Origin of the sequence: Qipengyuania sp. NPDC077410 (genome assembly GCF_044543405.1) — a bacterium.
Classification (GTDB): Bacteria; Pseudomonadota; Alphaproteobacteria; order Sphingomonadales; family Sphingomonadaceae; genus Qipengyuania; species Qipengyuania pacifica.
The window spans coordinates 1582552-1623949 of sequence record NZ_JBITWB010000001.1 but is presented as its reverse complement, the minus strand read 5'-3'; the positions used below and the strand labels follow the sequence as shown (position 1 = coordinate 1623949).

At 58.7% G+C, this 41398-nt stretch carries 38 protein-coding genes and 1 tRNA gene (1 of these 39 cut by a window edge); 16 read left to right on the top strand and 23 right to left on the bottom strand.

What is annotated here, in order from left to right; all coding sequences use genetic code 11:
* The first annotated feature begins 280 nt into the window (after positions 1 to 280).
* Positions 281 to 1819 (top strand): lipopolysaccharide biosynthesis protein, encoded by a 1539-nt coding sequence (locus ACIGGE_RS07900; RefSeq protein ID WP_397489903.1) that lies wholly within the window; start codon positions 281 to 283, stop codon positions 1817 to 1819.
* Here the strand turns inward: ACIGGE_RS07900 and ACIGGE_RS07895 are convergent.
* A complete protein-coding gene (locus ACIGGE_RS07895; protein WP_397489902.1) occupies positions 1740 to 2606 on the bottom strand; it encodes a glycosyltransferase in 867 nt (288 codons plus the stop codon). The genes ACIGGE_RS07900 and ACIGGE_RS07895 overlap by 80 nt on opposite strands.
* A gap of 158 nt (positions 2607 to 2764) precedes the next feature.
* On the opposite strand from ACIGGE_RS07895, the gene ACIGGE_RS07890 reads away from it, so the two are divergent.
* From ACIGGE_RS07890 to ACIGGE_RS07880, 3 genes are all read left to right on the top strand, one after another.
* On the top strand, positions 2765 to 4573 hold the full coding sequence (locus ACIGGE_RS07890; protein ID WP_397489901.1) for an ABCB family ABC transporter ATP-binding protein/permease: 1809 nt from the start codon (positions 2765 to 2767) through the stop codon (positions 4571 to 4573).
* 110 nt (positions 4574 to 4683) lie between these two features.
* Positions 4684 to 6186, top strand: coding sequence for a SulP family inorganic anion transporter (locus ACIGGE_RS07885; RefSeq protein ID WP_397489900.1), 1503 nt, complete (start codon positions 4684 to 4686; stop codon positions 6184 to 6186).
* Between the two features lie 7 nt (positions 6187 to 6193).
* Positions 6194 to 6760: a DedA family protein gene (locus tag ACIGGE_RS07880; protein ID WP_397489899.1), complete on the top strand. Its 567-nt coding sequence runs from the start codon at positions 6194 to 6196 to the stop codon at positions 6758 to 6760.
* 33 nt (positions 6761 to 6793) lie between these two features.
* Here ACIGGE_RS07880 and hslU read toward each other — a convergent pair whose 3' ends face one another.
* The 3 genes from hslU to ACIGGE_RS07865 form a co-directional block, all read right to left on the bottom strand.
* Positions 6794 to 8095: an ATP-dependent protease ATPase subunit HslU gene (gene hslU, locus ACIGGE_RS07875; RefSeq protein ID WP_397489898.1), complete on the bottom strand. Its 1302-nt coding sequence runs from the start codon at positions 8093 to 8095 to the stop codon at positions 6794 to 6796.
* A 74-nt stretch (positions 8096 to 8169) separates the two neighbouring features.
* Positions 8170 to 8730, bottom strand: coding sequence for an ATP-dependent protease subunit HslV (hslV, locus tag ACIGGE_RS07870; RefSeq protein ID WP_103025221.1), 561 nt, complete (start codon positions 8728 to 8730; stop codon positions 8170 to 8172).
* Positions 8731 to 8777: 47 nt separating this feature from the next.
* A complete protein-coding gene (locus ACIGGE_RS07865; protein WP_196847796.1) occupies positions 8778 to 9242 on the bottom strand; it encodes an outer membrane protein assembly factor BamE in 465 nt (154 codons plus the stop codon).
* A gap of 162 nt (positions 9243 to 9404) precedes the next feature.
* Here ACIGGE_RS07865 and ACIGGE_RS07860 point away from each other — a divergent pair, with 162 nt between their 5' ends.
* The 4 genes from ACIGGE_RS07860 to map all read left to right on the top strand — a co-directional run bounded on the left by ACIGGE_RS07860 (position 9405) and on the right by map (position 11512).
* Positions 9405 to 9920 carry a ubiquinol-cytochrome C chaperone family protein gene (locus tag ACIGGE_RS07860; RefSeq protein ID WP_397489897.1) on the top strand — a complete coding sequence of 172 codons (516 nt, stop codon included), beginning with the start codon at positions 9405 to 9407 and terminating at the stop codon, positions 9918 to 9920.
* Positions 9917 to 10453 carry a YceD family protein gene (locus ACIGGE_RS07855; RefSeq protein ID WP_397489896.1) on the top strand — a complete coding sequence of 179 codons (537 nt, stop codon included), beginning with the start codon at positions 9917 to 9919 and terminating at the stop codon, positions 10451 to 10453. Before ACIGGE_RS07860 ends, ACIGGE_RS07855 begins: the two co-directional genes overlap by 4 nt.
* An 80-nt stretch (positions 10454 to 10533) precedes the next feature.
* Positions 10534 to 10743 (top strand): ParD-like family protein, encoded by a 210-nt coding sequence (locus ACIGGE_RS07850; protein WP_397489895.1) that lies wholly within the window; start codon positions 10534 to 10536, stop codon positions 10741 to 10743.
* 1 nt (position 10744) lies between these two features.
* Positions 10745 to 11512 carry a type I methionyl aminopeptidase gene (gene map / locus ACIGGE_RS07845; protein WP_397489894.1) on the top strand — a complete coding sequence of 256 codons (768 nt, stop codon included), beginning with the start codon at positions 10745 to 10747 and terminating at the stop codon, positions 11510 to 11512.
* Between the two features lie 390 nt (positions 11513 to 11902).
* On the opposite strand, the gene ACIGGE_RS07840 is transcribed toward map, so the two are convergent.
* The 13 genes from ACIGGE_RS07840 to ACIGGE_RS07780 all read right to left on the bottom strand — a co-directional run bounded on the left by ACIGGE_RS07840 (position 11903) and on the right by ACIGGE_RS07780 (position 31787).
* Entirely contained in the window at positions 11903 to 19627 is a 7725-nt protein-coding gene (locus tag ACIGGE_RS07840) for a UvrD-helicase domain-containing protein (RefSeq protein WP_397489893.1), read from the bottom strand.
* Positions 19628 to 19943: 316 nt separating this feature from the next.
* Positions 19944 to 20561 (bottom strand): hypothetical protein, encoded by a 618-nt coding sequence (locus tag ACIGGE_RS07835; protein ID WP_397489892.1) that lies wholly within the window; start codon positions 20559 to 20561, stop codon positions 19944 to 19946.
* Positions 20558 to 21178, bottom strand: coding sequence for a PglZ domain-containing protein (locus ACIGGE_RS07830; protein ID WP_397489891.1), 621 nt, complete (start codon positions 21176 to 21178; stop codon positions 20558 to 20560). Before ACIGGE_RS07830 ends, ACIGGE_RS07835 begins: the two co-directional genes overlap by 4 nt.
* An 85-nt stretch (positions 21179 to 21263) precedes the next feature.
* Entirely contained in the window at positions 21264 to 22202 is a 939-nt protein-coding gene (locus ACIGGE_RS07825; protein ID WP_397489890.1) for a hypothetical protein, read from the bottom strand.
* Positions 22203 to 22367: 165 nt separating this feature from the next.
* Positions 22368 to 22805, bottom strand: a complete 438-nt coding sequence (locus tag ACIGGE_RS07820; RefSeq protein WP_397489889.1) for a hypothetical protein — start codon at positions 22803 to 22805, stop codon at positions 22368 to 22370.
* Positions 22802 to 24817, bottom strand: coding sequence for a hypothetical protein (locus ACIGGE_RS07815; protein WP_397489888.1), 2016 nt, complete (start codon positions 24815 to 24817; stop codon positions 22802 to 22804). The genes ACIGGE_RS07820 and ACIGGE_RS07815 overlap by 4 nt, the downstream gene beginning before the upstream one ends.
* Entirely contained in the window at positions 24810 to 26372 is a 1563-nt protein-coding gene (locus ACIGGE_RS07810; RefSeq protein ID WP_397489887.1) for a site-specific integrase, read from the bottom strand. The genes ACIGGE_RS07815 and ACIGGE_RS07810 overlap by 8 nt, the downstream gene beginning before the upstream one ends.
* On the bottom strand, positions 26369 to 27565 hold the full coding sequence (locus ACIGGE_RS07805; RefSeq protein WP_397489886.1) for a tyrosine-type recombinase/integrase: 1197 nt from the start codon (positions 27563 to 27565) through the stop codon (positions 26369 to 26371). The genes ACIGGE_RS07810 and ACIGGE_RS07805 overlap by 4 nt, the downstream gene beginning before the upstream one ends.
* 236 nt (positions 27566 to 27801) lie before the next feature.
* Positions 27802 to 28326: a single-stranded DNA-binding protein gene (gene ssb, locus ACIGGE_RS07800; RefSeq protein WP_397489885.1), complete on the bottom strand. Its 525-nt coding sequence runs from the start codon at positions 28324 to 28326 to the stop codon at positions 27802 to 27804.
* 99 nt (positions 28327 to 28425) lie between these two features.
* Entirely contained in the window at positions 28426 to 30273 is a 1848-nt protein-coding gene (locus tag ACIGGE_RS07795; RefSeq protein WP_397489884.1) for a ferrous iron transporter B, read from the bottom strand.
* Positions 30270 to 30509, bottom strand: a complete 240-nt coding sequence (locus ACIGGE_RS07790) for a FeoA family protein (protein ID WP_103025216.1) — start codon at positions 30507 to 30509, stop codon at positions 30270 to 30272. The genes ACIGGE_RS07795 and ACIGGE_RS07790 overlap by 4 nt, the downstream gene beginning before the upstream one ends.
* A gap of 54 nt (positions 30510 to 30563) precedes the next feature.
* The gene (locus ACIGGE_RS07785) at positions 30564 to 31223 is read right to left on the bottom strand and encodes a COQ9 family protein (protein WP_397489883.1); all 660 of its coding nucleotides are present in this window, start codon (positions 31221 to 31223) and stop codon (positions 30564 to 30566) included.
* Between the two features lie 3 nt (positions 31224 to 31226).
* The gene (locus tag ACIGGE_RS07780; protein WP_103025230.1) at positions 31227 to 31787 is read right to left on the bottom strand and encodes an ankyrin repeat domain-containing protein; all 561 of its coding nucleotides are present in this window, start codon (positions 31785 to 31787) and stop codon (positions 31227 to 31229) included.
* Between the two features lie 114 nt (positions 31788 to 31901).
* Here ACIGGE_RS07780 and ACIGGE_RS07775 point away from each other — a divergent pair, with 114 nt between their 5' ends.
* Genes ACIGGE_RS07775 through ACIGGE_RS07745 form a run of 7 tightly spaced genes read left to right on the top strand, consistent with a single transcriptional unit; the run spans position 31902 to position 36351 of the window.
* Positions 31902 to 32501 (top strand): SCO family protein, encoded by a 600-nt coding sequence (locus ACIGGE_RS07775; RefSeq protein ID WP_196847791.1) that lies wholly within the window; start codon positions 31902 to 31904, stop codon positions 32499 to 32501.
* Positions 32489 to 32947, top strand: coding sequence for a YcgN family cysteine cluster protein (locus tag ACIGGE_RS07770; RefSeq protein WP_103025213.1), 459 nt, complete (start codon positions 32489 to 32491; stop codon positions 32945 to 32947). Before ACIGGE_RS07775 ends, ACIGGE_RS07770 begins: the two co-directional genes overlap by 13 nt.
* Positions 32944 to 33666, top strand: a complete 723-nt coding sequence (locus ACIGGE_RS07765; RefSeq protein ID WP_103025212.1) for a M48 family metallopeptidase — start codon at positions 32944 to 32946, stop codon at positions 33664 to 33666. Before ACIGGE_RS07770 ends, ACIGGE_RS07765 begins: the two co-directional genes overlap by 4 nt.
* Before the next feature lie 34 nt (positions 33667 to 33700).
* The gene (locus tag ACIGGE_RS07760) at positions 33701 to 34165 is read left to right on the top strand and encodes a hypothetical protein (RefSeq protein WP_103025211.1); all 465 of its coding nucleotides are present in this window, start codon (positions 33701 to 33703) and stop codon (positions 34163 to 34165) included.
* The gene (gene ribD, locus ACIGGE_RS07755) at positions 34146 to 35117 is read left to right on the top strand and encodes a bifunctional diaminohydroxyphosphoribosylaminopyrimidine deaminase/5-amino-6-(5-phosphoribosylamino)uracil reductase RibD (RefSeq protein ID WP_397489881.1); all 972 of its coding nucleotides are present in this window, start codon (positions 34146 to 34148) and stop codon (positions 35115 to 35117) included. The genes ACIGGE_RS07760 and ribD overlap by 20 nt, the downstream gene beginning before the upstream one ends.
* A 12-nt stretch (positions 35118 to 35129) precedes the next feature.
* A complete protein-coding gene (locus ACIGGE_RS07750) occupies positions 35130 to 35747 on the top strand; it encodes a riboflavin synthase (protein WP_196847789.1) in 618 nt (205 codons plus the stop codon).
* 16 nt (positions 35748 to 35763) lie between these two features.
* Positions 35764 to 36351 (top strand): sulfite oxidase heme-binding subunit YedZ, encoded by a 588-nt coding sequence (locus ACIGGE_RS07745; protein ID WP_397489880.1) that lies wholly within the window; start codon positions 35764 to 35766, stop codon positions 36349 to 36351.
* Here ACIGGE_RS07745 and ACIGGE_RS07740 read toward each other — a convergent pair.
* The 5 genes from ACIGGE_RS07740 to ACIGGE_RS07720 all read right to left on the bottom strand — a co-directional run bounded on the left by ACIGGE_RS07740 (position 36336) and on the right by ACIGGE_RS07720 (position 40872).
* Entirely contained in the window at positions 36336 to 36848 is a 513-nt protein-coding gene (locus tag ACIGGE_RS07740) for a hypothetical protein (protein ID WP_397489879.1), read from the bottom strand. The genes ACIGGE_RS07745 and ACIGGE_RS07740 overlap by 16 nt on opposite strands.
* Before the next feature lie 109 nt (positions 36849 to 36957).
* A complete protein-coding gene (locus ACIGGE_RS07735) occupies positions 36958 to 38208 on the bottom strand; it encodes a class I SAM-dependent methyltransferase (protein ID WP_397489878.1) in 1251 nt (416 codons plus the stop codon).
* Complete coding sequence (locus ACIGGE_RS07730; RefSeq protein ID WP_397489877.1) at positions 38208 to 38753, bottom strand: GNAT family N-acetyltransferase; 546 nt, start codon at positions 38751 to 38753, stop codon at positions 38208 to 38210. Before ACIGGE_RS07730 ends, ACIGGE_RS07735 begins: the two co-directional genes overlap by 1 nt.
* Positions 38754 to 38759: 6 nt before the next feature.
* A complete protein-coding gene (locus ACIGGE_RS07725; protein WP_397489875.1) occupies positions 38760 to 39941 on the bottom strand; it encodes an aromatic amino acid transaminase in 1182 nt (393 codons plus the stop codon).
* A 112-nt stretch (positions 39942 to 40053) separates the two neighbouring features.
* Complete coding sequence (locus ACIGGE_RS07720; protein WP_397489874.1) at positions 40054 to 40872, bottom strand: DUF1134 domain-containing protein; 819 nt, start codon at positions 40870 to 40872, stop codon at positions 40054 to 40056.
* A 230-nt stretch (positions 40873 to 41102) separates the two neighbouring features.
* Between ACIGGE_RS07720 and ACIGGE_RS07715 the strand changes: the two genes are divergently transcribed.
* Positions 41103 to 41194, top strand: a tRNA-Ser gene (locus ACIGGE_RS07715).
* A gap of 84 nt (positions 41195 to 41278) precedes the next feature.
* Here the strand turns inward: ACIGGE_RS07715 and ACIGGE_RS07710 are convergent.
* A protein-coding gene (locus tag ACIGGE_RS07710) for a M1 family metallopeptidase (RefSeq protein WP_397489873.1) crosses the window boundary here: on the bottom strand, positions 41279 to 41398 show its 3' portion. 1785 nt of this gene lie beyond the right edge of the window; only the last 120 of its 1905 coding nucleotides appear in the window; its start codon lies beyond the right edge, outside the window; it ends in the stop codon at positions 41279 to 41281.

Sequence of the window (41398 nt, the reverse complement as noted above, 5' to 3'; positions counted from 1 at the left end):
CCGTCAGCGCCGCGTCGGTGAGAGCCATCTAGGCGCGGTGTTGGATTCGGTCAACGCCTTTTTGAAACTTTGTTGCCCATTTGTGAAAAAACCCCAGAATCCCTCGCCTCCCAACCCCCAACCCCGCAAACACCACAACACCGCCTGCGGTACCACACAACCCCAACCCGCCCGGAATCGCCCAATCACCCCCGCCACCACCCCGAGTCACACCCGATTCCACCACAGAATCGATCATCCCATTCTCGCTTTCATAACGAATCGCCAGTAGCACCCCCCAATGCCAGCAAGTCGGGTCACTGAAGAGGAAGCGCCGGAAGGGTTCGGCGCCCGCGTGCGCAGCGCGCTTGCGTGGAGATGGGGCACGCAGCTGATCGCCCAGTTCATCACCTGGGGTTCCACCATCATCGTGGTGCGACTGCTGGATCCATCGGACTACGGCCTATTCGCCATGAGCCAGGTGTTCGTCACCGCGCTCAACTTTCTCAATGGATGGAGCTTTGCCAGTTCGCTGATCCAAGCCGACAAGGTCGGCGACCGGGAGATCGGCCAGGTATTCGCGCTTCTGCTGCTGACCAATGGGATGCTTGCGGCCGCGCAGCTCCTCTTCGCCCCGGTAGTCGCAGGCTATTACGGACAACCTGCGGTTGCCGAACTGTTACGGGTACAGGCCCTCATCTTCCTGACCATTCCCTTCACCGCCCTGCCCACGGCCCTTCTGGCCCGGCGACTGGAGTTTCGCAGTCAGGGCATCGCCAATCTTATTTCGGCGATCTTCGCTTCGCTCACCGCGCTGGGCCTTGCCTGGGCAGGCTTCGGCGTCTGGGCGTTGGTCTATGCCCCCATCGCCGGCTTCGGTGTGCGCGGCCTGATCATGAGCATTGCCGCACGGCTGTGGGTCCGCCCGGTGTTCAATCTGAAAGGCGCTGGTCGCCTGATCAGTTTCGGCGGCGCGCTGACATTATGCCAGCTGTTCTGGATCGTGCAGAGCCAGAGCGATATCTTCATCGCCGGACGCCTGTTCGATACGCACCAGCTCGGCCTGTATTCCGAGGCATTGTTCCTGACCCTGATCGTGACCGGGCGGTTCATCCCCCCGCTGAACGAGGTCGCCTTCCCGGCCTATGCCGAACTGCACAAGTCCGGCCGCAGCCTGGGACCGTATTTCCAGAAGACGGTGCAGAGCGTGCTGCTGGTCGTATCGCCCATCTATATCGGTCTGGCGCTTACCGCACCCGAAGCGATATTCGTGATCTTCGGCCCCAAATGGGTGGAGATGGCCCCGATCGTTTCGGGCCTTGCCGTGGTCATGCCGTTGATGGCGGTGCAGATCATCTGTTCGCCCACCTGCACTTCCACGGGAAAGGAGCGGATCTACCTGGCTACGAGCATAGCCGGGGCGGCGATCTTCGCGACATCGTTCTATATCGGCGTGCAGTTCGGGCCCCAGGGACTGGTCCACGCCTGGTGGATTGGTGCACCGCTGCTGCTGATCTTTACGCTGGCGCTGACCCTGCCCCAGATCAACCTGTCGGCGGGCCGCCTGATCGGCGCCGCCATCCCGCCGGCGGCAGCCTGCGCTGTCATGGCGATCGCCGTTTTCGGAGTGCGGGCTCTGCTGCCGACCGACATTCCTGCCGCCGTGACGCTGGCCGCGCTGGCGGGCGTCGGAGCGGCGACCTATGCGGGCGTGCTGCTGCTGGCGTGGCCGGATGTCGTGCGATCGGGCATCGCCATGCTCAGGCGCCGACCGACGAGCCCGATGCCGCCCGCATCCGGGCCAGTGCCTGTCGGTCAAACCAGTACCATGGTGGACTGAGCCGCGGCTTGAAGCCCGGCAAGGCCGCAGGATAAGCCTCCGCCAGATTGTCCGGCAGACCGCCGGGCCCTTCCGAGCGCATTATTTCCGTGATGATGCGGTTCTGGAACCGGCGAACCGCATAATTGACCATGCGCGCGGACTGGCTGCGCAAGCCCTTGAGAGTGATGCGATTGGGTTCGCAGAAGAAGCCCGCATCCGGGCAGACTTTCACCAGTTCGTGGCGCCAGGCCGATTCCGGCCCAAGATCGGTATGCGCCAGAGCGCCGATCAGGCCATCGTCGCCGACAAGATCGTTCGGCAGGCGAATACCGCGAGTCCGGATGCGGCGAACGAAATCGCCCGACAGGGCATAACAGTCACCGAACAGGCCGCCCTCGCGCACCATGGACCTGCGATAGTGTTCGGCATTGCGGCCATTCATGGGAACGGCCGAGGCGGCATTGGCACCCGATTTTTCGAGACATGAGCGGAGGGCATTTACCGAGCCTGCCACAAGCTGCGCATCGCCATCGACGAACACATATGTTTGCGCATCCGGCGCATCGTCGAGGATGAACCTGTTCCAGCTCCGTGATTTGCCGCCTTCGGCATAGTCAACCAGCCGCACACCGCGTGCGGCATAGCCACGGACGATCTCAGCCGTGGAATCGCTGCTGCCGTTGACCACCACCCAGATCTGCACATCGGGATCGTCCAGCGGCAGACTGTCGAGACAGAGAGCGATCCTCGCCTCTTCATTATGGGCAAGGACAGTGACGAGAACCGGTTTGGATTTTTCAGTCATGAAACGAATGCGCCAGGCTGCCGAAGGCATGGCCAATACGCGCGGCAGAGGGCGGCGTCAGCAAATATCCATGCACCTGTCCCAGAGCGGTTTAGGTTCATCCCGTAAAGGCGGTGTGCCTTGCCCTGCCCATGCCGGGCCCCCAAGTATGCGCCCGAATGCCACCCGATACTGCCAATTCCGCCCAGCGCGACGATCCTGAAGGCTGGGCAACCGTCCAGCGGTTCCTGCCGTATCTCTGGCCAGCCGATAATCCGGCCCTGAAGCGCCGCATCGTCGGTGCCATGATGTTCGTACTCGCGGCCAAGGCGACCACGCTCGCCCTGCCGTTCGCCTATAAGAGAGCGGTCGATTCCATGACGACGCCGGCCAATCAGGCGGTCATGGTCGCTCTGGCATTCGTCATTGCCTATGCAGCCGGGCGGTTCGCCGCGGTCGCTTTCGACAATCTGCGCAATATCACCTTCGAGCGTGTCGGACAGGATGCCACCCGTAAACTTGCCGAAGACACGTTTTCGCGGCTGCACCAGCTATCGCTGAGATTCCACCTGTCGCGCCGCACCGGGGAAGTGACCAAGACCATCGATCGCGGGACGAAGAGCATCGACGTCATGCTGTACTTCCTGCTGTTCAACATCGCGCCCACAGCGCTGGAACTGACTGCGGTGGGGGTCATCTTCTACCTCAACTTCGGATGGGAACTGGTTGCCGCCACCGCGCTGGCAGTAGGGGCGTATATCTTCGTCACGCGCACGATCACCGAATGGCGCAACGAATTGCGGCGGCAGATGAACGAACTCGACGGGACGGCCCTCGCCCGGTCGGTGGACAGCCTGCTGAATTACGAAACGGTCAAATATTTCGGCGCGGAAACGCGCGAGCGCGACCGCTACGCCGAATCGACCCGGGCCTTCGCCGAAGCGGCGATCCGGTCCGAAAACTCGCTGGCCCTGCTCAACATCAGCCAGGCGGTCATCATGAACCTGCTGATGGGCGCGGCGATGGCCTTCACCGTGTGGCAGTGGAGCAAGGGCGCGCTGACCACCGGCGATCTGGTGCTGGTGAACACCTATCTCATCCAGCTTTTCCGTCCGCTCGACATGCTGGGAATGGTCTATCGTACAGTTCGCCAAGGGCTGATCGACATGGCCGAGATGTTCCGCCTGATCGATACCGACGCCGAGGTAAAGGATGCTCCCGGCGCCCCTGCCCTGCTGATCCGCAAGCCAACCGTTGCTTTCGACAATGTCGTATTCGGGTATGAGGAGGATCGGACGATCCTGCACGGGCTGAGCTTCGAGGTTCCGGCGGGCAGTCATGTTGCGATCGTCGGCCCTTCGGGCGCGGGCAAGAGCACGATCGGGCGATTGCTGTTCCGGTTCTACGACCCGCAGGAGGGCCGCATCCTGATCGACGGACAGGATATCGCCGAGGTTACCCAGCACAGTCTGCGCGAGCAGATCGGTATCGTCCCGCAGGATAGCGTGCTGTTCAACGACACCATCGGTTACAACATCGCCTATGGCCGCGGCGGCGCCGGGCGCGAACAGGTGATCGCCGCGGCACAATCGGCAGCGATCATGCCGCTGATCGAGCGCCTGCCCGAGGGGCTGGATACCGAAGTCGGCGAGCGCGGACTGAAACTGTCCGGCGGCGAGAAGCAGCGCGTCGCCATTGCCCGCACGCTGGTGAAGGATCCGCCGATCCTGTTGCTGGACGAGGCGACAAGCGCGCTCGATAGCCGGACCGAACAGGAAATCCTGGCCACGCTCCGCCGTGTTTCTGAGCATCGTACCACGCTGGCCATTGCGCACCGGCTGTCGACCATCGCCGATGCGGACAAGATCCTGGTGCTGGAGCATGGTCGCCTGGTCGAAAGCGGTCACCACACGGATCTGCTGCGCCGCAAGGGCCTTTACGCAGAGATGTGGGATCGCCAGCGCGCAGAGAAGTCGGATAGCGACTGAACAGCGCCGCCGACCTTGCGGCTTGTGCCGCGATGCAACATTATTCATAATGTGCAGATCAACGGCGCCCATGCCGCGCCATTCCCGGATTAGACGAACGGAATTCTCGCATGCTCGACCGCAGCACGCTTCATCGCGACTGGTTTTCAAACATCCGGGCAGACCTGCTCGCCGGCCTGGTGGTGGCGCTCGCCCTGATCCCCGAAGCAATCGGCTTTTCGATCATCGCAGGGGTCGACCCGCGGGTGGGTCTCTATGCCTCGGTCGCAATTGCTATGGTCATCGCTTTCACCGGCGGGCGACCCGGCATGATCTCTGCCGCGACGGCGGCGGTCGCCGTCTTGGTGGTGCCGCTGGTGCGCGATTACGGTGTCGATTATCTCTTCGCGGCAACGATCCTGATGGGCGTCTTTCAGGGAATCGCGGCGCTGTTACGGCTGGACCTGCTGATGCAGTTCGTGTCGCGGTCGGTCATCACCGGCTTCGTCAACGCCCTGGCCATCCTGATATTCATGGCCCAGTTGCCCCAGCTCGACCCGACGGCAGCAGGCATCGGCTGGACGACCTATGCCATGGTCGCGGCGGCGCTGGCGATGATCTACCTGATCCCGAGACTGACGTCAGCCGTTCCGAGCCCCCTCATCGCCATTGTCGTGCTCACCGCGCTGACCATCTGGCTCGATGCTCCGGTCAATACCGTTGCCGACATGGGCGAACTGCCGGAAGGCCTGCCCTATTTCGCCCTTCCGAACGTGCCTTTGACGTGGGACACCCTCCTCATCATCGCGCCCTATTCGGCGACAATGGCGGCGGTCGGCCTGCTGGAATCGCTGCTGACGGCGCAGATCGTCGACGACATGACCCACACGGGCAGCAACAAGCGCCGGGAAAGCGCGGGCCAAGGCGCCGCGAACGTCGTCGCCGCGCTGTTCGGCGGTATGGGCGGCTGCGCGATGATCGGCCAGTCGGTCATCAACGTGACGAGCGGGGGACGCGGCCGGCTGTCGACCTTCACGGCGGGCGCAGCGCTGCTGATCCTGTTGGCGCTGCTTGGCGACCTCGTCGGGCAGGTGCCGATGCCGGCGCTGGTAGCGATCATGATCATGGTTTCGATCGGTACCTTCAGCTGGAATTCGATCCCCAACATCGCAAAGCACCCGTGGCAGAGCAGCGTCGTCATGCTCACGACCGTCGTCGTGGTGGTGGCGACGCATAATCTCGCACTCGGTGTGCTGGCAGGCGTGATCCTGTCGGGCGTGTTCTTCACACACAAGGTGATGACCATGTTCGAAGTGGTACGCGAGCGGGAGGGAGATACCGCGACCTATCGTGCCAAGGGGCAGATCTTCTACGCCAGCGTCGAACGGTTCGAAGCCGCACTCGGCCCGGAAAGCATCCAGCCCGATCCGGCACCGCATGTGATTATCGACGTGCGCAAGGCACACTTCTGGGACATCAGCGCGGTCGGCGCGCTCGACAAGGTGGTCGAACGAATGCGCCGAAACGGGCGCAGTGTGCAGGTCATCGGGCTAAACCGGGCAAGCGCTGATCTGGTCGACAAGTTCGCCCTGACCGACAAGACCGGTGTGGAAAGCGGGCTAGCCCCGCACTGAGGCAGATATGAACCTCGAAGCGATCATTGCGCAGTATGGCATCTGGGCGGTTGCGCTGGGTGCGGGCCTGGAGGGCGAAACCGCGCTCGTGCTAGGCGGGATCGCAGTCCATCGAGAGCTCATTGCTTATGCGAGCACGATCCTCGCCGGGGCCGCGGGATCGTTCATCGCCGACCAAACCTTCTTTGCCATCGGCCGAAAGTTCCGTGACGGGCCGCGGATCAGTCAATTCAGGCAGAAGAAAGGATATGCCCGCGCGGTGGCTGCATTCGAACGACATCCAACGCTGTTCGTTTTCGCGTTTCGGTTTCTTTATGGAATGCGCACGGTGAGCCCGATTGCGATCGGCACGACCACCCTGCCCGCGCGGCGCTTTGTCGTCATAAATGCGCTCGCTGCGCTTGTATGGAGCGCTGTCTTCGTGAGCCTTGGCTATGTCAGCGGACAGGCGATTGAAGCTGCATTCGGGCGAGTACGATCCTTCGCCCACGTGCTGATGCCGGTCGTAGTGATCGCGATTGTCCTGGCCCTGGCGGGACGCGCACTGCTGCGCCGCCGCGGCACGAGCGAATAGGGTCCCCGCCGCAGGAGCGGCAGGGACCCTGTCTTACAGGATATACTTGCTAAGGTCGGTATCGCCCGCGAGTGTTTCCAGCCTTTCGCGCACGTAAGCAGCGTCGATCATGATCGTCTCGCCCGCGTGATCTTCCGCTTCGAAGCTGATTTCTTCGAGCAGGCGTTCCATCACGGTCTGCAGGCGGCGGGCCCCGATGTTCTCTACCGTTTCGTTCACGCGAGCGGCCAGCTTGGCAACTTCGGAGATGGCATCTTCGGTAAAGTCGAGAGTGACGTTTTCGGTACCGATAAGCGCTTTGTACTGTTCGACGAGATTGGCCCGCGTTTCCTTAAGGATGCGCACGAAGTCTTCTTCGGTCAGCGCACGAAGTTCAACGCGGATCGGCAGACGTCCCTGAAGCTCAGGAAGCATGTCCGAAGGTTTGGAAACGTGGAAGGCACCGCTGGCAATGAACAGAATGTGGTCGGTCTTCATCGGGCCGTATTTTGTCGCGACCGTCGTGCCTTCGATAAGCGGCAAGAGATCGCGCTGAACGCCTTCGCGGCTGACGGATCCGCCCCGCACATCGGAGACTGCGATCTTGTCGATCTCGTCGAGGAATACGATCCCGTTCGTTTCCGCATTTTCCAGCGCGACGCGATTGACGTCATCCTGGTCCATACGTTTTTCGGCTTCTTCGTCGACGAGGCGATCCCAGGCATCGGGCACCTTCAGCTTGCGACGCTTCATCGAATTCTTGCCCATGGCCTTGCCGAGCATATCGGACAGGTCGATCATGCCCACGCCGCCGGGCATTCCGGGAATATCCATCTGCTGACCGGGCTGGTCGCGAACCTCGATTTCCACTTCGGTATCGTTCATCGCATTTTCGACGATACGCTGGCGGAAGGCTTCACGCGTCGCTTCGCTAGCATTTTCGCCAACCAGTGCATTGAGAAGGCGGTCCATCGCCGCCTTGCTGGCAGCATCGCGCACCGCTTCGCGGCGGCGTTCCTTTTCCAGACGGATCGCCTCTTCTGCCAGATCGCGCGCGATCTGGTCGACATCGCGGCCGACGTAACCGACTTCGGTGAACTTGGTCGCCTCGATCTTGATGAAGGGTGCCTCTGCCAATTTGGCGAGACGACGGCTGATTTCGGTTTTGCCGCAACCGGTCGGGCCGATCATCAGAATGTTCTTGGGCGTGACCTCGTCGCGCAATTCCGGGCCGAGACGCTGGCGCCGCCAGCGATTGCGTAGCGCCACGGCGACGGCGCGCTTGGCCTCTTTCTGGCCAATGATGTGTTCGTCCAGTGCAGCAACGATGGCTTTGGGGGTGAGGTTGTCGGTCAATTCATTTTTTCCAATATCGCGCTCGTGCACGAGGCTTGAGCGGGGTTATGTGGAGTTGCCCGAGGGCTAATCCATCACACCGTTTCGAGGGTGACGTTGCCATTGGTGAAAACGCACACGTCTGCGGCGACCGCCATGGCCTTGCGCGCGATGGTTTCGGCATCGGTTTCGTAATCGACGAGAGCCTTTGCGGCTGACAGCGCATAATTGCCGCCCGAGCCGATCGCCGCGATCCCGCCTTCGGGTTCGAGCACATCGCCATTGCCGGTGAGGACGAGGAGGTTTTCCTTGTCCGCCACGATCATGAGAGCTTCGAGATTGCGCAAATATTTATCAGTGCGCCAATCCTTGGTCAGTTCGACCGCGGCGCGCAGGAGCTGGCCATTGTGCTGTTCAAGCTTGCGTTCCAACCGTTCGAACAGAGTGAAGGCATCGGCGGTGGCGCCGGCAAAGCCGGCGACGACCTTGCCGCCTTCGCCGATCCGGCGAACCTTCTTGGCATTGGGTTTCATCACCGTATTGCCCATGGAGACTTGTCCGTCCCCGGCAATCACGATCTTGTCATCGCGCTTGACGCCGATGATGGTGGTTGAATGCCACTGGGTCAGGCCGTGGCGATTGTCGTTTGCGTCCATGCCGCGCGATATGGGGGGCATGAAGCGGGGGTCAAGCGGCGGGCGTGTCAGCCCGGCCCCTGACCACCCATACCCGGCGCGCCGACCGCACCGATATTGCCGAACAGGTCTTCGAGGAACGTGCGCTCCCGGCCCAGGGTCGGCGTGGTCGCACCGTCGGGGCTGAGATTGACGACCCTGTCCATCCCTGTGCGTTCGGCGGACACGACGTTGCCTGTCTGGTCGAACTTCACTGCCAATACGGAATGTTCTTCGATGCGCGGACGCACGAACGGCTTACGCCCGGTGGTGCTGGACACGTAGTACCAGGTTTTTTCGCCATATTGGCTTTCGAATGTCGGGCGGCCCAATGTACCGGCCACGCTCTGTTCGTTATCGATGCCCGGCTGAACCGACTGCACCAGCGCCGCATCGACGATGTATCCGCGCGGTTCGCGAATGGAGGTGCAACCGCTTGCGGCCACGGCAGCCACGCCAATGGCGGCGAGACCCAGAATTTTCGACCTGTTCATGGGAACAGCAAATCTCCGTATTCCGGCAGGTGCTTGGCCGCGGGCGGCCACCTGCCTATATGCTCGGGCAACGCCTTAATCCCAAAGCGTCACCCCATGCAACTCGGCAATGCGGGGCGCTTGGGGATCTCGGCCTGTATTGCCGCTGAACGGAGTAGTCTCTTGTCTTTCCTCGCCCGCCTTTTCGGCACCAAACCCGACCCGCGCGAAGAATGGCGCGTTCTGTGGCACCGCACCGTTGCCGAGGCCCGCGACCCCGACTGGTATCGCATGTGCGGCGTCGCCGATACCATCGAGGGTCGATACGACATGATCACACTGGTGTTGACCCTGGTCATGCTGCGGCTGGAAGACGAAGGCGGCCAAGGACCGGCGACCGCACGGCTGACCGAATTGTTCGTGGACGATATGGAAGGACAGATGCGTGAGGCCGGGATCGGCGATCCGACCGTGGGCAAGAAAATCAATGCTCTGATGGAGAGCATGAACGGCCGCATCGGCGCCTATCGCGAAGGACTGCGCAACGATCCCAAAGTGCTGATCGATGCCGTCCGCCGCAATGTGACGATGGCCCAGCCCGACGAGGCCGAGGCGCTGGTGCAGCGCATGGCCGCGCTCCACGCGCGGCTGGCCCGAACGAACCTCGATCAGTTGAAGGCCGGGGAGATCGCGGCATGAGCACACCCGAACTGAGCCGATTGGTAAAGCCACGCGCCCTGCCAAGTGAACCGATGCAAGTGGACGCCAGCGAAGCCGAACGCGCCGCGCTGGCCGAAAGGTTCGGCGTGACGTCCATTCCCGCACTTCACGCCGCCATCGAGTTCGGCATGAAGGACGAGGCCGTCTTGGCGAATGGCACCCTGACCGCGAGGATCGAACAGCCTTGCGCCGTTACGCGAGAGGAACTGATCTACGAGGTTGCGGAGCCGCTGACGCTGCGCTTCGTTGCGGCGGGATCGACGCCCGATTTCTCACCGGACGAGGAAATCGAGCTGGAAAGCGAGGACCTCGACGAGATCGAATACGAGGGCGAAACCTTCGATCTGGGCGAAGCAATTGCTCAGACGCTGGCGCTGGCCATTGATCCATATCGCGAAGGTCCCGGGGCCGATGAGGCACGCCGAAAGGTGGGGATCAAAAGCGATGAGGATCGGGTCGCAAGCGGACCGTTGGCCGAAGCGCTCGCATCGCTGACCACGAAAAACGACTAAGACGCCGCTTCGAAGCAGATTGACAATTTTCGCAGACCGCAAATATACGAATCATATATGGTTTGTATAAGGGCGATGATGTGGGCTTGGTAAAAATCGACGATGAACTACACGAGAGCGTGCGCCGCGCGAGTGCGGTCATGTGCCGCTCGATCAATGCGCAGGCCGAGTTCTGGATAAAGATAGGCCGCTTGGCCGAAGCCAATCCGACCCTGACTTTCAGCGAGATCGTGAAGCGCGAAATGGCGCACGTCCACGACGACGCAGAAGGTGCGGCCGAAGCTGCCTGACATGGTCAAAACCGCAGACGAAATCACCCTGATGCGCATATCGGGCCGATTGCTCGGTTCGGTGTTCGAGATGCTGGACACGATCAACCTTTGCGGCATGTCCACGATGCAGATCAACGACCTCGTCGAACACTTCATTACCGAGGATCTGGCGGCCCGCCCGGCCAGCAAGGGCCAATACGGCTTTGCTTACGTCCTCAACTGCTCAATCAACGATGTCGTCTGTCACGGGGTGCCGTCGGAGGACGAGATCGTAAGCGACGGTGACATCATCAATCTCGATATCACGCTGGAGAAGAACGGCTTCATCGCGGATTCGAGCAAGACCTATGTCGTCGGCAATGCCCCTCCGCCTGCCAAGCGGCTCGTGCAGATAGCGGAAGGCGCGATGTGGGCCGGCATCCGGAAAGTCCGGCCCGGGGCGCATCTGGGCGACGTCGGTTACGCAATCGAGAAACATGCTAGAAAACACGGCTGTACGGTCGTACGCGAATATTGCGGCCATGGCATTGGCCGGGAGATGCACGAAGAACCCCAGGTGCTGAATTTCGGGCGCCCCGGAAGGGGATTACGGCTGCGTGAAGGCATGACCTTCACAGTCGAACCGATGGTCAATCTCGGTAGTCGCCAAACCGTTACCCGGGACGACGGCTGGACCGTGGCGACCCGGGACGGAAAGCTGTCTGCGCAGTTCGAACATACGGTCGCCGTGACAGCAAGCGGCGTCGAGGTTCTGACGTTGCGAGAGGGCGAACGAAACCGCGCCTGATCCGCCCGATAGTGACAAGAAGACCATGGGGCCGATCAGGACAGCGAATATTATCCAACCGGATGACTGAATGGCACGCTTTACGTTTCAGCCACGCGCCGCAGAGCTGAAACGGGAGACTGCAGCCTAGAACGGGAATCACGGGGACCCAGCTGTAACTAGCGATGTAACTCAGAAATTTGCTAGAGAAATTAGTGGATTACAGAATTCTTCCTTTGTGGCCCTGTAACTTGTTGCCAGCCAGGTGCCGAGCTAGCCCATCGCAGAGCGATGGGTCCATGGCTTAACCTGCGAGCATTGCACAATGGCAGGTCCAGCGCTGCGCGATGATGGAGGGCTCCACGCTGGACCTGCCTCCATCAATCGCAGGCAGGATGGTTGGGCAGCCGTTTATCGAATGCGTCCTGATACCAAGACAACATATCCCCATCCGCGCTCAATCACTACCGGGCTCAGCTCGGTGTCCGTCGACTCTTTTGGGTAGAATCTAATCACAGCGCTGACCTGCAAGTCAGCATTATGATTTCCTGCACCATGCTTATTTGCCAGGAATCCTACTTGGCGCACTGCCCCCGATGCATTTCGATGGAACAGAGCCTTGTGAGCACCTTTCCCGCGGCCTCCGAGGATGATGGAATCCCCCATTTTGACTTCGCGCTCGATATACGCCTGAGATTTTTCCGGATCTTCATTGAAGAAGTTACGCTGCATGGCCCAACCCAGTCCAACATCTTCTGGTGAACCAATGAGCACACACCCTTCGGTTTGCTGGCCGTTAAATGATGCTGGAGAACTCTTTGCCCAACTGTATTCCCTGTCGCCGACGAATTGCCACAAATTGCCCTTGGCTCTGGTCATGGCGACATACAGAAGACGGGCCTCCTCAGCTGCGTCACCCTCTAAATCGGAAGATTTGCCATAGGGTCCATTCCCAAACGGAAGATTTGAAGGAAGCACGACGACATTATCGAATTCGAGACCTTTCACTTTATGAATGGTCGATACGACGACCGGCGGGGATGCTGAAGCGCCCCCCATTAGACGACCTAGGTCATCGCTGCGCAGTTCCTCAATAAAGCGGATTAGTGAAGAAATGTGCGGGAATGGCTGCTCTTGGGCGCAGAGGTCCCAAAGATTTTCCAAGCTGACCACTTCATCGTTCGACGGATTTGTCTCAGGGATATGCGTGTTGCGAGTAAATTGGCCGACAAGCTCTTCTGCCAACTGCACCGAGAGTGGGCGGTCGGATTTTGCAAGTTCCATTCGGAGAAAGTCGAGCCAAAGGCCTACATGACGGAGGTTGGCAACCCGTAGGTTAGCCGATCCTTGAACTAATATTCCGGATATATGCGGCTTGAGTAGCCGATGAACTTCAGCGACCTCAGCATTGGATCGACATAGGATTGCGAAGGACCTTCCTGCTCCCCTGTCCGTCTGCTTCCAAATATTCAGGGTTTCGTCGACCGCGGCGCCAAGCGATTTTCTACGCCAGTCTAGACGTTGACAGGCAGAGGCAACGGGTCCGCTTTGCAGAGAAATAAGGGTAGAGTTTTTCAAACGCTTTGATCGGTTCGATCGCTCAAAAAAGTCAGAAATCATTGCCTGGCTTTTTTGCACAATTTCGTTGCCAGAGCGGAAGTTCACCGAAAGCAAGAGCCGCTTAAACCGGTCACCACCAAAGTCCTGTGCGAAACGGTCGAAGTAAGTTTCAGAGAAGTTTCCTGCCGGGCGCTGCCACCGAAGGATATCCTGGTCATCGTCTCCGATCACCATGACGCCTGCGCGAGAACCGCTGCCCTCGTGCAAGGCACATAGAATGTCGTAAACCTCGTCGGTCAGATCTTGGAATTCATCGACTAGGATGCAACGGACATCGCCGGCGACGGCGCGACGAAACTCGGAATCGTTATTCATTCGCCGAGCAAACTCTGAAAGGGCCCCATCCATCATAGAGTCATCGCCTTGCCAGCCTTCTCGTGCGAGATGCCGCATGGCGAATGCGTGAATGGTCGAAACGCGGAGCCTTGAAGCGTAAGCCGCATAGCCTAGTGATTTGAAGAGATCGCGGACCCGCCGCTTGATCTCAAACACTACCGCCCGGTTGAACGCGAGCACCACGATCTGGGATGGATGGATGTGTTGCTCGCGGATTAGATGGACAATCCGTCCGACCAGCACGAAGGTTTTACCAGCTCCCGGACCGGCATTGACCAACAGATGGTGATCGAATGGATGGCGGACCGCCTCCCACTGTGCCGGCTCCTCGGATGTCTTGAATTTCTCGAAGAACTCTATCGCTTTCGTCGCGCGAAGCTTTTCCTGCATTTGCGCGATGATACTGGAAGCGCCCTGAACATCGCCGCCTTCGTTTGGCTCCTCGATTTCACCCAGTTGGGTTTCAAGGAAACCCTTGAGGCCCTTAGCGTCCGACTGGGAAAAATATCCGGTAATGAAGGCCTCTTGGGCATCGGTCCGCAGATTTGCGAACACTTCCATCGCCAGGTTTCGAGCTTCGGAAAAATCATTGATCTCGCCAAGCTCATCCCACGAACTTTCATCGGCGTCCAAGCAGTCGCGCAAGAGCACGACATGCGAAAACTGGACAAGATCGACCGTCATGCCGACCAAATTCATGGCTGCCAGAAGTCCGGCCGTCTTTTTGAAGTCCAGCTCGCGAAATTTTCCTCCCACGCTTGCTTGGCGAACCTCGTCAACAAGCTTGGAAACTGCGATTCTCTTTTCCGAACTTCTGAGAATGCCAAATACAGATTGAGCAGATTGAATGAGTGATCTTCGACGCTGATCAACTATGCGGTTTTTCGATGATGCTAGCGTAGCCTCCCATAAGACTGCGTCGTCGGCAGACGTAATTTGCCGAAGGTGAACGCCGGACGACCGCACCAAGGTCCGAAATCCATTGATGAAAGCACGCTCATACATTCTACGCCGGCGTCGAATATCTTCTTCATCCGCTCCCGAAGGCGTTCTTGTCCTACTTTCCTGGTCTTGTTTATCTGGCTGGCCTGCACCTTTCATAGCCACATTCAAAAAGAACGGTTCAATGTCGACCAAATCCGACGGATGAAATTCGACGTTGCCTTTCTTTGCAAGTCTGCCCAACAACCGCTTGGCGGCATCATCTATGAAACCGAAGAGTATCCGAATATCGTCTTCTTGTTCTGACGCCAATCGCCTTAGGGAGAACTCGATTTCCCTGTTCAGCGACACACCGCCGCGCTTCTCTAGATCGAGCAAACCGGCAAAGACGTCGTCATTAGATTTCATAGAGCGGAGTTGAAATCTGATCTGGGAGAGATTGACGACCGCTGTTTGACCTAATTGATCGCCAATATCGGGATGGGAGGAATTCGCTGTCAGGCGGCCAAGAGACTGTCTAGGTCCGATAGTGGACGTTTGACTGAGGGCTCGTTTCGAAGAACCTTTGAAGACCAACCCCACTATATCGGCTAGGTTGTGGAGCAAACGACCAAGCAGGCCCGTTGTATCTTTTTCGATGCTGGCGCTGTTTTGCGAAGCACCTTTGCGATCATTGTAAGTCTGTGCGTCCTCAAGGTGAAGCAACAGGTCGGCCAACTCGGCTAGCGGCCCATCCTCTTCTGCAATTTTTTTCAGTATCTCGGGAGAGAGTCCGATCGTCAAAACATCGGCAAGCGAGCCAAACAGCGTAAGACGCTCCGCACGTTCCAGCCAGTAGATGGCCATTCGGAGCCGCGTGGCGGCTGCCCGCCTCTCGGTTTCAGTCTCTGGCGGCTTGTAGCCCTCGGCGGGAACGACCGCGAGCAACTGGCCATCGACTTCATAAGCCTTATCTCGGATTTCCGAGAAGACGTCATCGATATCCTGCCTCTGTAGGGTATTTTGGGCTCGAAGGTCGCGAATATGTTCGAAGTCTTCGTTGGAGAACGGAAGCAGGGCGCTGAGGTTATTAAGGTTCGCCCGCTCCCTTTCTTCCTTGCCGCGCCCGATCCGGCCAACTTCTTGAAGATAGTCTTCCAGATAGCTGGGCGGTGACAGGTGGACGACCCAATGGATATCGGGAATATCCATGCCCATCCCGAATGCCTTGGTAGCTACAAGAACATCCAGTTCTCCATCACGGAAATCGGCATAAACCTCTTCCTTTGTCGCTGCATCCATTCCAGCATGATAGAATTCAGCATTGGCTCCGCTGCCGTCTGAAAGTCGCCGGGCAAGCTCCTCTGCGAGCCGTCGCGACGGGACAAAAACTATGACAGCGCTGCGTTGTCCGGTGTCGACATGGTTTTGTGCGGCGTCGGCAATTGCCTTTTCGATGACCGGCAGGCGCTCCGCCAGCGCTCTTTCAAGATCGTCTCCCCCGACCCTACCGCGGACCCTATGCGGCAGGATCGAGATATGCGACCTGATCGGATGAGCAAAGTTTTCCGGTCGGACCAGCGTCGGCATCCGGCTTTCGTCTGGCACCTCAGACAGGATAGCTTCCAACCGTTCTTTATCGGACGCCGTAATCGTTGCGGACAGAAGTAAAAACGGTGTCGGTTCATCGCCTGTGATCGCGCTGCACTTTCGCAGCAGAAGTTCCGTTGCGTAAAAGTAGTCAGGCCGGAATTCGAAGCCCCATTGATTTACGCAGTGCGATTCATCGATGACGACATGATCCAACCCCTCATCCGAACTCATTCTTTTGTCGAGAACATCTAGAAAAACAGCACTTCTGAGACGTTCCGGCGCGACGTATAATAGGACGATCCGATGATCTAGGACGCCTTGCATGACTTCATCAATTTCATGCTTGGGTCGGTCACCGCTCAGGAAATCCACCGATTCCGCAAAGCCCAAGTCACGCAATCCTTCAACTTGGTCGCGCATAAGAGCCTTCAAGGGGGAAATGACCAATGTCAGACGTCTGTTTCTCAGGCCTCGGCAAAGCGCCGGCACTTGAAACAAGACGGACTTTCCTTCGCCGGTCGGGAGCGAGATAAGCACATTGCTAGCTCGGCCGCAGATCGCTTCCATTGCCGACTGCTGTGAAGCTTTGAAGCCTTCTATGTGCTTTGGCGCCCCGTTTTTCGGATTCCAGTTTTCGACGAAGAAGCGTTCCATAGACGCGAAATCCGTCGGCGCTTCCTCTCGAGTCAGTTTGAACGGTGATAGCGCGATGTTCACGCGTTCAATTTCATCGGCGGTCAGGGCTTTCTCGCGAAGAGGAACCGTATCAACGAGCGATTTCAACTCATGAGCAATGCCGGCAAGGCGCGAATCTATAAGGGTTACTGGCTCCCAGACGTTGGAGATCTTGGTGTTGGTCAGCCAGTCAGGCAAATGCTGTGCCACCAGCGATGGCATGGCTTCGAGAATGGCCCCAGTGCCGATCGTTTGAGGTTCGATCGAGGTTTCACGTGGGGCGATTGTTTGGTCTGGGTTGTCAGAGGCGTCAGTTTGAACGCCACATTGGCGAGAGCAGGCATACCATTCTTCGAGAGGCAGAGCTTCGACAACTGGTTTCAGATCGACTTCCGCGCTTTCGGCTTTCTCAAGCCAATCGTGCCAGTTGGTCAGCAGGTCCACGACTGCGTAGCCCCGCCGAGTTGCCCGCAGGAGGTGTTCCCGCTTGCTCCTGTGGTCTGGGCGAACCTCACCCATTCCGAGTTCGGCCAGTGCCACTTCGAGCATTTTCACCAGCTCGGGACTTTCCGAACTGCCGATGAGTAGAAGCGGCGTTACTCGGCTTTTCTGCTGCGCTATTTCGCGAAAGGTCCGCAGCACTTCTGTCCAGTAACCAAGCTGGTCAAATGCCCCTGGATGCAAGACATGATGTCGTCTTGTTGCAAGGACAACCTGGACAGAAACAGCTGATACGGCAGTTGTCGGAAGGCGCTTCACCCCTTTCGGAAGTTGCCACGTTGTAAAGGTTCGCAGTCCGCCACTTCGCTCCAGGACGTGGGCAGCACGATCTGTCTTTACCCAGTCTGTGATGCCATCCTGGCTTTTTAAGCGTGTCAATGAAGCTGACTGCCAATCTGGTATAGAAGGGCTGGCAACATCGAACGCTGCTTTATCGCGATAGGTAATAAAAGATTGCTGATCCCTTGCTGCCAAACGCAACCTTTCAAGGTCGGCATCGCGCCACCATTCGGGCCGCGAGGGCATCGGAGCCACGCGCCAGCCATCTTTATGTTGAGGCACCACGGCGCAGCGATCCAGCGCTTCGGCCAGCGCGGTTTCTCCTTCAAGCAGCCAGAAGGGGATCATATTGCGCCTGATGGAAATGCCTAGTTTTGCCGCCATCCGGACGACGCCGATAGCCACTTGTGCCGCGGGTCGATTCAAACTTCCCTCTTCGGCAATACGTTCAAACGCTTCGACATCGATCTGTCGTAACTTGTAGGGAAGACCTTCATAAGGATCGGCCGGCATCACCGATACATTAGGAATCCAATCGAACTCTCGCAGCCGTTCCCCAGGGAAAATGAGAAGCCCGTCCGGTTCGACAGCCCCGGACAATTCCAGCGGCAGTTTGCGGGCATATTTCGCCTTGCCCTGTAGCGCTTGAGAGATCCCCTCGAGCAGTTGACCGGTATCGCGAAACTTCCCGGTCAAGACCGAGCACGCAATTTCCGGGTCGAGCATCGATAACTGCTTCTCGAATAGCTCTCTGGCGGCCAAGGCATCGTCCTTGGCGTGATGATTACTTCCTAGGGCGTGCGTAGGCGCTTGAGGGTTCAGTAAAAACTGAACGAGCATCGTGTCCCAGATCAGTGGGGTGAATTCCGAAGATGTATGGCGAGCAATGATAGGCCAATCCCAGGTCAGGAAGTTGTGCCCGATCACCAAAGGGGCCGAACGGATTTGGCTATGCAAATCGGAAAGGGCCGTAGCGAGCTCGTCGTCGGATCCGCGATCGTAGAGTTGGCGCGCAAGATTCGCCTGTGCACACCCAATTTCCCAAATGCTTTCGCCGTCAGTTTCAAGGTCAACCGAGAGCGCTTCGCTGGTTAGAATGTCGGTGAGTTGGGATGTGGAGGGTTTTAACGCAGCTAGATCCTCTGGAGTCGCGCGCCACGCCGCCAGGTAGCCGTTCCTTCTTTCCTGCGGCAGATGTCCAAACAATGCCAAAGCAATGGCGGGATGCCGCTTTGCCCACTGCTCTACCTCCGTCGGCGAGAGGATGGCATTTCCAGCTAGCCTCGCGAGCCAATCTTCGACCAACCCACAAGTCTCGATTGTTTCGTCCAGCAGCTTTTGAGCTAGATCTCGTTCGATGGTTTCCGTGCCCTGAAACCAAGGGCCCCAATCATCGCCGTCGTCGGAACACCCTGCCCCGCACCTTCGTAGAAGGTGCCATTCCATTAGCCGAACCTTTAAGGGGTCATTCGCTGTTTGCATCCAGGACACATCCGGATCACCAAGGGATGCTAGCTGCCGAGGCTCAAATAGGCTGAAATCAAAGGTTTGTTGCGGATGGTCTGAGTGCAGCTTTGCCGCAAAATCGTATTTGCTTCGAGAAAGCCGGTTCCAGAACGTGCCATTAGCAAATTCGCCAGCATCAATTTCACCTAATCGAGCTTTCCAAACCTCTTCGAGAACGTCGTCATCCAGATTGGCCGGCGCACCGTTTGGCCATTGTTTGGAATACCAGTCAGCATGCAGCAAACGCCATAAGGCTGCCCACTCCAAAGACCTAAGGCGATCACGGCGCAGCGCACTGAATTCAATCTGATTTGCGGGGCGTTCATGGGTGAATGCCAAGACTTCAGCTACCGGACACCAGCGCACCGCTTCCTTGCTGGATTTCCTGCGCGGATCACTTCCCGCAATGAAAATTACTGCGGCATTGGCAGGAGGAAGATCAATTGCACCGGTTTGACGCCCGGCGTGCCCCTTCAGGTGAAAGAAGAATTCATCCTTTCCGGAGCCTGTCGAGATGAAACCAAACCCCCGATCTTCTTCGGTGCGAGTGACTCGTCCGATCAAAGGAAGTTCGAGGATTAGGTTTTCCGTTCTATCTTTCTTACGTGGTTGATTGGCGCGACCAGAGGTTCGGCTGTCAGTCTGGCCGGCACTTGGGGATCCCGCCAAGCTGATTCCCTTTAGCTGATCCCCTAAAGATTTCATCCGATACGCCCTGACGATATAAGCTTGAAGAACAACCTCAAACGAATGGCCGACCCCTAAAAGCGGAGCATCATTCGCCCTGAAGCGATCATACCTTTGGGTGCCTTGTAGGAAGAAGGTTGCGCTTTACCAAATACGTGTTCAGGATCGAATGATCTGTCGAATAGTATATGGTGCCGCGGTCAACCTCAGCCGCGCTTCGACATCGGATGGAACGCCAAAGCCGATGGTGAAGTGATGGGGTGGTCTGTTCCCCGCATCATTAACACCATGGGGCCATCGCTGCGCAAAAAGGATGGCTCGTTGTTGAGCCTGTCTATTTCTGCTTCGCGAATGGGAATAGCAAAGGATCACTGGGACGCAATGGCGACACGCTGCGTCTCGATCGATTGGCTGCTTGATCAAGAATCTCCCGCGCTTCTTGGCCGATGGCCGCCCTGGGTGCTGACGAGAGCCGTTTATCGGGCATTCGCTCAAGCATCCCCCACGAGATCATGGTCTTGAAGCAGTAGCTAGTCGCCTGGTCGATCGTGCTCCGCTTGCCGTGCAGCTCAAACATCCGCCGATGGACCTCACCTGCGCTGCAGCTCTCTTGGAGTCGAACGAGTCGTCCAACATGCTCCATGACTTGTCGAAAGTAGGGGTAGGCACCGATGGCCACCGCTTCGAAAGCGGCTATGCGATCGCCGTCAGCCTTGGTGGCTAGTGCAGCCGCTTGCTTCGCTAGTTGCCGGCCTGATGGATCGCCGGGAAACCACATCCGGTTGAGGATCCCTATAACCTTTCGCTGCACCTGTTTGCCGGCGATGTCGTCCGCTAGACGTGCATGCACGCCATCAATCGTCATTTCGCCGCGAACGACGCTCGCGCAAAGCGCCATCCAGTCGGCGTCGATATAGCGGTCCATGCCGATACGGGGATGGTCGATGGTCACAATTTTTCCTTCCTTGAGATTCTCACGAAGGGGACGATCACCTCCTCGATTGCAGTTCCTCCATGGACGACGGCAGACTTTCCCGGAAGAATGAAGCCTTTCCCTTCCGGAGCGAACAGCGGCCGATATGATTCCGGCAATCCACCTGGCTGTAGGATGCGGGATCCGGCGATCGTTTCGGCAGACTTCTGCCTAAGCGCTTCGCTGTCATAAATCCGCGAGCGTTCCCCACGCGCCTCGGCCAGAACGCCTTCCGAGGGGCGCCCCATTCCAACGATATCTACATTGCCGTGATCGGCCGTGAGGTAGATGCTGTATCCAGCATCTACGAGCGAGGAGACGAGTTTCGACCACTCCCCGAAATCAAGCCAGTGCTCAATTCTTTTTGTAAGCCCCTGTTTCCCGAACAGCTCGCCGTGCAGCATCTCATCGATAGTGTCGACGACGACGCCAATGATCTCGATTCCATTGTGGAACGCTGACCCTAGAGCCGCCTCGCTCGACCCTTTCTCGCCAAGTCCCTTGGCAAAGAGGATCTGACGTTCGGACAGTCCCTCATTGACCCAGAAGCGCTTCCATACTCGCCGCAGCAGCTCAAGATCAGCATGGTCCTTCATCTTTCCGGGATTCTAGGAAGGAAGAATTATCAAACCAAGTGTTTTTCGCATTTTCCGACGACGGTGTAGATGCCGTGCGGTGTTGTCAGTTATCGGCAAACTTCTGCAGATGCCTCACAATTGTAGCCTCGATACGCGCGCGCTTGAGGAATAGTTGGCGCATGCGCTGATTGTATTCCGCTCGAACTGCCTCATTTGCGGTGCCTCCGAAATGCGTGGACTGCCAGAGAAAATCGCCGTCGAGCATCAGGCGCAAGCTTCGCTTAAACTCGTTAGACGACCCAGCATACCGGAGGTCGTCGACAAGCAGTGGCTCAAGACTCCGCAACGCGACGCCCCTCCAGGACATCTGCCCGACGGGCTGACCATCTGCGGGCAACTCTACACTTTCACCTGGATCGACAGGCAGGCGTAGCTCCGTAGGGCCGAAGCGGGTCAGCCTGTAAAGAGCGGCACCGCCGTAAATCGCAAGCGCGTCGATGAAGATCTCGTCATGCAGGCTAATACCAGAGACCCACTGCAAGGTCTGTGGAGGTCGCCTGACCCCACGTTGGGAGGCAGGCGACTGTCTCATCGTTTCGGGCAACGCGAGATCAGATTGCCACTCATGGGCTTCGCTCCATCCTTCGTGCAGATCAACTGGGTCCCACACCGCATCGATGAATTCCTGTGGGTCAGTCTTGCTGGCATAGAGCAACATAGCGGTAAGCTGATTGGTCTTGAACAGGGCGGCATCCGGTGCAGGGCCGCCTTGGTTTCTCCACATTCGATCGCGGACTAAGAGCCCGAGCATGCTGTGCAACTGGGTAATTGCCGATCCTGGTCCTTTGCGCCGGTAATCCTTGTCAGGCAACGACAAGAAGGGAATGCCATTCGTCGTGGTGGTTTCCGTGCGGATGACCAATTCCCAGTCATTTTCCGATACTGAGATTATTTCCTCGTCACCGAATTCCAGGACCTTAGGGACAATCTGCCGCAGTTCATCGAACAGCGCCTCGCGGGCAGCCGGATAGCTTGAGGGCATAATACCTCCTTGGGCGCAGAAGCACCGGGTTGAAAAACGAAGATGATTTGTTGGGCGGGCGAGCTAACCTACCGCTGCGGGCGGCTAGTTACTCGCTGCTGGTAGCCGCAGCACGTGTTGGCAGAGTCGCTGCGGCTCAATTCGGCACGTGAACGCCAGCGTTCTTCAGGCCGAGTTTTCGGTGTGAGAGATGAGGGGTGCGATGGGTCTTTCCAATCGATCAGCTGGAAATCCCATCAGTTTGGCATTGTGGCGAAAACGGATAACCATCTCTTGTAATTGTTCGACCTGAGCCGTCTTCTCGGCGAGGAGCTGCTCAAGACGTTTTATCCGCTGTTCTAAAACCACCGCTTCCGCTGATTTTGAATTGGCTGGCTTGCCCGCTTTCGCCTTGCGACGGTCGAAAGCGGTCTTGATAGCATCCTTCTTGAGCAAGCCCTGTCGGGTGCACCGAATACCGAGGCAACTGGCGACTTTTCTTTCAAGTGCCGAGGCGCTGAATGCCCCCCATTCCTCTTTCCACTCCTCGATAAGAAGGACGACGCGATCCTGCACACCTTGGGTGAGGGCATCGCGCTTACGTCCTTTTCCGGTAGCGCTCATACTGTGTCCTCCAGTCCGGGGCCATCGAAGTGGCGGGGTGAAACTGTTGTTGGTTGAACCAGCGTCCCGTCGGGAACTTCCGGATCCTGGTGAACAGCAAGGATGCGCTCGCAACCGGCAATCGATTGCTGAAGCGCATTGAGGTGGTTGGACGCGCCGACTGTGTCATCTTCGACCTCGGCCTGCACACGCTCCAGCAGCCAACGATTGTCGGCCAAGCGTTGCTCGGTTCGCAGCTTGCTATCTTCGTTGCCTTTTTCGACCAGACAGAACTCGCAGGTCTCGCAAGCTTGGAATTCCGGGCACGTGGAGCTGATCCAGTCAAGGTCGCAAAGCCCAATGTCCGTTACGTGCGCCGTGGCGAGCACCGTATCGCGAAAGGATGCTCGGTCTGCCGGCTCCTTTCGATCGTGTAGGTCTGCAAGTGCTCCCTGTATTTTCCCTTCATCCATCATTCCTCGAAACCGTTCTGCGATTTCAAGTCCAGTCAGATGATCGTATTCGCTGTTCTGTTGGATATCGTCTCGACCGGACCATCGGGCCACCAAGGCCTGATCCAGCCCGCCAGCCTGCGCAAGGGTATTGAGCCAGTGCCTGAATTGGTGGCTGGTCATACCCATTGTCGAACCGTCTTGCTGCGGCGGGCTCTCGAACTTCTCGAAAACCGAAAGGGTGCGTCCACGTGTTGATCTGCGACCTCCAAGGAAATCGGCGAGGTGCTGATCGCGGGTCAACGACAACAGGCAGGGATTGGTAGCCTTACGGCTATGGTGGAAGTTGAGATGCACGAGGAGGAGATGGTCGCTGAGCTTCATGCCGCGGCGATCATCGGCCACCTTTACCACTTCCTTCAGGAGAGCTTGCTCAAGATCCAGTCGAGAAATGCGAACCTTGCGTCCAGTTGCGTCGATGCCTCTCAACATTAGCCACTGACGCCCGGACTTGGCACACGGCCCCATCCCGCACATTTCAGCGACTTCGGCTTTCGTATAGGACTGCCACGGGCCTAGGTCAGGGCCCGGAAGGAAGGCGCGACCGGGATGCTCTTCCAACCAGCGTGCGAGCTCTCGTGCCGGCTCGGTATGACGGCGAATGTCAGCAATCGCGCTGCGAGCAACATCGACCATCACTGTCGGGATCCATTTGACGTCGGAGTCGGAGGACTTCTCCTTCCAGTATCGCAAGCCGTAGCGCATGACTGGCTTGCCATTCTGATCGAAAACGTCGCCGTTCTCATCGGCTTTCTGTTCCTCGACCTCGCAATCGGCATGGAGGGCAAGCACCTCTCCGATGCGCCAAGGCGCGCAGTGAAGCAGCTTGATTACGCTCATGCAGACCACATCACTGGGGTCTGTCACCAAGTGCGAAAGACGGGCCAGTTCGTCGAGCACATCGGACGTTGGCAGCTTGCTCTCGCGCGCATCGTTCGCGTGTTTGCTGATCCGGCTGAGCGCGTTGGCCTGGCGCTTTAAGGGGTTGCGCCAGTTAAGGCGAGAGGCCGACAAGCCGTGCCGATCAATCGTGTCCGCGATCGTCTGGAGGGCGCAACCTAGCCTGTAAGCGGTCGTCGGGGATGAGCGTTTCTGGACCGCAATCACAGCCGCTGCGAAATCCGCGTGCGTCAAGCGGGCCGGGTCGTGCCCGCGATCACCGAGTTGATCGTAGAGATCCCGCGCCGCATTGATGATGCGACTGAGGGGCCCGTCTCCTTGGGGTCGACTATCCTGCTTTCGGCGGATGAGAGCCTTGATGAAGCTGGCGAAGGGCTCGGCCATGGGCACTCTACCCTCGATGCTTTTCGCTTCTCCATTGGCATGGGTGGTGAAGTAGAGGACCGCCTTCTGAGCCGCCTTGCTCACCGGTCGTGGACAATGCGTCGTTACATCCCAGTCCGCTCGATCCCAATCGAGGTTGGTGCCGAATGCGGCACAATCGTAGCGAGCCTGCGCGACGAACGCCTCCAACCGTTCAAGCGCGTTGCGCTCGGGCCGGGTAATTAGCCGGTCAGCCATGCTGCTCCGCACGCTTGTCGGCGATGCGCTGGATTACACCTGCGACTTCGATGATCACGTGATCGTTCATGGCGATCACCTTCTGATTGAGTCCTCGTTCCACACTCTTTTCCCTTCTCCTCAATAGGCTCTCCAACACCAGATCATGAGGTCCATCCATCCAAGGCTGGAACATGGGACAGGTGTAACATGCCAACGGTGCTGCGCTGACGTTGCAGAAGCTGTGATTACCGCAGGTGCCGACAGGCTCGGTTAGGCCCCTCTCACGGTCACCGTGGTAGACCCGGCTCCCGCTCACATCACCGCGGATTGCACTAGCCTCGTTCTGGACTAGCTTGGCGAACGCCTGGGCGCGCGGTGCGAGCGCGAGGGCCATTGTCTGATCAAGGTGCTCGACAATGTTGGAATGAACATCGAAATAGACGCCGACGTTCTGGAGATCGGTGTGGTCCAGAGCTTCAGCTACTTCGTAAGCGGAGGCGCCGTTGTCGATTGCACGCGTAGCTAACGTATAGCGAAATCGTCTGGTAGACACAGCTAGAGGATGACCCGTCCGTGACAGAACGCCTAGATGTTGAACCGAGAGCTTCAGCAGATTGGTGATCTGGCCACGCGTCGTATGCCATGCCCATTCGGCAAGTGGGTGATTATGACCAAAGGCCGGCGCCTTTGCACGGAACAATGGTCTTGCCGCATAATCATCTTTTTCAGCGGGATGTGTGGTCTGATTCTGAGCAATCAGTTCGGCTATCACCTGTCCGACGAAGGGCGTCAGCCGCCGCTCCCTAAACTCGGCCCTATGCTGGACATGACCTTTCTTGTGACGCGGGACGCGTAGGATGTATGCGACAACTTGATCGCCAATTGTCTCCTCGCGCAGATCTTCTTCTCGCAAGCTAGCATATTGACCGGCATTGCTGCCTGTCGTCAGCGCCAGCCAGACGATGGCTTGTTCCTCGAGCGGGATGCTGCAGTTCACTCGTGCTGATCGCAGGGCAGAGGTCAAACTGGCAACCTCTTGCGCATCAAGGGGCCCTTTGGTTGGGTCCTTTGATCGAACGGCTTGTCCTTTCGGGTTGCCGCCGATGACAATATCACCGAGCTTGTCCGCGACATCAGTCGAGAATTGACTATAGCCCTGTGCCGCGCACCAACGATAAAGTTGCCTTGAGTAGTGAAGCTGCCATTGCTGCTGCTTGCTGAGAGACGCTCGTGCTTCGCTGAACGCTAGATACGGAATTTCTACGCATTTCTCGTCGGCTTCTCTAAACGCTGACGTTCGGGTGAAAACCGCCACGAACCTGAACGAGTTGAAAACACTCATCGGCGACTGGGTCGTGACAAGCCAAGCGAAGTAACGTTTGAAACTCGCCTGCAACTCCTTATCGGTGATTTCGTGAAGTGCCCAATCCAACGACAGTTTCGCCGTGGGCTCGTTTAGCGACCATCGATCACCAGAGATATCTACGGGCATACCGCGCCGATCGATAACGACGGAAGGCAGACTGGCTTCGCTAGAGTGAGCTAGGTGCCTTTTATTTGCAGCGCGGCTCATGTGGCGATCTCCGAGAGATTCTGTTGCATTCCCATGAGGAGCTGCGACGCTTGGCGTTCAATTTCACGCTGTGAGTATTTGACCGACTGCTGAGAGGTCTTTGTCCAACCCATGATGTAGTTGTTCACCTGTTGAGCGAGGGCGTCTTTAAGTCCCCGTTCCTTGGCATTTGCCATAAAACGGTCGTTCCAGGTGTGGCGTAAGACGTGCGTGGAGAAGTCGGAAGGGAAGTCGTCCGGGAAGCGCTCCCTGATTAAAACAAACATATCGTAGACGCTTGCGAGCGAAAGCGGCTGTCCGTTCCGGCTTTCGAGGACAATGAAGGGTGACTTCTTGGCGCCGGGCACCTGAGAGCGGTGCTTGGTTATGTAGGTGTGTAGGGTCTGAGCGAGTAAGGTGCTTATCGGCAATGTCCTGCCAGCCGTCTTTACGAGAGGCTGATCCTTTCGAGGATCGCTGGGATCTCCAGGATTGGGTTCAATTGTGATCCTGGGGTCTTGATGTAAATTTACGTGGTTGGCCTTCAAGACCAACGATTCCGCTCTCCGTATCCCGAGTTCATAGAAGAGCAGGAAGAGCATGAAATTGCGGTAGCGCGTCTCGGCATAGAACGGATTCTCAGGCGAGTCAGGCCGGACGATCTCGAAGAGCCGGACTTGCTGCTCCTCCGTCAACCCGAGCCGCACTTTTCCAGCACCCTTTCGTTTTAGCGCCTTCAACTGCTTCTCGATCTGCTGAAACCGCTGGTTGATAGCCGGGACGCGCGGGTCATCTATCTTCATGGCCTGCGCCACACCTGCCGCCCGCCAGCGGATGTAGTCTGTCACCCAGTCGACCCGGTTGGCCTGCGTATCCCCGAGCACGTTACCGGGGAGTATCTGGTCGTCTACAATTACCTTCTTACGCTTGCTCTGCCCTAAGGCCGTAGCAAGACTTTCGATCTCAGCTTGGCTAAAAAGATCGCCGCTTCCGAAACGCTCGTCGACATCGATCAGACAAGCTTCCGCCCACTCGAGGAAAAGGCCGATAGCTCCCACCCGGCTTTTGCTAGAGTTGATTGACTTGGTCCGGTGGTAAGCAAGGCTGAAGTCAATGACGTCGAGAACGGGTAGTTCGGTCTCACGATCAACCAGCAAGGGAAAGCGCTCGCCACTGTCTAAGCGGATGGCTTTAGTGCGGTAAATCGTCTGCATTGATGTTCCCCCAATGTTCTGAATGACATGGGAGATTCATCAATGAACTTCAAGCGCTTGTTGGAAATGTCCCAGTCAAAGACATAATACGAGAAGGGCTTCCTACAGTTACACCTGCAGGAAGCCCTTACTCATTCAATCTGATGCCGATGAATTAGTTACGGTGTAAATCTCGTTTTTCTGCAATTAACCAGTGACTTAACTAGGCTTTGTTACAGAAAGAGAGATACCCCTAACTAAAACGGAATGTCGTCATCCAGATCGTCATAATTGGACCCGCCGCCGGAACTGCGCGCGCCGCCACCCGACGATTCGCCGCCCTGGTTCCAGCTGCCTGAGCTTCCGCCCCCGCCCTGATCCCACGAACTGCCACCGCCACGCTGGCCACCGCCGCCACTGCTGCCGCCCTGTGCGCCATCGAGCATGGTCAGCGAGCCGTTCATGCCGCGGATGACCACTTCGGTGCTGTAACGATCGTTGCCGGATTGATCCTGCCACTTGCGCGTCTGTAGCTGGCCTTCGATGTAGACCTTGCTGCCCTTGCGCAGAAAGCGCTCCACCACGCCGACGAGACCTTCGGAGAAGATCGCGACAGTGTGCCATTCGGTCCGTTCCTGGCGTTCGCCGGTGTTACGATCCTTCCACGTTTCGCTGGTCGCGATGCGCAGGTTCGCGACCTTGCCGCCGTTCTGGAAGCTGCGGATTTCCGGGTCTGCGCCCAGGTTTCCGATCAGCATGACTTTATTGAGGCTTCCGGCCATCGAATCGTCCCTTCGTAATCTGTTGGCGAAGGGCCTAACCGAGCCTTCGCATCGCTTCTAGGCCCGCCACCGAATTTCCACGGGAGTAGATGGGGTTCGCTATAACCCCAGCGCGGTAGCAATCCAGAAGGTCAGCCCGGCGAACACATAGGCCAGGACGAACAGATAGCCGACCATGAAGGCGGGCCATTTCCATCCGTTGGTTTCCCGCCGGGCGACGGCGATGGTGGATATACATTGCGGCGCAAAGACGAACCACGCGAGGAAGGCCAGCGCCGTGGGCAAGCTCCACGATGCAGCGATCCGGTCGGTAACGCCTTCTGCAGCAACATCTTCATCCGAGGCATCGACCGCGTAAGTCGTGGCGAGCGCGGACACCGCAACTTCGCGCGCAGCCATTGCCGGCACAAGGGCAAGGCTCATCTCGCGGTTGAAGCCGATCGGCTCCAGCACGGGATGAAGCCCGCTCGCGATCATGCCGGCAACGCTGGCATCCATCTGGCTTTCGCCCGGCTCTGCCTTGGGAAAGCTGAGCATCAGCCAGAGGGCGATAGTGACCATGAAGATGATCGTCCCGGCACGGCGCAGGAAAACCCATGCGCGCTGCCACAGACCGATCGCCAGGTCCTTGAAGCGGGGGAGCTGGTAGCGCGGCATCTCCATGATGAAGCCGCTAGCCGCGCCCTTGGCGACTGAGTGACGCAATACCAGAGCCACCACCATCGCACCGACGATCCCGGCAAGGTAGAGCGCAAAGAGCACTAGACCCTGAAGGCCAATGCCGGGGCCGATCGTGGTAGACGGAATGACCGCGGCGATGATCACGGCGTAAACCGGCAGGCGGGCCGAGCATGTCATGAGCGGCGCGACGAGAATGGTCGTCAGCCGGTCTTTCGCATCTGGGATACTGCGCGTCGCCATGATGCCGGGGATGGCGCAGGCGAAGCTGGAGAGCAGCGGAATGAAGCTTTTGCCTGACAGGCCCACGCCCGCCATCAAGCGGTCCATCAGAAACGCCGCGCGGGCCATGTAGCCTGTCGCTTCCATGATCAGGATGAAGAAGAACAGGATCACGATCTGCGGCAGAAAGACGACGACGGAACCGACGCCGGCCAGCACGCCTTCGGTCAGGAAGTCCCGAACGAAGCTGGATGGCATAGTGTCGATAACTGCGCTCGAAATTACCCCGACTCCGCCTTCCAGCGCATCGGCGAAAGGCGTCGCCCAAGCAAAAACCGCCTGGAATATGATGAACAGCAGACCGAACAGGATGACCGGACCGATCCAAGGATTGAGCAGGATGCGATCAGCGCCATTTTCAACCGTGTGACGCGCCGATTTCGACAGGATCGCGCCGCGCGCGATATGCTTGGCAGCGAGGCGGCGTTCCGGCAGCGTGATGTGCCAGCGCGTATGCGCTTCCTCGTCCGCATGGGTTTCTGCCTCGGCAATGGCGGCGGCGAGATCTGTCAGACCTTTGCGCCTGACGGCTACCGTGGTGACAACGGGCACGCCCAGAGCTTCGGAAAGTGCGGCAGGATCGAGCACCAGCCCGTCACGCTCCGCCAGATCGACCATGTTAAGCGCCACGACTGTCGGACGCCCGAGCTCAAGGACTTCCTGCGCGAAGACAAGGTGCTGTTCGAGATTGGCCGCATCGATGACGAGGACGATGACGTCGGGAAGCGCTTCGCCATCGAATTCACCATGGATAACCTTGCGGGTTACCTCCTCATCCGGGCTGGCGGCATCGAAACTGTACGAACCGGGTAGGTCGATCAGTTCTACCGGCTCGCCGCTGGGAAGGGTCAGCCGCCCAGCCTTTCGCTCGACCGTGACGCCCGGATAGTTGGCGATCTTCTGGCGCGCGCCCGTAAGCGCGTTGAACAGAGCCGATTTGCCCGCGTTGGGATTGCCGACCAGTGCTGCGGTACGCTTGCGGCTCATGCGGGTTCCACCTCGATCGCGAGGGCGTGCGAGCGGCGCAGGGCAATTGTCATCCGCCCGATTCGAATGGCGATCGGATCGCGCGTGCCGAAAATACCACGGTGGATGACGGCGACCTCCGCGCCTTCGTCCACGCCGAGCGCTTTGAGGCGCTTGCCTTCATCCTCGGCCAGCGCAGTCCAGTTAACCGCGACGATACGGGCGGTCTTTTCGTGATCAAATCCGTCGAGCGTCATGCTGGAGCCGCTGCCAGATGCGCAGCTTTATTGCAACCGATTATCAATAGCGCGCTAACGAGCTGGATAACGCAATCGTCCAAGAAAACGTGAAACACTGAAATGCTCGCGATCGGGGCTAAACCACTTCGCCTTGGTCCGCTCGAACTTCATGACCCCTTCTATGCGCCGATCGAGAAAGGCTTTGGTGTCGGCCTTTTCCTCGCTCTCGTCCTCGACGAACACGGCCAGCGCGGCCGCGTAGATAGAGGCGAGGATCGCGCGCTTGGTGTAGTGATTGTAGTCGGTGGCGGTATCCCCGGCGAGCCGCCACATCACATCGGCGCTGTGCCAGCCGGCCTTCAAAGCGCGACGCGCATTCTGCGGCATAGCCATGATGGAGAGGGCGCGGCGGAGGGATTCCTCCTGCCCGTTCACCGCTTCGAGACGGAATTGCAGAAGGCTGCGGATACGCTCGCGTATCTTCATCGCAGCCAGTTTTTCCGGCGGAAGGTCCAGGATCATTTGCCGATCGATGGTTTCGATCCAGGCGCAGATCATGCCCATTGCGCCATCGTCCTTGAACGCCAGTCGCGCTACGTCGCGATCCGCGCCAAGCTGATCGGCCGCCATGTCGAGCGCATCGGCACTCCAGCCATCGAACACGGCTGCTTGCGCGATGCCAGGGGCAAGTGCCAGGCGCAATTCGTCGAGCGTGAGATCGGCAACATCCATGAATCAGCTCGGTCCGTACGATTTTGTCTGTTCGCCGCGGGAGGATTCGGCGCGCTCGATTTCGTCCAGCATGGCCGAGCGCGCGCCCATGAGTTCGGCATAATCGCGCGCCGTGCGGCCTGAATTATCAGCCCGGTCGGGGCTGGCGCCCTTTTCCACCAGCAGGCGAACAAGGCCAGTGTCGCGGCGATGCACCGCTGTAATCAGCGGGGTTTCCCCGGTGCTGTTCGGAACATCGAGTGCTGCCCCGCGATCAGCCAGGATTTCCACCCCCTCGGCAAAGCCGAGTTGGACTGCTAGCTGCAGCGGCGTGCCACCACTCCTGTTGGCGATGTTGGGGTTAGCACCTTTCGCGAGCAGGAACCGCAGCCAGACCGGATCGCGCCGTTGCGTCACGATGTGAAGCGCGGTGTCGCCGCTGGAAATATCGCGGGAATTGACGAGGATACTGCCAGGTTCTTCGAGAAAACGGGTAACCTCGTCACCATTGCGCTTTTTGACTGCCTCGAGGAATTTGTAACCGTCGCTCTGGGATTGCGCATGGAGAGGCGAAGTTGCCATCATCCCCGCAAGCCCAGTCAGAAGTATGTTTGTCGCGAAACGCTTCACAGTGCGAAAACCCCTATTATTCGCAATTGGATCGATGACTCGCCCTTGCCGAAGGACGGTTAGCAGACCATGAACCGTCAGACCATGCTACACAACCGAACCCTTGTTATAGCGGGCCTCCTTGCCCTGACTGCCTGCAACCAGACCCCGCCAGCCGAACCGCCCCTGGCAGGCGCTGCCATAGGCGGAGATTTCACACTTACGGGCGAAGACGGCAAACAGGTCAGCTGGGAAGATTTCGACGGCAAGTATCGCACCGTGTATTTCGGCTACACCTATTGCCCCGACGTCTGCCCCGTCGACACACAACGCGCGATGGCGGGGCTGAAAGCGTTCGAAAAAGAAAATCCTGCACTGGGTGCGAAGATCCAGCCGCTTTTCATCAGCATCGATCCCGAACGGGATACGCCGCAGGCACTCACGGAATTTACCGACAATTTTCACCCACGCCTGATCGGCATGACTGGGACCAAGGAACAGCTCGATAAGGTAACGGACCAATTCGCTGCCACCTATTCGATAGGCGAGAAGCAGGAAGGCGGCGGCTATCTGGTCGGCCATACCAACATCACCTATCTGTTCGGCCCCGACGGCGAACCCTTGGCCATGCTTCCGACCGATGAAGGCGCAGAGGCGGTGACAGCGGAACTGGAAAAATGGGTGCATTGAGGGACCGCTTCTGGGAGCGACCGCTAGCCGATCTCAATACGGAAGAATGGGAAGCCCTGTGCGATGGCTGCGGGCGCTGCTGTCTGCACAAGGTAGAATATGAAGACACCGGAGAGATCGAGCACACCAATGTGGCGTGCAAGCTGCTGGATACCAAGACGGCAGCCTGCACAGACTATCGCCGGCGCAAGACTTTCGTGCCGGAGTGTCTGCGGCTCACCCTGAAAATCGTTGACAAGGTAAGCTGGCTACCGCCGACTTGCGCCTATCGCCTGCGCGCGGACGGGATGCCGCTCCCGCGCTGGCACTACCTTATCTCGGGCAGTCGCGAGGATGTGATAAGCGCGGGCGTGTCGGTAGCCGGGCGCGTGATCAGCGAGGATGTGGCCGGCCCTTTGGAGCATCATGTCGTCGACTGGGGCGACGATGATGAGGAGGCAGCATGATTGACTGGCTCCGCCGTGAAGCACTGGAGCCTACGATCAAGCTTATCGGGCGCGACGTACCGATCGATCTGGTCCGCAACCGCCGCGCAAAGCGGCTGACCCTTCGACTGGCGCACGATGGCAGCGCCGTGCGCATAACCCTTCCCCAATGGTGCCGCAGTGCCGATGCGATCGCCTTTGCCCATGCCCGGCAAGAATGGTTGAGCGCGCAGCTCGCCAAGGTGCCCGAACGGCGCGATCCCGCCCGCGATGGCACGATGCTCTTTCGCGGCGAAGACATCGCGGTCGAATGGCGTGAGGATCTGCCCCGCAAACCGGATTTCAAAGATGGCGCGTTCAGGGTTGGAGGCCCGAGGGAAACACTCGGCGCACGCCTGCAGCGCTGGCTCGAACGTGAGGCACTGGATTTATTCGGCGAGGATGCGGCGCAATATTGCACACGCGGCGACCTTGATCGCGCCGATGTGAAACTGACCCGGGCCAAGCGCCGATGGGGCAGTTGCTCTTCCGAAGGCGTGCTGCGGCTCAACTGGCGGCTCGTCCAGGCCCCGGATTTTGTCAGGCGTTCGGTCGTTGCTCACGAAGTCGCACATCTGGTCCATTTCGATCATTCGCCCGCGTTTCACGCGCTGCTAGACCGGCTGTACGAGGACGACATCGAACGAGCGAACCGTTGGCTGAGCGTACACGGCCGGACGCTTTATGCGACATTCGGATAGCCTATACTGGCGCGGTTCATCGAAAACCTCTATCTTGAACATCATGCGCCTCAAGACACGTTTCGATGCCAAGGCCGGGGCCGCCGACCTGTGGGACTATATTCGCGAACCGCGGCCGTATCGCTGGACCTTCCTGACGATTTCCATTTTGATCCCGCTTGCCGGGATCGCAATGCTGGCTCAGGAATCGCATTTCCGCCCGCCGGACGCCCCCAAGGTCAGCTTTATTTCCACCTTCGCCGAAGGCCGAAGCGACGAGGAAATTCGCCAAAGCAACCTTGAGAACCAGAAACGCAAGGACGCTCGTGAGGCGGAGTTGGCCGAACTACGCCAGCAGAAGGTCGACGCCTACAAGACCCTCGGACGCGCAACGGGGCTCGACGTGGATGAGATGGCACGTCAGGCGGCCATAGAAAACGCTCGCGAAGCGGCGGAAGCAGAGGCTCGCCGCCGCGAGCTGTATCGGGCGGGTTCGACGGTTGACGACAGCGGCGAGTGATTGGCGCTGGCTGGATGCGGCCGCGCGGCTTGCCTGTCGCGCGCGCCCCGTAAGCTATCCCAACCCCGGCGTCGGGTGCATCCTTGTAAAAGATGGCATGGTCGTGGGCCGCGGATGGACAGCCGTGGGTGGGCGCCCTCATGCAGAAGCGGCTGCCCTGGACCAAGCTGGTAAGCGCGCTCATGGGGCAACCGCCTATGTAACACTGGAGCCTTGCGCACATCGCTCAGAGCGGGGTCCGGCCTGCAGCGAACGGTTGGTCGACGCCGGTGTGGCTCGCGTTGTCGCAGGAGTAGAAGATCCTGATCCGCGAACTTCAGGGGCCGGGTTCGCTCGGCTTCGCGACGCCGGCATTTCCGCCGAACTGGTCCAGCATCCAGCAGCCGAGGCCAGCCTCGCGGGTTATCTCATACGCGCGCATACCGATCGCCCGCATGTCACGATGAAGCTGGCCATGTCGCTTGATGGCTGTATCGCGACTGCGGTTGGCGAGAGCCAGTGGATATCGGGCGAAGTGGCGCGTGCACATGTGCATTCGCGCCGCGCCATCGCCGATGCCATACTGGTTGGCGGCGGCACGTGGCGGGCGGACAAACCGCGGCTCGACGTGCGGCTGCCTGGGCTGAAAGATCGTGGCCCACAGCGAGTGGTCCTCACCCGCGGAATAGCGCCGGACGGGGTCAAAGTCATCAACACCCCCGATCAGATTGCGCAACTCGATGCACTCTACCTCTACATCGAGGCAGGTGCGAATATCGCGGCGAGCTTTCTGAAGGCCGATCTCGTCGACCGCCTGGAAATCTACCGCGCCCCTATTGTGATCGGGGGCGGCCGCGGCGCAGTGGCCGATGTCGGGCTGACAAAACTTGAAGATGCGCATGATCGCTGGTGTCAGGTCGAGCGGCGTCAGCTTGGCAGCGACACCTTCGCAGCCTACAGCCGCACGCGTTAACCAGGAGCACGCATGTTTACCGGGATCGTAACCGCCATTGGCACCATCACGAAGGTCGAGAACAAGGGCGACTTGCGCGTCGTAGTTTCGTGCCCCTGGGACCCGGCAGGTATGGACATCGGCGCCTCCATTGCCTGTTCGGGTGTCTGCCTGACTGTCGTTGAAAAAGGTGGCGAGCCGGGCGATGCCTGGTTCGCGGTGGACGTGTCGGGCGAAACGATCAGCCGGACACCTCAAGACCAGTGGCGCGCCGACCGGCGCCTGAATCTCGAGCCGGCTCTGCGGCTGGGCGATGAACTGGGCGGGCATCTCGTTACCGGTCATGTGGACGCTGTGGGCCGCATCGCTCTTGCCGAGGATATCGGTGGTTCCACCCGTCTTGAAATCCTCGCCAGCGAAGAGATCGCGCCTTTCATTGCAGAGAAGGGTTCGATCACCGTCGATGGCGTGTCGTTGACAGTCAACGATGTCGAGGACGAACCTAATGGCGATGTCCGCTTCTCGCTCAATATCATCCCACATACGGGTGAAGTGACGACGTTGGGCGACCTTTCCGAAGGCGACGCCGTCAATCTTGAGATCGATGTACTTGCGCGGTATCTGAAGCGCATGCAGAGCCTCGCGGTCTGACAATGCGGGCACACATGTGCTGAAAGCTGCCGCAAATTCCCGCCCTACTTTGTGGCTTGTCCTGGCGCTTCCGGCACTGTGGATTGCCTGGCGCTGGATCGCGACACCCGAGCTCTACGGCTATGGCCATGCGATCGGCGACAGTGGCGATTGGGCAGCCTGGTTACTGATGGCGACGCTTGCGGTAACTCCGCTGCGCCTCATGTTCCGCAAGCAGGCCTGGGCGATCTGGCTCATGCGCCGCCGCCGCGATTTGGGCGTTGCAAGCTTTGCTTACGCGCTGACCCATACAGTCATGTATCTCATCAGGAAGGGGTCGCCTGAATTCGTGTTCGCCGAACTCTCCACACCTTATATCCTTGCAGGCTGGATAGCGCTCGCCCTCTTCCTGCCGCTTGCCATTACCTCAAACGATTTCTCGGTTCGGCGACTGAAGCGATCATGGAAGCGGCTCCACCGACTGGTCTATCCAGCGGCGATACTGGCTTTCCTTCATTGGGTCTGGTCGGCATTCGATCCGACCACGGCCTGGATCCACGTAGGCATCCTAGCCGCGATCGAGATCGTCAGAGTTGCCTTGCAGCAGCGTCAGAGAGTGACGTAGTTCCGGAAGCGCGCGACTTCGGCTTCGTCGACATATTTGCCGATTTCGCGATCGAACACACCCATGTCGGCATAGGGACGATACTCTTCGAATTCGTGTACCATCTTGTCGGTCATGCCGGGTATCAGGCGAATTTCTTCTTCCGTACCGGTGTTGAGATTTACTGGAACGAAGACGTTGATCAGAACATTTGCGGCCTCGTCCTGGCTTAGGGTTTCAAGCAGTTTTGCATTGAGATCGGTCACGCTGGCATAAGGCTGTCCGGCTACGATCGCTTCGGCAAGTTCGGGAGTGACACCTTCCGTGCCGGCGAGTTGTTCAGCGGTTGCGGTATTCGCATCCACAACAGTCGTGGTCTCGCTCGCCATGTCGCCGGCAGCCGGTCCGCCGGTCGCCGCGGTGTCGCTTGGTTCGTTCGCGTTATCCGCGCTGCCGGAACAGGCGGCCACGGTAGCAAGGCTGCCAGAAAGGGCAGCGGCAAGGATGAGTTTACGCATAAATCAGGCCCTCCTTTTGAGAAGGACTCGCACTAACAGGTTGAGGCTCGATAGAAAGGGGTACGGTAAATACTCTTGATTTGAAGAGCTCTCTTTGGTCGCCGGGGCGTTATCTCTCTGCCAGTAGCTTGCCTTCAGCAACCGCCATATAGTCGCGCGTTACAGGAAGCGCCCGGCGATCCCGCGCGAACTGGATCTGGTAATTTACCATTCCGCCCCACTCAAACGCCGCTGTCGCGCCAGCCAGATAGAACGTCCACATGCGGTAGAAACGTTCGTCGTGCATGGCGACGATCGCCTCGCGATTGGCTTCGCAGTTGGCATACCACGCCCGCAGGGTCTTCGCGTAATGAAGGCGCAGCGTTTCGATATCGGTATGAATCAGGCGAGATTTCTCGCTTGCCCGGAGCGTTTCCGAAAGCGCAGGAATATAGCCGCCTGGAAAGATGTATTTGCGAGTGAATGCGTCGGTCGTGCCCGGCCCGCCGATGCGCCCGATGGTGTGGACCAGCATGACGCCATCATCTTCGAGCAAATTCGCGGTGGCCCGGAAAAAGGTTTCAAACTGCGGACGTCCGACATGTTCGAACATCCCGACAGAAACGATCCGGTCGAACCTGTCCCCCCGCAGTGGCAAGTCGCGATAGTCGATGAGTTCGAAGGTGACACGATCCGCGACACCGGCGGCCTGCGCCCGATCCCGCGCAAGAGCCAGTTGCTCTTCCGAAAGAGTGATGCCGAGAACGCGCACGTCGAAGTGCCGCGCGAGGTAGATGGCCATGCCGCCCCATCCGCAGCCGATGTCCAACACGTTTTGCCCACCGGATAGCGCCAGTTTGGCAGCGATATGGGCAAGCTTGGCTTCCTGTGCGGCGCCGAGCGTTTCGGTGCCGTCATCCCAGTAGGCGCAGCTGTACTGCATGTGTTCGGGATCGAGCATCAGTCGATAGAGATCGTTGCCGATATCGTAATGGTGCGCGACATTGCGTTTCGATCCAACGCTGTTGTTGACCGATTCCATTGCAAAGGCCGCCCGATTGCGCAGTCGCTTGGCCAAACTTGGCGCGCGTAACTGACCGCCCCTTTCGAACGGAGCATTGGACCGCAGGAGCTGAACCAGTTCCATGATGCCGCCCCGGGTCAATTGCAGTCGGCCATCCATATAGGCTTCGGCTGCTCCGAGACGTGGGTCGAGCAAAATATCGCGCGGAACCTTCCGATCTGTCAGCCGCAGGGCAACGTCGGGAAAGCCGCTTTCAGCCTGGCCCATCGTCACGACCTCGCCGTCGGCAAAGGTCATGCTCAAGGTTCCACGTTCGATGACCCGCCCCAGGAAGCGCTTCAGCAGGCGTTTGCTCATCACCTTTTCTCCAGCATGTGGCGTTCAAAACGGTCGCGGGTGATTTCGTAAACGAGGTGCACCACGCGTTTCCCTTGATACTTCTGAAGTTCGTAACGGTCGCTGCGCATGGCTCCGATTGCTTCCAGAGCATTGCGCGAGCGATAGTTGGTGTCGCCGACACGAAATTCCACAAGTCCTACGCTGACGAAAGCATGGGCGAGCATGGCACGTTTCATTTCGGGATTGATGCCCTTGCCCCAGTGGCGCGTTGAGAGAAAGGTCCAGCCAATTTCGACCACACCGTCCTCTTCAGGGTCAAATGGGCCGAAACGGGTCGAGCCCAGAAGCGAGCCGGTCGTTCTGTCTGATACGGCCAAGGCGCCACCGCTCGCCATCCCGTCAGCGAAGAAAGCATCGAACACCTCGCGCCGCCAGCGGTCATGAATGGGATGCTGCTCCCACACTGCCGGATCTGAAGCGATCTGATAGAGTGGTTCGTAATCGGCCTGCGCCAATGGACGAATGATCAGCCGATCGGTCTGTAAAATCGGCTGGCGGTTCATGGTGGCTTATCCGGCGGTCACGTCCGCCAACGCGGCGATGAATTTGTCCGTGTTGCCAGCGTGGAGACCGGCCACATTAATTCGGCCTGAGCCGGCCATGTATATGCCGTGGTCTTCGCGCATGCGCACGATCTGCTCTTTGGTGAGCGGCAGCATCGCGAATAGACCATTCTGTTCACCCAACGCAGCAAGGTTGAGACCTGGCACCTCATTGTCCGCTGCGGCCAACCGCTCGCGTACGCGGCGCATGCGCGCCCGCATTTCGTCGAGTTCATCCAGCCATTGCTGGGTCAGCTCTTCGTCGGTCAAAACCGTGCGCACCGCAGCACCACCGTGATCCGGCGGCATCGACCAGTTGGCCCGCGCCAGCGCATTGGCGTTGGAAACAATTGTGGGCAAGTCAGCAGCCTGCTTCGCAATCATATAGAACGCGCCGACGCGATCGCGGTAGAGGCCGAAATTCTTGTCGCAACTATATGCGACAAGCGCTTCTGGGACCTTGGCCAGGACCTTGCGTACACCCGCAACGTCTTCTTCCAGGCCCTGCCCCAGACCATGATAGGCCACATCGAGGATCGGCAGGATTCCCTTGTCGGCAAATGCATCTGCAATCCGAGCCCACTGTGCCTCGGTATAATCGACACCGCTGGGGTTGTGGCAACATCCATGCAGCAGAACCGCATCCGTATCGCGCGCATCGGCAATTGTTTGCAGCAAGGCATCGATATCGGCGGCACCATCTGCTTTCGCGTGTTGAAAGGTGACAGCTTCGAGACCAACATCCTGCAGGATTTGCGCATGGTTGGGCCAGCTCGGCACACCGAGATGGATGCGTGTGACACCTGCTGCTTTTGCAAGCGCGGCCGCAAGGCGCACCGCGCCCGTGCCTCCGGGCGTCTGCATCCCTTCGACCCTTCCCCCCATCGTCGGGTCGGCTCCGAACACATATGGTTTCAGAGCATCGACAAAGCCCAAGTCGCCTTCGGGGCCAAGATAGCTCTTGGAATCCTGCGTATCGACCAACCGCTGCTCGGCAGCCTTGATCGAGCGGAAGACGGGTGTTGCCCCGTCATTCGTGCGGTAGACGCCCACCCCAAGATCAATTTTGTCGTCGCGCGGATCCTGCGCGTACATCTTGATGAGCGCGAGCAGCGCGTCGGGGGCCTGGGCTTCGAGTTGGTCAAGCATGCCCGCCTAATTGCCGGATATGGAAAGGGCCGCAACAGGAAATCCTGCTGCGGCCCCGGAGCTCTTCAGGAATTATCGTTGGGCGACCCGAAGGGCTCCTTTCGCCAAACTCTCAAAAAGGCAGCCAGCGCTGCTTCTTGGAAAACTTCATGTAACCCGCATTAATGCCCAACCGCAACCCTGCACCCATCCTTATAGGTATGAGCACTACGTCGCCCTTGCGCATGTAACTCGCCGTAAGACCGCCGATTACATAGGCCTGCCCTTCACCCGCAGGATACCGCTCGTATAGCTCCTCGCTATCGTAAAGGTTGTAAACGAGGACGAACGTGCTGCCCGCGTTGGCCCCCGCGTCAAATCCGATTGACGGTCCGGTCCAGTAAACCGGCCGTTCGCCTTCGACCTTGTGGAAGAGTGTGCCCGATCCGTAGCGCGCGCCGACGATGAATGCGCCGCCCGCTTCGCGCCCGACGATGTAGGCGTTGGGTTCGCCCTGCTTCGACAGCAGATTCTTTATCATGTCCGCGACGCCCTTGGCGCCTTTACCGAAGACCCCTTCGGCGGCGCCGATAAGATCGTCTTCGCGATAGGTCGTGGCAGGATCATCCGTCCCCGCCGTTCTCACAGCCTCGCCAGCGGCTTCTTCGGCGGCCTTTTCCGACCACTGAGGCTGTTCCGGATAGGCATCGACCGGAGCAGTAGCATCGGGTTCTGGCGTATAAGTCGTGCCAATATCAGTTTGCTCAGAGTAGGAATTACCGGCATCAGGCTCGGCGTATACCGGCTGATCGCCTGGCTGCTCCATCAAGTCGCCATCGATCGCCGAGTTGGGATCGATTGTTTCGACCTGCGCGGCCAGCGGGCTGGTTGCCATGCCGAAAGCGGCGATTACCAAGCCGAAGCGCGGTAGTTTCTTGTTGAATATCGTCATCGATCCCTCCGTGTCGGCGATCCGAGCGCAGACAGCTGCGCCACGAGAAGAATCCTCTTTGAGCAGAGGGGCAATGAAACGGCGATGAACCGAATCGAAAATGCGGCGAGGCGAGTCGCTCAGTGCAGTGAAGCACCTTTCGCAATCGAGCGTAAAACTCCCCTTGATGGCATGCAGGGCCATGGCTATAGGGCGCCCCTCGCAGTGAACGCTTCCTCGTTGCGACATGCGGAGACGTGGGTGAGTGGCTGAAACCAGCTCCCTGCTAAGGAGCCATACCTGGTAACGGGTATCGAGGGTTCGAATCCCTCCGTCTCCGCCACCACCCTGCAAGACCCGATCGCTTTTGGTGCTGCGAAACTACCTCGCGGAAGGGTGGCCCGTCCCGAAGGACGAGCCTTCGTCATCAATCCGCCTTCACTATCCGGTCGACTCCGGCGCGTGTTACCGCGTGATAGCTATCGCGTGTTTTGGCGTAGATGCGCCGCGCGATCGGTTGGCCCCATTCGCCTTCGTCCCACAGGAC

Excerpts from the sequence above, each read along its gene's own strand:
- ACIGGE_RS07885 (WP_397489900.1), top strand. The coding sequence starts at position 4,684 with ATGCTCGACCGCAGCACGCTTCATCGCGACTGGTTTTCAAACATCCGG.
- ACIGGE_RS07825 (WP_397489890.1), bottom strand. The coding sequence starts at position 22,202 with ATGCCCTCAAGCTATCCGGCTGCCCGCGAGGCGCTGTTCGATGAACTG.
- ACIGGE_RS07725 (WP_397489875.1), bottom strand. The coding sequence starts at position 39,941 with ATGCTTGACCAACTCGAAGCCCAGGCCCCCGACGCGCTGCTCGCGCTC.
- ACIGGE_RS07785 (WP_397489883.1), bottom strand. The coding sequence starts at position 31,223 with ATGGATGTTGCCGATCTCACGCTCGACGAATTGCGCCTGGCACTTGCC.
- ACIGGE_RS07765 (WP_103025212.1), top strand. The coding sequence starts at position 32,944 with ATGATTGACTGGCTCCGCCGTGAAGCACTGGAGCCTACGATCAAGCTT.
- ACIGGE_RS07830 (WP_397489891.1), bottom strand. The coding sequence starts at position 21,178 with ATGAAGGACCATGCTGATCTTGAGCTGCTGCGGCGAGTATGGAAGCGC.
- ACIGGE_RS07865 (WP_196847796.1), bottom strand. The coding sequence starts at position 9,242 with ATGAACAGGTCGAAAATTCTGGGTCTCGCCGCCATTGGCGTGGCTGCC.
- ACIGGE_RS07740 (WP_397489879.1), bottom strand. The coding sequence starts at position 36,848 with ATGCGTAAACTCATCCTTGCCGCTGCCCTTTCTGGCAGCCTTGCTACC.
- ACIGGE_RS07790 (WP_103025216.1), bottom strand. The coding sequence starts at position 30,509 with ATGACGCTCGACGGATTTGATCACGAAAAGACCGCCCGTATCGTCGCG.
- ACIGGE_RS07775 (WP_196847791.1), top strand. The coding sequence starts at position 31,902 with ATGAACCGTCAGACCATGCTACACAACCGAACCCTTGTTATAGCGGGC.
- ACIGGE_RS07815 (WP_397489888.1), bottom strand. The coding sequence starts at position 24,817 with ATGGCTGACCGGCTAATTACCCGGCCCGAGCGCAACGCGCTTGAACGG.
- ACIGGE_RS07780 (WP_103025230.1), bottom strand. The coding sequence starts at position 31,787 with ATGATGGCAACTTCGCCTCTCCATGCGCAATCCCAGAGCGACGGTTAC.
- ACIGGE_RS07890 (WP_397489901.1), top strand. The coding sequence starts at position 2,765 with ATGCCACCCGATACTGCCAATTCCGCCCAGCGCGACGATCCTGAAGGC.
- ACIGGE_RS07855 (WP_397489896.1), top strand. The coding sequence starts at position 9,917 with ATGAGCACACCCGAACTGAGCCGATTGGTAAAGCCACGCGCCCTGCCA.
- ACIGGE_RS07840 (WP_397489893.1), bottom strand. The coding sequence starts at position 19,627 with ATGAAATCTTTAGGGGATCAGCTAAAGGGAATCAGCTTGGCGGGATCC.
- ACIGGE_RS07795 (WP_397489884.1), bottom strand. The coding sequence starts at position 30,273 with ATGAGCCGCAAGCGTACCGCAGCACTGGTCGGCAATCCCAACGCGGGC.
- map (WP_397489894.1), top strand. The coding sequence starts at position 10,745 with ATGGTCAAAACCGCAGACGAAATCACCCTGATGCGCATATCGGGCCGA.
- ACIGGE_RS07770 (WP_103025213.1), top strand. The coding sequence starts at position 32,489 with ATGGGTGCATTGAGGGACCGCTTCTGGGAGCGACCGCTAGCCGATCTC.
- ACIGGE_RS07895 (WP_397489902.1), bottom strand. The coding sequence starts at position 2,606 with ATGACTGAAAAATCCAAACCGGTTCTCGTCACTGTCCTTGCCCATAAT.
- ssb (WP_397489885.1), bottom strand. The coding sequence starts at position 28,326 with ATGGCCGGAAGCCTCAATAAAGTCATGCTGATCGGAAACCTGGGCGCA.
- hslV (WP_103025221.1), bottom strand. The coding sequence starts at position 8,730 with ATGGACGCAAACGACAATCGCCACGGCCTGACCCAGTGGCATTCAACC.
- ACIGGE_RS07805 (WP_397489886.1), bottom strand. The coding sequence starts at position 27,565 with ATGCAGACGATTTACCGCACTAAAGCCATCCGCTTAGACAGTGGCGAG.
- ACIGGE_RS07720 (WP_397489874.1), bottom strand. The coding sequence starts at position 40,872 with ATGACGATATTCAACAAGAAACTACCGCGCTTCGGCTTGGTAATCGCC.
- ACIGGE_RS07810 (WP_397489887.1), bottom strand. The coding sequence starts at position 26,372 with ATGAGCCGCGCTGCAAATAAAAGGCACCTAGCTCACTCTAGCGAAGCC.
- ACIGGE_RS07880 (WP_397489899.1), top strand. The coding sequence starts at position 6,194 with ATGAACCTCGAAGCGATCATTGCGCAGTATGGCATCTGGGCGGTTGCG.
- ACIGGE_RS07735 (WP_397489878.1), bottom strand. The coding sequence starts at position 38,208 with ATGAGCAAACGCCTGCTGAAGCGCTTCCTGGGGCGGGTCATCGAACGT.
- ACIGGE_RS07730 (WP_397489877.1), bottom strand. The coding sequence starts at position 38,753 with ATGAACCGCCAGCCGATTTTACAGACCGATCGGCTGATCATTCGTCCA.
- ACIGGE_RS07750 (WP_196847789.1), top strand. The coding sequence starts at position 35,130 with ATGTTTACCGGGATCGTAACCGCCATTGGCACCATCACGAAGGTCGAG.
- ACIGGE_RS07820 (WP_397489889.1), bottom strand. The coding sequence starts at position 22,805 with ATGAGCGCTACCGGAAAAGGACGTAAGCGCGATGCCCTCACCCAAGGT.
- ACIGGE_RS07900 (WP_397489903.1), top strand. The coding sequence starts at position 281 with ATGCCAGCAAGTCGGGTCACTGAAGAGGAAGCGCCGGAAGGGTTCGGC.